The following is a 57,671-nucleotide window of genomic DNA, read 5'->3' as shown; positions in this document are numbered from 1 at the left end:
GCGTCGGTCAAGATTGTTGGTCAAAATGAGTCGAAATGATTTAGTAAGGAAGAACTACAGTAAGGAAGGGGAAGTGAAAGATGGCAAGGCGCCTTGTTTCGACGTTGTTGGTGCTCACTCTAATTCTTGGTGTTCTAGGAACTACGGGAGTATTTGCGGCCGGCAAATCCGAGCTCACCATCATAACTTATCACTCACCAGGCCAGACGATGAACAAGATCCTCGACATGTATGCCAAGAAGACCGGTACAAAGGTCAAGTTCGTATCCGTGCCAGCCTCCATGTATCATGATAAGGTCGCAATGGGCCTGTTCAACAGGGTGGCTGACTGGGACATGATGTGGAGCTTCCAGGGCTGGACCACCGAGTTTGAGCCCTACCTTGAAGACATCACTGACAATCTCCCCAAAGACCTGAGGGATGATATAGCGGATGCGGCAGCGATAGCTACTGTAAGGAACGGCCGGTGGTACGGCACGCCGCTGTTCCTCTCCATCTATGGCCTCTACTACAACAAGGAACTCTTCAATGAGGCCGGGCTTAAGCCCCCTGTAAACCTCGACGAGATGGCTGCCGCGGCCGCGAAGTTGACGCTGGACAAGAACGGCGACGGCTTGCCTGACATCTACGGATTCGCCCGGGAAGGGGCCGTGCTCGGGCTCTTCGCCTCCTTCATGCAAACGATTCAGAACGTGGGCGGAGCATTTCTTAAGGAGAAGGATGGCAAGCTGGCTCCCGCCTTCAACAATGAATACGGGAAGCGGGCCCTTTACTGGATAAAGCAATTCTATGCCGCTCCGTGGGCCGATCCGTCTGCCATCAACACCTTGGGTCCGGACATCCGCAAAGCCTTCGCCGCTGGCAAGCTGGCGATGACCTACGAAGGGATCGGCGCTGTTGAATCGTTCATGAGGCAGGAGTTCCCCGAGATGCTGAAGAAGGCCGGCCTGACCGTATTCCCAGGAGATCTTGGAACGAAAGGCGCCTTGCCTGGTGCAAAGCGGAGCGCTTCACTCCCTGGTTCAATGGGCCTTGTGATCCGCAAGGGGACTCCCAACCTGGACGCGGCTGTCGGCTTTGCGAAGTTCCTGGTCTCGCCCGAGATCCAGAAGTTCTCGATGACCGACTACGGTTTCGTAGCGGTAAGGAAGAGCATGATTAATGATGCTGATCTAGTGAAGCAGTACCCCTTCATCCCCGTGGCCTTCGAGCAGGCCAAGTACCCTCACGAGCGCTGGGCTGACAAGTACTATAACGCCGAGCAGGAGGCAACGTCGCCAATCCTCCAGGCTTATGTGCTCGGGGAGAAGACGGCAGAGCAGGCCCTGAAGGAGATGGAGGCCGAGGTAATTCGCGTTCGCAGCGGCAAATGAAAACGGTATATAGGAGCATACAGAGCGCTGGCGGGGGGCGGGGAGCCAACTCGAGCGGGCCCCGCCCCGGCCCTGGCGCCGGCGGGAAGGGAGGCATAAACCTTGGCACGGGAATTCAGGCCGCCGGCTGCCCCCCGGGCGGCGGATCTCACTTCGGGCAGTCGAACTTCAAGCAATCGAAAAGGCTCAGGAAGGCAGCTGGGCGAACAGGGGTTCGGGTCCATTCTCATAGCCCCTGCCATGCTTGCTATAGTTGGTTTGCTTTTTTATCCCATGATTTATGCATTCTGGATGAGCCTCAATAATATCGATTTCGGCACGGGTAAATTCAGTTTTGTCGGGCTTCAGAACTACATCAATCTCTTTCTTGACCCACGGATAATCAAGAGCTTCAAGGCAACCATCGTTTTCTCCGTGGGTGTTACGGTGATGACTCTGGTTCTGTCATTATTGTTAGCTCTGCTTTTGAACCAGAATTTCAAGGGTCGCGGGCTATGCCGTGCCCTGTTGCTCATTCCCTGGGCTGTTGCACCCATAGCCAATGGCCTCATGTGGAAGTGGATGTTCAACCCACGCCTCGGCCTTATAAACAATCTTCTGATTTCCATGGGGGCGCTCGGTCATTTCGAGAACTGGCTGATGAAGCCTGGCCCCGCAATGATCGCAGTGATAGTGACCATGGTATATAAAACGTTGCCTTTTATCACGCTGCTTTTCTTGGCGGCCCTGCAGAGCATTCCAGCCGGGCTTTATGAGGCGGCCTATATCGACGGAGCCGGCGTCTTCGAGCGCTTCTGGCGCATTACGCTCCCACTGCTCCGCCCTTCAATGGTCATAATCATGGTGGTGCTATCGGTCAATACCCTCAAGGCATTTGACATGATATATGTCCTGACCGAGGGCGGCCCGGCCGATGCAACCATGGTGGCCAACTACATGGCCTATGCCCAGTCGTTCAAGCTCCTGCGGTTTGGATATGGCGCCGCGCTGGCCTTTGTGATATCCATCGTGATTCTTCTGATGAACCTTGGATATTTCAAGTTCCTCTACAGGGGCGTTTCGTATGAATAGGAGACGGAGCAAGATAACCCGGATAACTCGGATGACCCGGATAACCGGGCCGGATAGAACCTGGTCGGATAGGGGTGGTTCAGAGTGAAAATTCGCAGGAAGACCGTTTTGCAGGCTTTGACCTATGTTGCAGTCGTCATATCCATGGGGCTGCTCTTGATCCCTTTCTTCTGGATGTTCGTAACGTCGCTCATGCGCGAACGCGAGATATATTCAAATAACTATCCCAACTTTCACGTTTTGCCCCAGCATCCGACCTTCCATAATTATATTTCCATCTTTACGGAGGTCCAGGGGGGGTACCAGTCCTTTGCTAACAGCCTGGCAATAGCCCTGCCGACGACGGCCATCGTCGTGGTGCTGGCAGTCCTGGCGGCGTACGCGCTGTCGCGTTTGCGTGTGAAGGGGAAGAACACGATCCTTTTTACCATGCTTTTCAGCTCGATGGTACCTACAATGGGCATTTTGATCCCGTATTACCTGTTTACCATCAAGGCCGGCCTCTACGACACAAAGCTGATCCTAATTCTGACATATGTGGCCTACATAATGCCCTATTCGGTCTGGGTAATGAAGGGATTCTTCGATACCATCCCTGCGAGTCTAGAGGAGGCGGCAATGGTCGATGGGTGCACGAGGCTGCAGGCCCTTTACAAAATAATCCTGCCGCTTTCACTGCCAGGGTTGGCCGCCACGGGGATCTTCGCCTTCATAAGCTCATGGAATGAATTCTTGATCGGCCTGGTCCTGACGGAGACCAAGTCCGTCCCCTACCCGGTGTGGATAAGCTTGTTCGTCGGGGTTTACAAGGTGGCCTTTGCCCAGTTGATGGCGGCGGCGGTTGTGGCCACGATCCCGGTTATCATCGTGGCGTTGCTATTCCAGAAGTGGATATTACAGGGCCTTATAGAAGGGGCCGTCAAGGGCTGAGCCAGTGGTCTGAGAACCAGCAGTCTAAGTTATCATATATTTCAAGCTCTCGTGCAGTTCAAGCTTTTATGCAGGGCCAGGCTCTTATGTAGGACCGGGCCCTTATGCAGACAGGGGTGTCGCAGGTATGGGTATATCTGTAACCGGTGATGTATATGAGGCCGACGTCATCGTTATCGGGAGCGGGGCGGCGGGCATCAGGGCGGCGATCGCGGCCAGCGATGGCGGGGCCAGGGTTATGATGTTGACGAAAGGCCGGCTCTGCCAGACGGGATCGACGTTTTATCCCCTGACGCCCGGGTGGGGGGTTTCGGCTGCGACAGGGCTCGCGGACCCGAGCGATTCGATCGAGGCACACTATGAGGATATTATCGCCGCGGCGCAGGGCATGTGCGACCCAGGGCTCGCGCGTATTCTTGCGACGGAGGCCCCGGTCCGGCTGAAGGAGCTGGAGGAGATGGGCATCCTGATCAGGCCGGTGGAGGGTTGCCACTGCTTCAACCGGAAGCCGCGTTCGGTCATGGCATATGACATGTCGAATATCAAGAAGGTCCTGGGCGACGAGGTCCGGCGCCGGGGCGTTACGGTCATCGAAGGCTGCCGCGCCACCTCCATTATCCTCGAGGAGGGTGAATGCGCCGGGGTCCGTGGGGTGATGGGTGTGATGGGTGGCGACCCGGGCGGCGGCCAGCCCGTAAAGCGGCCTGCAATGCAGTCCGTGGCGCAGCCTATAACGGTTTACGCCCCCGCCGTCATACTCGCGACGGGGGGTGGAGGGGGGCTATTCAAATATAACCTCACGACCCGGGATGTCGCGGGCGATGGATATGCGCTCGCCCTCCGGGCCGGAGCCACCCTTACGAATATGGAATTCATCCAGATGTCCTTCGGGATGGTCGCCCCGGTTTGGTCGGCCCTGTTCACGGAGCAGTTTTTCGAATACCAGCCCCGGCTCGTAAACGGCGAGGGAGAGGAGTTCATAGAGCGTTATTTACCGCGGGAGACCTACCTGGAATACTGTTATCTTCGCAAGACCCACGCGCCGTATACCGTGACCGACCCGTCGTCGGCCATCGACAGGGCGATCTTCTCGGAGATCCTCGCCGGCCGCGGCACCGAGCGCGGCGGGATCATCGTGGATTTTAGCCATGTTCCCAGGAGCGAGCTGGAATCCGGCCCCCTTGGGGGATGGTTGCGGTGGATGAAGAGGTTGGGTGCTGACCTCTATGAGGACCGGGTTGAGATAGCCCCCTTTGTCCAGGCCTTCAACGGCGGGGTAGTGATAGATGAGCAATGCCAAACGACGGTCCCGGGGCTCTTCGCCTGCGGGGAGGTGGCTGCCGGGCCTCACGGGGCTGATCGCCTCGGCGGGAACATGATGGCATCCACGATGGTGTTCGGGGCGCGGGCGGGCTCGTTTGCGGCGCAGCGCGCCAAGGTGGCTAAGATTGCTAAGGCTAAACGCAGGGTTGGCGCTTCCCGCACCACGCAAACTGACAGCGCTGGGCCGGCCGCACCGGCGGGTACTCCAGGTCGGTCCGGCTCTGGCGATGCGGCATTGCCGGCTGGTGCGGTGGCCTCCGGGCTTGTAGAGGAGCTGAGGCAGATGATGTCGCTGAGCGCAAACGTGATCCGGGACGAAGAGGGCCTCCGGCGAGGGCTTGAGAGGATCGAGGCGCTGAAGCGCGAATACGGCCTCGCCCCCGAAGGGCCGGTCGAAGACGCCGGTGCCGGTACCAGTGCCGGTGATCCGGCTTTGCTGGATTTATTGAACGCGCTGCTGGTCGACAAGGTCATTTTGGAAGCTGCCCTGTTGCGCAGGGAGAGTAGGGGTGGCCACTTTCGAAGCGATTACCCTACGAGAAATGACACGGAGTTTGGGACGCGTCTGGAGGTGCGGATATGAGTAACCGGGTATACCGGGTCGCGATAATCGGCACGGGGCGGATCGCCAGCACCTTGGAGGATGACGCCTATCGGCCTCACCCCTGTACCCATGCAGGAGCATACGCCGCGTGCCCTAAAACCCAGATGGTGGCGGTTTGCGGCCGCTCTCAGGAGAATCTCGACCGTTTCACGGCCCGGTGGGGTGTGCGGGCTCAGTACACTGATTTCCGGGAGATGCTGATCAGAGAGAGACCAGATATCGTCAGTATCTGCGTCCACCCCACCCTACACAGGGACATGGTGCTTGCTGCCTGCGAAAACCAGGTCAAGGCCATCTTCTGCGAAAAGCCTATCGCCACTACTCTTGAGGATGCACGGGTGATCGTCGACGCCTGCAGGCGTCGCGGGACGAGGCTCATCATCAACCACAGCAGGCGATGGGGAAGCGTCTATCATGAGGCAAGGCGGCTGATCAACGATGGCCTGATCGGCGATCTGCTACATATCACAGGTTACTGCCAGGGGTCCATGCCACAGCGCGGCCTCATCCCTGATTCTGTTTTTGAGACTGAGGGGCCGATGCTCCATGATGGGACCCACCTCTATGACATGTTTCGATTCTTCGCCGGGGAGGTCGCCTGGGTCCAGGCCCATGTCCAGTGGGTGAGGAAACAGGCGATGGAGGATACATGCGTCAACTATGTGGCTTTCAAGAATGGCGTCACAGCTGTGGGATTCGTAAACCAGCGGACTGACTATGTCAGGTTTGAGCTGGAGTTTCAGGGGACTTGGGGGCGGCTCACCCTCCCTGATTTCTCCGTATGGCGGAGCCGCCCCAGCAGTCGATTTGAGGGGTATAGAGAACTCTACCTAGATGAGACGATTAAGAAGCCCGAGGATAATAATTGGTTTGTGGACGCGGTAAGGGAGATCATAGCCTGCATCGAGGAGGGCCGGGACAGCATCTCTACGGGTGAGGATGGCTTGGCCGCGCTCGAGATGATCGAGGGATTTTATCGCTCGGAGAGGCAGGGCGGCAGGCGCATTACGTTGCCGCTGGCGGATTAGCGGATTAACTGATCAGCTGATTGGCGGCATGGATGCATAGTTAGCATTTATAATTACCATTATCGCCACGATTGAGCCTTTATGCAGTGCCTATATAGTGTGGGAGCAGGAGGAATATAGACGCAAATGCAGAAGAGCAGGGTTCTAGCCAAATTGAGGGACGGTAAGCCGGTGCTCTGCACCAAAACGAATTTCAACGAGCCCGCTATTGTGGAGATGGTTGGCCTGATCGGGTTTGATTGCCTCTGGATATGTCAGGAACACCTTTGGACCAACGACGAGACTCTCGCCGGCATGGTGAGGGCCGCGCGGTTGACGGGGATGGATACGATGGTCCGCATCGGGAAGGCGGGTTATTCATCGGCTATCAGGCCTATGGAGATGGGCGTCAAGGGGATTATGGTGCCCCATGTGCTCTCAGTGGAGGAGGCGAAGGCCTGGGTCCGCGCCACGAGGTTTTTCCCCACTGGCCGCAGGGGGATCGACGGGGTCAACGCGGACGCTGACTGGGGGCTTATGAATTTCAAGGATTACCTCAAGTTTTCAAACGAAGAAACCTTCCTGGCCTTCCAGGTCGAAGATCCTGAGATATTACCCTACCTGGAGGATATAGCCCAGATGCCGGGCCTGGATATCCTCTTTGTTGGGATTGCCGATCTGAGCCAGGGCTTGGGATTCCCCGGGGAGATAGATCGCCCCGAGATATGGGACGTGCTCAAGAAGGTCGGGGAGGTGGCGAGGAAGCACGGGAAGTTCGCAGGCGCGCCCGGGGTGTCGCCGGAGTGGACCAGGAAGCTCCTGGATATGGGGTATCTCTTCATCTCCAACGGCGCGGACATAATCTACCTGCGTGATGCCTTTTTGAAGCTGCGCGAGGGCTACGAGAAGCTGGGATTTTCCTTTGCACAGTTGCCATCCTAGGGAGCCTGGTAAACCCACTCGATAGGCCTCTATCTTTTCGCGATGGGGACGAGTGCCGAGTTCGAATGCGAGTTCGAATGCGAATGGCGAGATGTATATATGGGGTATGGGGCGCATTGGAAGATGCAGGGAGGGCGTGCTGAAATGTATGCTGGGATGTATGAAGGGTGTGTCGGAATATGAATATGAAGAGGAAGAGCATTCTGGTGGTTGGTGGTGGGGGTATCGGGGAGAGGCATGTGCGGTGCTTCCTGGCCACGGGACGGGCCGAGGTTTCGGTGTGCGATGCGAATCCGGAGAGGCTTGCTAAACTCAAGGAGAGCTATCCGGTAAAAGCGACCTTTAGTGACTTCAACGAGGTCGATCCGACAGGCTTTGATGGAATCCTTATAGCCACGCCGGCCAACATGCATATACCAATGGCGCTGCGCTGCGCGGAGCACAGGATTCCGTTTCTCATAGAGAAACCCCTCTCGGTAAATATGGAAGGGGTGGACCGCCTAATAGAGCTGGCTCGAGGCATCCCCTGCGGGGTGGCTTATGTCCGCCGCAGCACCCATTCCTTCAAACGCCTCAAGGAGCTTGCCGGCAGCGGCATAACCGGGAGGCTCCGGATGGGGCGCTTCAACTTCTCCCAGGACTATAGAAAGTACCGGCCCGACTACCAGCGGATCTATTATGCCCGGGCGGATATGGGTGGCGGGTGCATCCTGGATGCCGCGAGCCACTCCATAAACCTCGCCCAATGGTTCTTCGGCGAGGTCGATGATACAGTGGCATTTTACGACCGCCTGGAGTTCGAAGGCGTCGAGGTCGAGGACAGCTCGATCATCCTTCTGCGCTTCCGGGAGGGAGGGGCGCTGGTTGAGCTTTTCACCAACCAGTTCCAGCAGCCCAACATAGTTGAAATCGAGCTGATCGGGAACAAGGGGAACCTCAGGTACACGGTTGATGGAGAGATGCACAAGATATCCTTCTGCAACAGCGACGCAAACAAGTGGGAGGAAATGGGGCGCTACCGCATCACCAGGGATGACCCCTTCATCGCCCAGGCTCATGATTTCCTCGATGCGATCGAGGGGGGCGGGGCCTTGCCCACTAGCATAGAGGAAGCCAGGGAGACGCTGGCAGTAGCCCTGGCGGCGAAGGCGTTTCAACACGACCACCCACCTCGGAGTTCCTTATGGAAGAAGATAGGGGTTGCTATGTGAGGGAAATAGCTGGCGTTTTGAGGGATGATTGCTTCAGACGCTATGCGATTTGCAGATCTTGTATGCCGCCTGGAGAATATCTTTAGACATATATACGAATTACCCGTAGGATATTGGACCGGGTTTTTTATCCCAGTCCATATTTTTTTAGAAGGAAATAAGAATGGCGTGTCGAATATATAAAATATGGACTAGATATTCCGATAAGCGGACCAATATGATAGGTAGGTGGTTGATTGAATAAATAATGGAATAAACGAAACCGCGTGGAAACCATATGCTTCCCCCCGGGAGTATTTACGAGGTATCGGTGGCATGTCTGAAATCAATAAATCAGTAATAAAGGCGTTACAGATAATCGAATGTTTCAACAGCGATGATACGGAGTTAAGCCTCGCGGAACTTTGCCGGCGGACGGGTATCAGCAAGGCTGCAGCGCATCGTCTCATATCAAGCCTGGCTTCAAGAGGTTTCCTCGAACAGAACCCAGAAACCCATAAGTACTATATTGGTGCCGTAGCATTTCAAATTGGCATGAGGTGTCTCAGGGCCGACTATCTGAAACAGAGGGTTACTGTATACCTTGAAGAGCTCATGCGTCTTACTGGAGAGACGTCCCATTTCGGAGTTCTTGATATGGTAGAGAAGGTTGCCATCCAGCTTCACAACGTGGAGTGTAATCGCCCAGTTCGAGTTGCAGTTCGTGATGGGACGCGTGTACCTCTTCATTGTACGGCGATAGGAAAGGTGCTCTTGGCGTGGATGGAACCGGACTTGATGGAATCGATTATTCGACGGCTTGAGTTTCGGAAATATACTGACGCAACAATCACCGATCCTAATGAGTTCAGGAAACATTTAGAGATTGTACGAAAGCAAGGTTATGCGCTGAATTGTTGCGAAGGTAATGAAGGGGTCATGTGCATTTCGGCTCCCGTGTTTGATGTAAGAAACGAGGTTATCGGGGGGTTGGGTATTTCAGGAAATTATCAGGATCTTTATCTACGAATGTCGGAATTGATTGAGGTAGTAACGGAGATCGCAAGTAATTTTTCGAAAAGTATAGGTTACAAGGGATCTGAGCTTCGAGTGAAGGCCAACATAGTGTAGTATGTTGAATAGTTATCCATATTATATGTTACATGTAATTTATTAATGTTACTTAGCACCAATTTCACCATTATTAGCAAATGAGGTGCTTTGCTTTATAATCGGAATAATTGTTCCGCAAAGCGGAACAGATTGACAATTTACAGTTATTGGGTGATATAGGAGCTAAAGACCAGCACAGCCACTGCAGGTTACAACTACCACCATGTATGCAGATTTATCTTATGAAAGGAGATTTAAACATCGATGGATAGCAGGTTGGAGCGACTCAGGACTTTGATTGTAGGGCCACAGGTAGTCATGACTACCCCATTCAAAGAGGATTACTCCGTGGATTTGGATGGAGTCAGGGCCCAGATACGCTTCATGGTTGAGAAGGGGTTCGTGAGGGGAAACGCCACCATCATAGTAACAGGAAGCGTCGGGGAATGTAATGTCCTTACGGAATCTGAGCGGCAACAAATCGTAAAAGTCGCGGCCGAGGAAGCCCAGGGGCGCGCGACACTATTCGCGGGATGCAACCACAGCAGCACTTCGGTGAGCGTAGAACTCGCAAAGTGGGCGCAGCAAGTGGGATGTGATGGCGTTATGGTAATTCCACCCTATTACTGGAGACCCACAGATGATGAAGTAATACAGCATTACTCGAAGATATCAGAGGCAATTAATATAGGGATCATGATCTACAACAACCCATTCGTGACCCAGGTGGATCTTCCGATCCCGATGATTGAAAGATTGGCAAAGCTGGAGAACGTCGTCGCATTGAAGGAGTGTACCATTGACATTATAAAATTCGACCGCTGTGTTCGGCGCTTTGGGGATCGTATAGCGGTGATCAACGGCAACGGCGAGTACTTTGAGCCATATGCCTCGATGGTCGGTACACCTGGGTTTATTTCTAACTCCGCTCCTTACCTGCCGGAAGTGGAATTTGCGATGTGGGATGCCATCAAGGCCAAAGATTGGGAACGTGCGAAGCAGCTACATATCGCTATGTCTCCTCTGTTTGATTTCTTCTGGGAAGTTGGGGCGGTCGGTGGCACGGCGTGGCTGTTACAGCTGATAAAGCGTGGACTTCAGATGGCGGGCCTCCCGGTAACGACGCTATGTCGTATGCCAGCGACGCCTGTGACAGAGGAATATAAAAGAAGGTTTGAGCATCTAGTGGAGGAAGTGCGTGCACGGGCGGCAGCCATAAAATAGCTCGTGTAGAAAGAACTTAAACTGTAGGCGGCGTATTCTCTAGTTTGGGCAAGAAAGGCAGGCATAGGGTCTAAAAAAGAGAATACGCCACCCAGAACAAACTCACATAAAATCTTGACGTTGCTGATGTATAAGTAACGTCATGAAGAAAGGAGACTGGACAATGAGGAAAAGAATAGTTTCGTCTCTGGTACTTCTGGTGATTGCAACCCTCATAGTGGGCGCCGCTAATGCATTTGCATCTGGAGAGATAACGCTTAAAGTAATGCGGCCCGGAACACCGAGTACGGCAAGGGCTTTCCTTGAACCAGCGATTGCTGCCTTTATGAAGGAGAACCCTAACATCAAGGTTGAGATAGTAGACCTTGGATGGGTAGAGTATTTCTCCCGACTGGCAGTAATGTGGGCCACCAAGACCGACCCCGATGTATATATGGCCTGGTACCCGGGTATACCTCAGTACGCTGATCAAAAGCTTGTGGAACCTTTGGACGACTTGCTGGATCAGGATCTTAAGGCTCGTATACCCGAAGCATTATGGAAGGCGGCCTCATGGAAAGGTCACATTTATGGTGTACCCACTGCTGTAGCCGCCTTAGCTTTATACTGGCATAAAGATGTATTCGCAAAGGCGGGGTTTGCCCCAGACGTTCCCCCACAGACATGGGATGAACTCAAAGATTACGCCATAAAGATTTCCCGGAATACAAAGGTTTGGGGACTCGGGATGTCCGGAAAGGCGGACCCGTTCATTTACGATCAGTGGGCCGTTATCTACCACTCAAACAGCGGACGCGGAATGTTGGATGATGAAGGTGATCCGCTATTTGACGGACCCGATGGCGTGGAGGCGTTACAGTACCTTGTTGACTTGAATAAATCCAAGGCAACCCAGCCAAATGTTATACAATACAACCGTGGTGACCTGCGTCCGCTCTTCAGAGATGGCAAAATTGCAATGGTGTATAATGACGGACCCTGGTTTCTCCCCATTTTGGAGCAGACCTTTGACTTTTCGAACAAGGAAAAGAGCCCAATAGGAATTTCCACGTTACCCAAAGGGAAAAAGGGCAACTATAGTATTCTCGGAAACGACTGCTGGGTGGTTTCCGCGCATACAAAGCACCCGAAGGAAGCCTGGAAGCTTCTGAGTTTCTTAGTACGCCCCGAGTGGCAGTATAAACATGACGTCGCGTATGGCACCGTTCCTGCCCAGACCGGGGAATATTCGATGCCGGAGTTTAAGAAGTGGTATTGGCAGCCGTTCATTCAGCAGGTCCAGAAGGGCTTTTCTTATCCTAAGACTCCCGACCTAACTGCCATCAGAGATGGTGAGGGCGGGCTGAATGAAAACATTCAAAGGGCCATCGCCGGGGTGCTAACCCCTCAAGAGGCATTATCAAACGCAGCCAGGTTAGCCAGGAAATTAAAAAAGTAATGGGTGCAGGGTTACCATAAGGGAATTAAACAGTGGCAGGGCTGTATAGGATACTGGCGTTAGGGAAGGGAGGATCGGAGTTTCCCTTTCCCTAACGCCGGTGATGGCTTTAAACTATATTTCTTTTTGGTTTATTCGGGAACATCGTCTCACTTCTCTAGGGGTTAGGTAGACGTGGAGGTGGTAAAAAGCGTGTATACAAAACCTGTGGGCGAGGATATCAGGGGACTGAAAAACTCTACATGGTTGAGGCAGCTTTCACCATACTTTTACATTTTGCCGGCAGGATTTCTTTTTTGCCTCATCTATTTATATCCCTTAACCGAAGCTATACGCTTTTCGTTTAGCAAGGCGACATTGCTCGGATTCGTGAGCTATGTTGGGTTTGATAATTATTTAGGTCTTTTGACGCCGGAATTTGGCTCTACCTTGGCGCGGACTGGAATTCTAGTGATTGTGTGCGTCCCGGGGATAATCATACTTAGCCTAATAGGTGCCTTGCTCCTGAATCAAGATCTGAAATTACGAGGCTTGCTCAGGGCGCTCGTGCTCGTCCCGTGGTTGATTCCCGAGAATCTTGTGGGCGTCATATGGGGGTGGTTCTTACACCCTTGGTACGGGATAGCCAATGGACTTCTGCTCCGGTTGAGGTTACTCAGTACCCCTATAGATTTTTTATCCCCTTCAAATGCAATGCTTTCTGTCATCATGATGAGAATCTGGAGGGGCACCCCATTTGCCACTGTAGCTATTTTGGGGGCCTTGCAATCCGTGCCACAAGAGCTATTTGAAGCCGCCGAACTTGATGGGGCGGGTCCCCTGCAGAAGCTTTTATTTGTTACTATTCCAAGTATTAGGCCTATACTTTCAGCTGTTACCTTGATAATGGTTACGTGGACAGTGATTATCTTCGACATGATTTACGCATTGACTGGTGGGGGCCCATTAAATGTAACCTCAGTCTTGTCCATAGCCATCTATAAGAAGGCGTTCTTAAGCAATGATTTGGGAACAGCAAGCGCTATGGCGGTAATCGGCCTTATCATTTTGCTTATAGTTAATTACGCCTACTTTAAGCTCGAGCGGAGGGAAGCATCATGATCGCGGGATTGAGAAAAGGGCGGGGGGCGTTGTCCGGTGCAAGAGTGCCACGGGGGTGAAAACAGTGACGCGTATGAAGACTAGAGTGGGTAGGATTCTTATTCACATAGGGGCGATTGCATTCGTAATATACCTCTTACTTCCCGTCTACTCAGCTGTGATTGCGGCGCTTACCCCGGAGAGCAAACTAGGGGCACAACTTATGATTCCGGTCTATTTTCATTGGAAGAATTTTGTTGATATGTGGAAGGTGATACCTCTAGGCAGACAATTAACTAATTCGTTTATATACAGTATCGGTGTCAGTTGTATTATCTTGGCTGTAGCCACCCCAGCGGCGTATGCCTTGTCGAGGTTTAAGTTTTCCGGGCGCCAGGTTTTTCTATTTGGCGTTATGGTAACTCAGATGATACCTCTTATCATATTGCTAGTACCCGTCTTCGTCATGGCCGCGAAATTAAACGCGATCAACACATATGCTGCGGTATTTGTTACTGCGGCGGCAACAGGGCTACCCTTTCCGATATTGCTTTTGAAGGGGTACTTTGACACCATCTCAAGCAGTCTCGATGAAGCTGCTATGGTCGATGGCTGCACTAGATTGCAGGCGATTATTAGGATCTTATTGCCGCTCGCTGTGCCGGGGCTTGTATCTGCGTTTATGACCACCTTCATCCTGGGGTGGGCGCAATTTATCATACCACTGATCCTGATTACCGATACATCGAAGATGCCCGTTACCGTTGGAATATACCGCTTACTTGGCGAAACGACGATACAATGGAATCTAGTGATGGCAGCCACTTTGCTCAGCGTGGTACCCCCCATGCTGGTATATTTGGTAGCTCAAAGGAGGGTAGCCGCAGGGTTAGTCATGGGCGCAATTAAAGAGTAGGTGGATGGAGAATAAGTTTAGCTCAGAATCATGCAGGAGGTGTATTGAAGTGTTTAATGCCAAGGTTGCGCCTAATGAATTCGCACGTGGGGTCGGGGCGATAGAAAGAATAGGGGATTACGTGGCTCGATATGGTTCACGCGCCCTGGTGATAGGGGGTAGGAGAGCTCTCGGAGCCGCCCTAGCTAAAATGCAGGCTTCCTTCGAAGTAGCAAAGGTGAGCTTTGATGTTGAAGAGTTTTCAGGTTATTGTTCGCAAAACATGATCAAGCGATACGCCGACAAGGTCGAGGCTGGAAGGTATGATTTGGTGGTTGGCGTTGGTGGCGGACGGGCCCTTGATTGCGTCAAGGCCGTCGGTGATGTAACTTGGAGACCCGTAATCACTGTGCCGACTATAGCGGCAACATGCGCGGCCTGGTCGTCAGTTTCCGTAAGCTACTCTGACGAGGGAATTTTTGAGGGAAGCATCAGCCTGAGGCGTAGTCCTGTCGTCGCAATAGTAGACTCGCGGATATTATGTGATGCCCCTGTTAGGTATCTTGCTGCAGGTATAGGGGATGCCCTCGCTAAATGGTATGAGGTGCCGCTTAATGTCAAGATCACCGGTGAGGACAGCGCATCGATTAGGAGCGCTCTGGCTCTTACGGATCTATGTAACAGGATGTTTCGTGAGCTTGGCAGGCAGGCACTAGAAGACGCAGGGCGCGGTGAAGTAACGGAGACCCTTGAACGTATCATTGATGCGGTAATTATGTTAACTGGACTTATTAGTGGACTTGCCGGCGACGCTTGCCGGTTAGCAGTTGGTCACTCTATTTATAATTGTATGAGCCATTTTAAGGCATCGAGTGCGAGCCTTCACGGGGAAAAGGTGGCTTTTGGCCTTGCCGTCCAGCAGGTACTCGAAGGGCGTTCGCTTACAGAGGTTAATGATTACCTTATATTTCTTAAGAAGGAGCTCGGACTCCCTGTAACTCTTGGTCAGCTTGGCTTATGTGGTATCTCTGAGGCTGAGATATCTCATCTCGCTGAGTTAGTAGCCCAAGATCCCGCGGTGAAAAGTGCGCCGTTTGATGGAAATGTAGCTAATATACGCAAGGCAATTTTGACTGTGGATGATATGGGCAAGAAATTACTGGACTAATTTTATTAGCGTTTATGCCGCCTGAGGAGGATTGCGCTTTGAATTTTCTCGTTCTCATAAAGCAAGTGCCTGACACCAACGAAGTGAAGATGGACGAGGCTACAGGGACGATGATCAGGGAGGGGGTAGGTGCCATCATAAACCCCCTCGACCTCCATGCCCTCGAGGAAGCCCTCCTCCTGCGTGAGAGGTTTGGAGGTAAGGTCACCGTCCTGAGCATGGGCCCTCCCCGGGCAATAGAGGCTATACGAGAGGCCGTAGCTATGGGGGCGGATGATGGAATACTACTGAGCGATAGAAAGTTTGGAGGCTCTGATACCTTAGCCACATCCTATGCACTGGCCTCGGCGATAAAGAAGATCGGCTGCCCTGATATAATCCTTGCCGGAGAGCGGGCGACAGATGGAGAGACCGGACAGGTTGGCCCTGAGGTGGCTGTGATGCTTGGTCTTCCATTCGTCACCTATGTCTCGAGGATAGAGTCTGTTTCTCCCCTGGAATCTATTGCGCCCGGAGTTGGCGAGGGATCAGTTGATACAGAGACCACTGTAAGCTCGATGCCAAAACAGAATAAATATCTGATTCGTCTGAGGAGGATCGTAGAGAGCGGCTACGAGATAGTAGAGGCTACCCTCCCTATCCTCCTTACCGTGGTGAAAGAGATAAACGATCCGAGGATGCCCACCCTGTCGGGGAAGATACGGGCAAAGAGCGTGCAGGTACCTGTATGGTCTCCACAGGATATCGGCGTTCATGAAACTATGACAGGGCTTGCAGGGTCGCCCACCAGGGTTGTGAAGGTGTTCTACCCTAAGATAACAAGGAACGGCCGGATTCTGAAGACCTCTGAGCACAGCCCCGAGGAATGCATAAAGTCTTTATTAGAATTTCTTGAGGATAGGGCTATCTTCCGGGAGAATGGAAAGACAACTTTAAGATCGGATCTTGCAACTGACAGGGAGATACCTGAGGCCCCGAGTCATACAATTGCTCATTTTCCCTTTCAGAGTCTGGATGCCTCAAAATCTGTAACTTCCCAGGATAAAGGACTTTGGGTTCTCGGCGAGGCACGCGATGGCGCTATTCATGAGGTCACATTTGAGCTCCTTAACAAGGGGAGAGACCTCGCTGACAAACTCCATGCATACCTCGGCTGCGTCTTAATCGGATATAACATAGATGACGCCGAAGAGGTTATATATAGAGGCGCGGATAGACTCTTCATTGTAGATCATCCCGGGCTTGAACACTTTCTCGTTGAGCCGTATCTCAATATCCTCGAGTTTCTCACAAGAACCTATATGCCTGAGATTCTGATAGCAGGGGCAACGAGCATGGGAAGGACCCTGATGCCGGCTCTGGCAGCAAGGCTCAGGACAGGCCTTACGGCTGATTGCACCGAGTTGGATATAGATCGGGAAAGCGGGCTTCTGCTCCAGACGCGACCCGCCATAGGTGGAAACGTCATGGCCACTATAAAGACCCCCGAGGCAAGGCCCCAGATGGCGACCTTCAGGCCGAGGACTGTCGGACCTGCGTCGCGGGATACTACAAGAGGCGGGGAGATCATCCATATCGGCATAACCGGCGAAGGATTAGATGATAAAAGCCCTCAGAAGGCCCAAAGTATATTAAAGGCGATGCTTGACTCCAGGGTTAGGTTCGTAGAGCTGATAAAGGATGCTCTAGATGAGGTTAACATCCAGGATGCGGATATCGTCATCTCCGGGGGGAGAGGCATCACAAGAGGGGAGAACTTCCGGCTCATATATGAGCTTTCGAGCTTGTTCAGGGAGGGAACAGGAGCAAAAGCAGGGGTAGGCGCATCAAGGGCCGTCGTAGACCAGGGTTGGATATCGTATTCTCACCAGGTTGGCCTGAGCGGCAAGACGGTATCCCCGAAGCTCTATATGGCTATCGGAGTATCAGGGAGCGTCCAGCATATAGCCGGGATGCAGACCTCCGAGCTTGTTGTTGCTATAAACAAGGACCCCGACGCCCCGATATTTAAGGTTGCAGACTTCGGGATAGTGGGCAACCTCTTCGACATCGTTCCCCTTCTGATAGAAAAGCTCAAGGGTAGCTATAAGTAGTGAGAGAAGCATATGAGAGATAGCTAAGGAGCAGTGGGACCAATGAAATACAATCCTGTGACCCCTCAGGTTATAGATAAACTCAAAGCTATAGTGGGGGAGCATTTCATCGTACTCGATGAGGAGAAGCTCAAGGTATATGCCTGCGATGAGAGCATACCAAAGCCCGGTAGACTCCCCGAAGTAGTGGTAAAACCGAAGGATGCAGAAGAGATATCCCAGATAATGAGGCTTGCGAATGAATACCACATCCCCGTAACCCCTCGCGGTGCCGGGACAGGACTCTCAGGTGGTGCTATACCTGTATGTGGGGGGATAGTTTTATCCCTGGAGCGGATGAATAGGATACTCGAAATAGATGAGGAAAACCTCATGATGACTGTTGAACCCGCGGTTATAACCAACGAGGTGCAGCGGGTCGCTGCAAACAAGGGGTTCCTCTATGCGGGAGACCCTTGCAGCAGTGAGAGCTCATTTATAGGCGGGAACGTTGCTGAGAATGCCGGGGGCAATAAAGCCATAAAGTATGGGACCACCGGTAGATACATCTATGGCCTTGAGGTTGTGCTCCCCACCGGAGAGATAACCTTCTTCGGGGGTAAGAGGGTAAAGGATGTTACCGGGTATGATTTTATACACCTCCTGGTAGGTTCCGAAGGCACTCTGGGGATCATTACCAAGATAATTCTCAAGCTTATCCCCCTTCCGAAGTACAAGATGGACCTGCTTGTGCCATTTAACTCTATGGATGCGGCCATAGCCATGGTGCCGAAGATAATGACCAGCAGGCGCGTCATCCCGACATCCATAGAGTTTATGGATAAGGCATCTCTAATGCTTGCTGAGGAGTATTTAGGGACCAAGCTGCCTTATGATCATGCTGAAGCCCACCTGATAATAGAGGTAGATGGGAATAACAAGGAAGACCTGGAGAGTGAATATGAGGCTATAGGGAAGCTGTGTCAGGAGAATGGAGCCCTTGAGGTGTTTGTCGCTGACAACAAAAATACTCAAGAGAAGGTGTGGAGAGCGAGAAAGGCGATAGCTGAAGCGGTGAAGGCGCTGAGCTCTGGTTTTTGCATGGAAGATGTAGTAGTGCCGATAAGCGAAATACCGAAGATGATGAGGGCGATAGCTGAGATATCCTCCAAATTCAATGTGAGGATCATCTCTTTTGGTCATGCAGGAGATGGGAATATCCATGCTACCTTCCTCAAGGATGAGATGTCAGATGCCCGGTGGGAGGGGATGCTTCCCCAAGCTCTTAGGGAGCTCTATAGCTTTGCGAAGGAGTTTGGAGGAACTATAAGCGGGGAGCACGGGATAGGGTCTAAACGGAAGAAACATCTATCTATGGTGTTGGATGATGCACAGATTGAGCTCATACGTAGGATAAAACGGGCATTTGATCCCAATTTGATATTGAACCCGGCGAAGATAGTAGATGATAATGAGCCTAAGTGAAATGAAATATGTTGCAATTGCAATGTTACAGGGATTAATAGCGTAGCTTTCGCGGCTGAAGTCAGGGAGCTGTAAAAGTATTATTGATTTGATTCAGGGGGTGGATACATTGCCGGTCCAACAATTGAAACTTGAGTCCAAGAATCTCGAATATCTCCACAAGGATTTCTACGGCGGCCTGAGCCTTGCCTTCGAATTCATGGAAAGAGAGCTCGGGTATGAGGCCCTCAAGGAGTACTGGCGGAGGGTCGCCCTGAGCTGTTACCAGCCGCTCATTGAAAAGTTGAAGAGGAAGGGCCTCCCGGCGCTGGAGGAATACTTGAGGGGCGTTTTCGAGCCGCAGGCCTCAAGGAGCCCGGGGCAAAGCGGGACCGGGGAGCCGGATTTTGAGATAACGAGGACCGGGGACGAGTTGATTCTGAAGATCAACAGGTGCCCCGCGCTTTCCCATATGAGGGCGGCAGGCTACCGCATCTATCCGCGCTATTGTGAGCACACGCGCGTGGTAAACGAGGCCATCTGCAGGGCGGCAGGCTGCGAGGCCGCGTGTGAATATGACCAGGATGCGGCGAGATGTATTCAACGTTTCAAGGTTTTAAAATAGAGAAGGGAGAGGGAGATGCTCTATGATCTCTTGCACCGACTTCATTCCTGCATACAACGAGGCCTTCAAATTCCTCCAGGAAAAGGGCGGCAGGGAGCTTCTGGAGAAGTTCTGGAAGTTTATATCAGATAGATACCTTCAAAACCTGGACAGGCTCGTGGCGGAGAAGGGGCTCGCCGGAATGGAGGAATACTGGGGAAAATCCCTGACCGAGGAGGCTGCGGATTGCATAGTCGAGCGCGGGGATGACTACTTCTTGATAGATATGCTCCACTGTCCCTCTGTCGGGCACCTCAACGATCTGGGCCTCGAGAAGTGCGCCTGCTACTGTGACCACTGTCCGGCGCTATACCCGCCGATTATATCGCGGTATGGATTTGAGGTTCAATATGACATAATCGACAGGGAGAACGGGCGGTGCCGGATGTATGTAAAGAAGCCAAATTCCCGCGGTTCATCTTCGCAATGATTCCCCGGCACCGGCGCCGGCACTGGCACCGGCGACGCGTTTACCAAAAAATCTTCGATATTTAAGCAGGAAAAACCGGAGCTGTGTTGAAATATCATCTTAGTAAGTTAAGATAATTAAGCAACATAACCTGCCGCCAGATTGAGGCTGGTTAACTCGAAACCGATTGAAACTCAAGATGGAGCTGAATGTGCAAGAAAAGAGGTAAGGCGCCGTGAACGCAGAGTCAGGAATGGAGATCCTTCTTGAAAGCAAGGAGCCGACGACCAGGTCGATCGAGTTCGTCAGGCGGGCGGGCGAGCGGCTCGGCCTCGGGCGGGGCATCATAAATGACATTATAAACCCGCAAAGGGTGACGGTCTTCCGGTTGCCTGTGAAGTTCTGGGGTAAGGTCGTTGTCGTCTGGGGGTGCATGTCGCTCCATAATGACGCGCGTGGCCCGTACAAGGGCGGCGTGAGGATCGCGCCGGATGTGAGCATCTGGGAGACTGTGGAGCTGTCTCGGCTTATGACCCTGAAGACGGCTGTAATGGATATCGAGTTCGGCGGGGGCAAGACGGGGATCAGGGCGGACATTAGGGAGATGTATAACATCTTCGGCCTCAGGGAGAGGAACAGGGATTTCGAGGAGGCTATGTCCCTCGACATATGCGAGGAATTCGCGGCGCAGTTCAAGTGGCTTTTCAGGGATCACATCTATGTCCCAGCGCCTGACATGGGCACCGGACCCGCCGAAATGGCCTTCATTTATAACCAGACGCTCGACCCGGCCTCCGTCACGGGCAAGCCCGAGGGAGTCCACGGTTGGCTGCCCGGCCGCAAGGAGAGCACTGGCTACGGGGTGAGCTACGCGGCGAAACGCCTGCTCGAGGATATCCTGGGTTTGCGGGTAAAAGGGGCCCGGGTCGCGATCCAGGGCTTTGGGAATGTCGGAATGCACGCCGCGCTCTTCCTTGCGGAGCAGGGTGCGAAGGTTGTAGCAGTGGCCGACCTCTACGGCGGAGCTTACGATCCCAGCGGGCTCGACATCCAGGCCCTGGCGCGACACGCGCGGGAGGCCGGCACCGTCGCCGGGTTTACAACCCCCATTACCAATAAGGAGCTACTCGCCCTGGACGTCGATGTATTGCTTCCATGCGCGGCGGGGCATGTGCTAAATGAAGAGAATAGCAAGTCCGTCCGCGCGAAGGGCATAGTTGAGGGGGCAAATATGCCGACCACCCTTGCGGGGATGGATGTCCTGGTCGAGAAGGGAATACCCGTGATCCCGGACATCATAGCCAACGCCGGAGGCGTCGTGGCCTCCATGGAGGAGTACTCGAGGTCGCTAAGCGCCCTCAAGATCCGGAGGGAGGACGTCCTGAGGACAGTCACCGAGAAGATTGATGAAAGCCTAGATGCGGCTATGCGGCAGGCCTCGGAGCAGAAGATCAGTATGGCAGAGGCCAGCGTGCAGATAGCAATTGACAGGGTATATCAGGCTATGAAGCGAAGGAGGTTGATCTGAGAGATGATAAGGTGGGGAGTGATCGGGGCGGGCGGGATCGCCGACCGGAGGACGATCCCGGAGGGGATCACAAAGGCCAGTGGCGCAAGGCTCGTCGCGGTGATGGACGTAAATGAGACGAGGGTCCGCGAGGTTTCCCGGAAATATGGCGACGTGCCTTACTACACAAAGGAGGAGGATCTCCTCAAGAATCCCGAGGTCGACGCCGTTTACATCGCCACCCCAACGCACCTTCACTGCAAGCACGTGACCGCCGCGGCTGAGGCTGGTAAGCACGTGCTCTGCGAGAAGCCCATGGCAATGACCTTGAGCGAGTGCGAGCAGATGATCCAGGCGTGCGAGCGAAACAAGGTCAAGCTGGCCCTTGGCTTCATGATGAGGTTCCATTCCTATCACAAGGAGATCAAAGACATGATAGACCAAGGTATGATGGGCCAGCTGGTGCTCGGGCGGGCGCAGCTCACGTGCTGGTACCCCCCGATTCTAGGTGCATGGCGCCAGGTGCCGGAGCTCGGCGGTGGCGGGTCGCTGGCGGATATGGGCAGCCACTGCATCGACCTCCTCGAGATGTTCATGGGGAATGTCGTGGAGGTGAGCGGCTTTGCGGGGACGATCACCCACGGCTATCCCGTGGAGGACAGCGCGCTCGTGATGTTGAAGTTCGAGAGCGGGGCGCACGCGGTTGTGGATAACAATTTCAATATACCCGATGCGGCCTCGCGCAATGTGCTCGAGCTTTATGGGACCAAAGGCTCCATAATCGCCGAGGGGACGATCGGGCAGTCATCGGAAGGGAGGGCGGTCGCGCGTTTAGAGACGGCTAAAAAGGGCTATGAAGCGGCTCAGAGCAGGGCCGGAGAGACCCTGGTCGAAAGGGAGATAAAGGTCGAACCCGTTGTCAACATTTACAAGATGCAAATAGAGCAGTTTATGAAGAGCATCGCGGAGGATTCCGTGCCGCTGAATTCGGGCGAGCGCGGGATGAGAAACCTCAAGATCGTCCAGGCTGCGTATGAGTCTGCCAGGACCGGCAGGAAGATACGAATCAACTAGCTGTATAGCTATATCTTGCCGTAATCAATCTTGCCGTAATCACAAAGATTACAAACCTGGATCACGAACCCGTGAGTCCACGATAATCCATGAGGACCTAGGATAATCGATAATAACCCAGAATAAGTCCAGGATAACCGAGGGTAAGTTTAGGATAATCCAGGATAGATTCATGATAATCCAGGATAAGTCCGGGATAATCTAGATTATTAGGAGAGGGGAATCAGGAAGATGAGCAAACAAGATCTAGCTTTATATGGCGGGACCCCCGTAACGCGCGATCCGTTTCCGATGTGGCCGCAATTTGCGCCGGAGACCATTGAAGCCGCAATGGAGCCTCTCAAGACCGGGAAGGTGAACTACTGGACCGGCACCTATGGGATGGAGTTTGAGCAGAAGTTCGCCGAGTGGAACGGCGCGAAGTACGGGATTTCGACCTCGAACGGGACGTCGGCGCTGCATGTCGCCCTGGCTGGCCTCGGAATCGGGCCCGGTGACGAGGTGATAACGCCGTCCTACACCTTCATCGCGTCGTCATTCTGTGTCTGCCAGGCTGGAGCGGTCCCGGTCTTCGCCGATGTGAAGCGGGAGGACCATACGATTTCACCGGAATCCATCAAGTCCAAGATCACGGACAAGACGCGCGCCATCATAGCAGTGCACCTCTACGGGAACGTCTGCGATATGGATCCCATAATGGAGATCGCCAGGGAACACAACCTGTTTGTGGTCGAGGACTGCGCCCAGGCGCACGGCGCGATGTACAAGGGCAAGAAGGTTGGGACCATCGGGCACGCCGGCGCGTTCAGCTTCTGCCAGAGCAAGACATTCACAACGGGCGGCGAGGGCGGTTGCGTGATTACAGACGACGAGGACTTGGCATGGGAATGCCGGTCCTTCAGGGATCACGGGTATGATGTGAGGCAACGCATGAGGCTCCTCGAGCTCGAGGCCAAGTTGCCTTACATCCACAACCGGGTTGGCTTCAACTACCGGATGACGGAGATGCAGTCGATTATAGGGTTGAAGGAGCTCGAGAGGCTCGATAGCTGGAACCTCAAGAACAGGCGCCGGAATGGTGAGATGTTGATTGCGGCGCTCAAGGACTGCCCGCAGATCAAGTACCTGCCGCCCCATAACGTGGATGGGAAGGTCAATGGGTTCTGGCTATTCCCTGTTGTGCTGGATCTCGACAACCTGACCTGCGATAAAAAGACATTCACCGATGCGCTGGTTGCAGAGGGTATCCCTGCGGGCCCGGTGCTGTGGCCGCAAAGCTACAAGGAGCGGGCTTACAGGGAGCATAATGGCTTTGGGCGGGCGAAGTACCCGTTTGAGGACCCGCTCGCGGACCCCGAAAGCGTGGATTACACCAAGGTATTCTGCGAGAATGCGGCATGGCTCGAGGAGAGGACCTTCACCGTGCCGGTTCACCCCGTCTACGAGGAGAAGCACATCCAGCTTATGATAGACGGGATACTCAAGGTCGCCAGGGCGTTCGCCAAATAGGCGCGCAGGCCATGGCCCGCAAGATCAGCTAGCCAGGGCCAGGGCCCGGAAGGCACGCCGGATAGGTCCGCCGCGCTGCGCCCGTCCTGTAGCCCGTCCCTTATATTCTGTGGTACATTCTGCGATATCTTGCGGCAAGGTTGGGGGCGGTAGTATACTATAACCAAAAGATAAGGATAGGGGCGGATGGTATGAGAGAGGATGCATCCAGGGTTTCGACGGGAGCGGGGAGCGGCGGGGATGTGCCATCCGGTCCGCCCGGCCGGGGCGAGGGTGATTCGAGGAGACTTGCCTTGAGCGCCTTGATGCTTGCCATGGTCGTGGTCGCGACTATGATACGCATACCCGCCCCCACCTACAGGCTTTACTTCAATCTCGGCGAGGCGGTGGTATATACTACGGCCCTTCTTTTTGGCCGGAAGACGGGGGCCCTCATCGCGGGCGTGGGCTCTGCCCTATCTGATCTCCTCCTAGGCTACCCGATCTGGGCGCCCTTCACCTTTGTCATCAAGGGCGCTGAGGGGTACGTCGTCGGCGCAATCGCCTCCCGGGCCGTGGCCTCGCCGTGGCCGGAGGGCGGGCCTGATAGTCGCCCCGGGAATGGTGGCGGGGTCAGGAATGATGGCAGGCGCGACCTCATGGCAGTGGCCCTCGGAGCTCCCATAATGATAGCAGGTTACGCCGCCAGCGCATGGATTCTTTACGGCCTGGCGGCCGTGCCCGTGGAGCTGGGCGGGGACGTGATTCAGTGCTTTGTGGGGGCGCTTGTGGCGATTCCCCTGGCGCGCACATTGAGGAGGACGGGCACGATCTGAGAGGGGCAGGATTTGGGGGCGGGTAGAACCTATAGTGAAGAGGGATAGGGGGATCGAATCTCTGTGAGAATCGGCAAGGTCCCGCAGGATGTGCTCGAGCGACTTGTCCTATCAAGGCTTGGGGCGCGTCGTCCGGATGTGCTTGTACACTCCAGAATAGGCGAGGATTGCAGCGTCATAGATTTCGGGGATTTTGTCTGCGTCGTATCTACCGATCCTATAACCGGAGCCGCTGCTAATATCGGGTGGTTCGCGGTTCACATCTCGTGTAACGATGTGGCGGCAAACGGCGCCGAGCCTGTGGGCCTCCTCATAACCGTGATGGTGCCGCCGGACGCGTGCGAGGAGGATATAGGGCGGGTCATGGGGGATGCCGATAGAGCGGCCAGGTCGCTGGGTGTGGAGATACTCGGCGGGCATAGCGAGGTTACCTCCGCGGTGACTAGGCTGACGGTGGTTTCGACAGCCCTCGGAAAGGCGAGAAGGGATTCATTCATCACATCCTCGGGGGCCCGGCCAGGCGATCATCTCATACTCACCAAGGCTGCGGGCCTCGAGGGGACGGCTATCCTGGCAGCAGATCTCGCCGAGAGATTGATCCAGGGCGGCATCGGGCGGGAGCGGGTGGCGAACGCAAGGGAATTCATCAGGAATATAAGCGTTGTGCGCGAGGGGATGATCGCGGCGGCCAATGGGGCGACGGCCATGCACGATGTCACGGAGGGCGGGGTAATGGGCGCCGTTTTTGAACTATGTGAGGCTTCCGGCGCCGGGGTGAGAATATGGGAGGACAGGATACCTGTTGCGCCTGAAACTCGGGATATCTGCCATCTCTTGGGGATCGACCCGCTGAAGCTTACCTCGAGCGGGTGCATGTTGATCTCGGCTGTTTGCTCGAAGAGGGTTATGGATGCGTTTGATGAAGCAGGGATTCCCGCGAGCGTCATCGGGGAGATCGTGGAGCCCGGGCGCGGGCGAGTGCTGGTGAGGCAGGGGGGCGATGAGGTCGAGATTCGACCGCCTGAGAGGGATGAATTATACAGGGCGCTCGAAGGTTAGGACTATGACGAATTGATGTTAGAGCAGCGCCGGGCGTGCTTTGATCCCGCGCTGGCTGAAGGCTGAGACCGGAAAGGAGAATGAATGCATGCGAGATAGGCTTAGCGTTTTAGCCGTTGGTGCCCACCCGGATGACCTCGAGCTCTTGTGTGGCGGCACACTCGCTAAATATGCGAAGCTCGGCCACGAGGTTACCATGTGTCATGTGTTAAATGGGGACCTCGGTCACTTCCATATTCCAAGGAAGGAGCTAGCCGCAACCCGCGCGAGAGAGGCGGAGGAAGCGGGGAAATTGATTGGGGCCAGGGTCGTCAACCTTGATATCTCTGATCTCGGCATCTACCCCACGGAGGAAATAAAGCTGAAGGTGATGGATGTAATCAGGCTGGCGAAACCAGATGTCATAATAACTCATCCTCCAAATGACTACATGCCCGACCACACTATAGCCTCGCAGGTGGTATTTGATGCAAGTTTCATGGCCAGCTTGCCGCAACTCGAGAGCGAGCATGAATTTCATCCAAAGGTGACCCCCATATACTATATGGACTCCCTCGCGGGGTGCGACTTCCTGCCGACGGACTATGTTGATGTGACCGATACCATGGAGTTGAAGAGGCAGATGCTGGCGAGACACGAGAGCCAGGTCACCTGGATGAAGGAGCACGACCACATCGATTTCTTGGACTTCATGGAGACCCAGGCGAAATTCAGAGGCTACCAGTGCGGAGTCAAATACGCCGAAGGCTTCAGGAAGTGTGAGACATATCTTCGAAACCTCCCCATGAGGATGCTGCCTTAAGAATTAAATGAGGATGCTTTTTTAAGGATTAGAGGAGTTGGTAGACTAGTGCGCAGGAGCCCCACGGGAAACCCCCGTTTGATGAAGGAGTTAAACCAGTCGATGATCCTGGAGCTCATCCGGGAGCACGAATGCATCTCAAGGGCGGATATCGCCAAGGAGCTGAAGTTGAGCCCCCCCACGGTTTCAAAGATAGTGAATCAGCTCGTGGCCGATGGGTGGGTGGATGAAATCGGAGCGGGGGAATCGAGCGGCGGGCGAAAACCGTTCCTCATCAAGTTCAACCCCAGGAAGCATTACGCCATAGGCGCCTATGTGGGTGCGGGTCAGATAATAGTGGGCCTTGCCGACCTGGATGGCAGGATATATGTGAGACGCTCGGCCTCGCGGGCTCCAGGCGGACCCGGGGGGGCGCCTTCTGGGGGGGCGACTGTGTGCGGGCGCGAGCAGGCGGCACCAGCACCTGGGCCCGGGCAGGCGGCAATCCTGGATACGCTTATTCGCCTGATCGAGGAGGTAATAGAGGAGGCCAGGATCGATTCCTCAAAAGTCTGCGGGATTGGGGTTGCTGTATGCGGCATAACGAGGGTTGAGAACGGCACTGTGGTGAGGGCCAGGCATTTGCCTGGATGGGATAATTTTCCAGTACGAGCTGTGCTGGAGGAGAGGTTTGGTGTCCCCGTTGTAGCGGATAACGATGTCTACTTGGCCGTCCTCGGGGAGAGCTGGCGGGGCGCGGGTAAGGGCGTCCGGGACCTCGTGCTGGTCACGCTCGGCCAGGGCGTTGGATGCGGGATCATAATCAACGGCAAGGTCTACCGGGGCTCGACAGGGGCCGCAGGCGAAATAGGGGATATGATCGTCACCGAGACCGCGATCGAGAGGGCCCAGGAGAAAGGGGGCTACCTCGAGGTTATGGCCGGCTGGTCCACCCTGGTGGAACATGCCGCTGCCGGGCTTGGGGCCGGGGCTGGAGCCCGAGCTGGGGCTAGGGCTGAGGTTGGGGCCGGGGTCGGAGCCGGGGCGGGAGGGGCGGACAGAGAATCGGGCAGCGCCGCCGGCGGCGGGGATATCCTTGCACGGATGGCCGGGGGGCGACCTGATAGGATTACCCCGGAGTTGGTATTCGAGGCTGCGCGCCTGGGCGATGACCTCGCGCTCGATCTTGTGGGCCGGGTATCCAGGTACCTTGCATACACGGTCGCCAATATTATAAGTTTGTTAAACCCGGAGGTAGTAATCATAGGGGGGGATGTGGCCCAGGTTGGTGAGGTGATCCTGGGGCCGATCAGCGACGGCGTGAAGTCGCTCTTGCATTCGCCTCCGCCGATATTGCTATCGAGCCTGGGCCGGGACGCGGAGATCCTCGGAGCGGTTGCAGTGGCAATTGAGCGGGCAAACCCGAGCCTGGCTATATCCTATGATATGAGCATAATCGGTGCAGGCGATGAGATATTCGCGGGAGCCGGAGCGGCCGGTACCGCGGGTAATGGGAATAGAAATATTGGTACGGCCTGAGGCCTTGGCATAGCCTGAGGACAGGATAAGTATTAAATCTCAGCCTTTTCGGCCAAACTGTACTGTAATGGAGCGAGACGAAGGCACAAATGGTGCGAGGTGATGGCTCATGACACAGCGCGGCCGGGAGAGCCGGAGGAAAGACAAGGCTGAAATCCGCAACAGGCTAGGGGTTGATAAGGGAAGATTTTTCGAAAGCGAGCGGCTCGAGGGCATGAGGGAAGACCCCATGAATAGCGATGTGACCCTCGTGAGGGTGGATGCTGCGGACGCTGATGAGGTGTCGGCGGCGCATGCGTGGGGCATAATGGACCCGGTTGAGATGCCTGCAGCGAGGCGCCTCGAGGAGATCGCTGAGGGTATAAACGAGGGGATAAACGAAAACGAGGGCGAGAAGGCGGGCAAAGCGGGTAGAAGTAAAGCGGGGAAAAGTAAAAAAGATGGTGAAGGGGAAAAAGGGTATATAGCTGGGTCAAAGAGCACAAGGCATTGAAGGCCCAATATACAATAACAAAACAAGACATGCATAAAATTTAGACGTAATTTTTAGACGTAATTTAAGAAGGCAAGGGATATGTTCTCCTTTGCCTTCTTGTATGTCGGACAATCGAGGATGTATATACAGTTATATTCTTTAAGTTAACCTATTCAACTAATGTCATTGATGTCACTGGAGCTTCGTTTCCGTGGGGGAAACGATCTGGCCCGCGGAAATAGTGCCAGGTTGATTCAACGCCTGCGTCGGCGAGGTCTGGCCTGCGGCAGCGAAGCCTGCGCGGAAACCAGCCCTCACTCCGGCAACCGCCTGCTCGGAGAGCGACCTCTCCGCCGCTTCGATCATGCGCCTGACCATGTGCCCCCCAACTGCTCCGCATTGTGCGGACGATATATTACCCCAGTAATCGCCCTGCACCTGGTTTATAGGGAAGTTTATTTCGCTTGCGATTTCATACTTTAAATTATCAAGGGCCTGTTTTGCCTGGGGAATGACAGTGCGATTTCGTCTTCCGGGCATTTTATTTCACCCCCTTGTATGTTTCTGACTCTAGTGTAACCTCGCAGCAAGGGGGTATGTTATTAAAACAGTGGGAGGCTCGCGAGAGACTCCCAGTCTATCCAGCAGACCCTAACGATATATATATATAATGTATATATGCCGTTTTCGGCTTTTAACTGGCATTCCTGACTTGAGCCGGCGTTTTTCGACGTTTTAGTTATATTTCAGTGATAGATGAAAACACCTGATATACCCGATAATAGAAGAAGGACTATCGGGTTGATTTTGGTAAAGACCGTTGCTATAAATACCACCAGCGCAATAACGGCGCCCGGGAAGTCCGTTATCGACGATGAAAAAATCGACACCGCAGCAGCGACGATGAGGGCGACGACCGCAGGCCTGATGCCGCCGAACGCCGCCTGAGTGGATGAAAGGTTCCTGTATTTAAGGAAGAGCCTTGTCAGGATGAACATGATTATGAACGGTGGGAGGACCACGCCAACGGTGGCGGAAACTGATCCCCAAAAACCTGCAATCTTATACCCGACAAAGGTTGCGGAGTTGATTGCGATGGGGCCAGGTGTGGCCTGGGAGATCGCTATGACATCAATGAATTGCGGGAGGGAGAGCCATTTATGATTTGTGACGATTTCGCGTTGAATCAAGGGTATCATGGCGTAGCCCCCACCGAAGCTGAAGGCCCCGATTTTGGCGAAGGTGTAGAAGAGGGTGAGTAGGATCACTCTGTTTCGCTCCCTTTCGATTCCCGGGGCGTCCGCGGGAGAGTTTCAATGATTAAACCTGCTATGCCTGCGAACACTATTACTAGAATGGGGTGGAGATTCAGCCCTACAAGGGCCGCCAGGGCCAGGGCAGAGATAATAAGGCCACTCCAGCTCGCAATGGCCGTCCTGCCTATGGGGATTACGGACGCGAGTATGAGAGACACGATCGCAGGCCTCATGCCCTTGAGGAAGGCCTGGACTGCAGGGACGTCCTGGATGCCGAGAAAGAATGCGGCAATAACGAGCAAAGTTATAAAAGAAGGCAGGGCGGCACCGAGTGTGGCTACCATCGCCCCGGGCACCCCGGCGATCTTATATCCTGTCATGACGGCTACATTGATCGCTATGGGGCCGGGTGCGCTCTGCGCTATGGCAAGGGAGTCTACAAAGTCCCCCCGCTCGAGCCACCTACGCCTTTCGACGATGTCGCGCTGGATCAGCGGGACCATGGCGTAGCCGCCACCAAAGGTAAATGCCCCGATGCTAAAGAATACCGAGAAAATCTGGAAGATCAGTGCTGGGATTGTTAAAGTATGAGCAGGATCCGGCGTATTAGCGGTTTTATCTGCTGGCACAAGGCTCGCCTTCCTAAAAATAACAGATACAGATATAAATTATAGAGAGTCAGATATTGAAGAATCAGGGTTGGGAACATCTAATTATCACATTACCACGCTTTTTATAAGATACCACGCGCGTGCGATTTTATCAAGGCCAGGTTTTTCGAGATCTTCGGGCTCTGCGAGTAATAATTAGCAGTTGGTGCCAATTATCAACCCCTGGGCATAATTCTCAGGTATCGTAAGGTGCTGGATGCCTGCGTGGGTAGTGGCCCTACATAGGCAGTGATGTGGTGGACGGAAACTGTCCCGGGAGGGATTCCTAGTCCCAATGACGAATAAAATAATTAAAGGAGGTGGTTCCCTGTACTGGGGTTTTAATCTAAATTCGTCCGGTACCGATATGGACTGGAACGGGGGTGAATGTTATGCGATTATCGGTCCGCCAGGTGGCTGTAGCGGGAATGCTGGGGGCTCTTGCAATACTTCTCGAGGTAAGCGGGATAGGAAGGATACCGATGCCTACGGGAGTGAGTGCAACGACAATGCACATACCAGCGATCCTGGCAGGTTGCCTTGAGGGCCCGGTGGTAGGGGGATTCGTAGGCCTGGTCTTTGGCCTTTGGAGCTGGCTTGTTCCAAGAAATCCCTTTTTTGGGAACCCAGTGATATCCGTTGTGCCGCGGGTTTTTATCGGCGTGCTCGCGGCTCTTGTCTACCAGAAGACGAGAAGCGGCGTGCTCGCGGCGATAGTGGGAACTGCTACTAACACCATCGGCGTGCTTGGCCTGGCAACTACCTTTGGATACTTGAAACCGGGCGCCGCAGGAGTGGTAGCTATCACCCATGGCATCCCGGAGATAATCATTGCGGTCATTGCAGTGGGCCTGTTGTTGCAGGCCTTGCGAAAGGCGTATAGGAAGTCGTCGGGGGGATATATGCGATAAGGTGGCAGGAAAAACGAAACAAGAGAATGAGCTAATATTCTAGTATTATGGAAGTCATATGGAATAGTGCCATGATTCGTCTAACATAACGGGGCGGGCCGGGGGAAAACTATAGATAGTTCGAGTTCGAGAAAGAAGGAGGAAGCTGCTATGCCCAGGAGAAATCGCGCAGTCGTAACTGGAGCACGGCCCGCATTGGAGCAATTTAAGTACGAGATAGCCAATGAACTAAATATTCCCACTAACCTGATTCAGGGGGATTACTGGGGTAATTTATCTGCAAAGGATTGCGGCGCAGTCGGGGGTCACATGGTAAGGCGTATGATTGAGGCTGCCGAGCAGTCGCTGGCTGAGCAGGCAGCCCAGAGCGTTAAAGCCGGATTCCAGGCTGGCCTTATGAAAGGCGCCCCAACTCAGGCTCAGTGAGTCAGATATGTCGGCACACTCTAGATATATAAGGAAAATAGATATAATGGAAAACATGATAGAGTAGACACGAAAGGCAGGAGTTCCCTCCCCTGCTTTTCGCTTTTCTGCTAGCTTTTCTGGCTGATACAAACATCCCCACCCACCATTTCCCTAACATTATTGAAAGCCGTACATGGCAAACTAAAGCTAGAAAAATATAAGGGGGTGAAGGACGTGGCCAGGAGAAATCGAGCTATGTTGCCACAAGCAGGAGCCGCGCTCGACAAGTTCAAATATGAAATCGCAAATGAGCTGAATATCCCCACGAATCTAATCCAGGGCGATTACTGGGGCAACTTGCCAGCAGCTCAGTGTGGTGCAGTCGGTGGTCATATGGTAAGACGTATGATCGAGGCGGCTGAGAGGTCTCTTGTCGAGGGGACTCTCCAGGGCGTGAGGGCGGGGTTCCAAGCTGGTTTAACCCAGGCGGGATATACTTCGCCCACCAATGTACCTAACGTTGGAAATATGGCAACGAAACAGTAGCAAACAGTAGGAGCCTCTAGAAGCTCCCGATGATATTCCAAGGGGCCGATTACCGGCCCCCTTCGCTCATTTCATTAATGCTCGGTTTGTAGCCTGGTTTGTCTGGTTTGTAAGGGACTTGCTTTATACGTTCATGCCAAACTAGCTGTCTTTATAAACTCAAGTGTCTCCTGTAGGGACTTAATACCGCTCGATGCACCTATAGCCGTAACGCAACTCGCGCCGACTGCATTTGCGAACCGGCCTGTAGTCTCGAGATCCCAGCCCTTGACAACGCCAGCGATAAACCCTGCAACAAACGCGTCCCCGGCGCCAGTTGCATCGACAACCTTCACTTTGTAGGCGGGTATTCTAAACTCCTGGTCGCCTGATTTTACAAATGAACCTTCGCTCCCCATCTTGAGCCCGACCGTTTTAACACCATATTCCATGAACTTGCTTGCGATTCTGGCCGGATCCGACTCCCCCGTCAGCATCTTGGCCTCCTCTATACTCGGCAGGAAGACGTCAACATAGGGCAGGCATGGCTTGAGCAACTTCATCCAGTTCCCGCGATCATCCCAGGCCGTGTCGAGGCTTGTGATGACTCCAAGCTCTTTTGCCCGTTTCAAGGCATCCCTGGTTTGAATGCCATCGAAGCTTGGGAGCAGGAAGAAGCCACCTATGTGAAGGAGCTTCGCGGATTTCACTATGTCCCAGTTTATGTCATCGAATGTAAATTTTGCGTTGGTGCCGGTGTAGTGCAGGAAACTCCTTTCACCATCGGAGCTCACCATCACCATGGTAGCGGAGGTATTGGTGGACGGATCTATCACGACGCCCTCCACGTTGAGTCCATTTTCGGTCATTCTCTTTAGAATGAAATCTCCAAATCCATCCGCGCCAACCTTGCCGATGACGGCTGTGTCAAAGCCCAATCTCGCGAGGGCTGTTCCGGTATTTGTGGCGCAACCGCCCGTGTGAAGCTCCATGTTATCCACCAGGACAAGCTTCCCTTTATCCGGGATTCGATCGATGGGGCGGCCAACCACATCCGCCACGAGAATTCCTATACAGACTACTTGAGGCATGCTTCTCCCTCCGCACAAAAACATGTTTTGCCAAGGCTATGCCATGATGCTATGCCATCCATGCTACGCATATGCTATGCCAGCATCACCTTGAGACCGTTATTTTGTAAGTACTTAACGGTTATCTCATCGGCTTCCACGCCTGTAATAAGGAGGTCAACATCGGCGAGGGCGGCGAAGGAGGCTAGATTTACCTTCCCCAGCTTCGTGTGGTCTGCCACAACGATGACCTCGCGCGCCGCCTGGATCATAGCGCGCTTGACCTCCGCTTCAAACGGATTTGAATTTGTGAAGCCATGCTCGATGGTGATGCCGCTCGCCCCTATGAAGGCCTTGTCCGCATTGATCTGCTTAAATGTCTCCTCGGCCTTATGGCCCACGAGGGAGAGCGTCGTCTCCCTGAGCACGCCGCCGGACATTATCGTGGTTACACTGCGCTTGCCAACAAGCTCCGCCGCGACGCTCAGTGAGTTGGTCGTCACCGTCAGCCCGGCCAGGTCGGGGATGTTGCGGGCCACCTCCACCATCGTGCTCCCGGCATCGATAATAATGGCCTCGCCTGGCTTAACCATATTCGAAACAACAGCCCCTATACGGGCCTTCTCTTCCCTGCATGTTGACGCCCTGACCGCGAAAGTCAGGTCATGGGCGGGATCGCCAACCCAGACGGCACCGCCGTGCGTACGCTTCAATATCCCTCGCCGCTCGAGCTCCTCCAAGTCCCGGCGGATTGTGCGGGCGGTAACACCGAGCACGTCCCGGAGATCGGTTATCTTGATGACCCTGTGCCTTTTCGCTTCTACTATGATTCGTTCTAGTCTTTCCTCTGCCAGTAGGCTCATTCAACCACCGTGAGCGGACGTGTCCGTTTGTATCCGCATAGTTCACTATTTTGTCCGCCTTGAGAACATAATTCAACACGGCCCGGGAAAATCCTTCTTGCAGGCCGGGATCTGGCCACAATATTTTCCCGGGTCGTGCGATCTCATCTACTCTAATCGGTGTGGAAAACCTGCAACCAGCAACCCTATAGCCCTACAAGAAAATTAGCAGCCTTACAAGAGACTAGAACTCTACAAGGACCGCTTGATCGCCTCTTCAACCCTGGATATCATCTCGCTCCCGTCCAGAACGCCGATCTCGATATGATATTCGCGGGCCTCTCCTGGTTTCAGGAAAGCCAGCCTCCCGTCCGCGCGGTCCTTTGCCCTTCCTTCGACATGACAGTTGGCCGGCTCTACACCCATCACATAAACACCCTGGCCCGCCATCTTCCACTCGATGAGATACGGTAGTTCGGCTTTAGGATATTTCACGTATACGCCGAAACCTTTACCCCCGTCGAACTTGCGATTCACGACCGCTGCGAGGCAGTAACCTTCCGCGTCGGGCGCCACCTCATGATAGTAGACGCGCTCCCTGAAGCCTGGCGTCGGCGGGAGGAACGTCGCATATTTCTCCTTCTCCACCTCGGCATCGGCATCACGCGGGTCGACTTTCATGCTCGCCGTTAGCAGCTCGGAAGCCTCATCGATCACAGGGAATCCGATGTTTATATGGTAGAGGAACATGTGTTCGGTCGTGTTATAGCCCAGGTTTTCCACGGAATCGTGTATGAAAAGCCTCGATTCCCCGAGTTTAGCCTTGATCTCCCGCGTGAGGCACAGGTTCTCGCCGAAGACGGTTGTTTCGTGGACCTTGCCCCGCGCCCACATTATGTAGTCATCGCCATCCCACTCGCCATCGGCGCATACGTTTCTGGCCGGTGTGTTTGACGCGCGGCCATGCAGGCCGAGTTTCTTGCCCTGGTCCTCGCAGGGGGCTCCGGCATATGTCAGGCCACACGTAACCACAAGGCCACCGAAGAAGCTGCGAAGCCATCCGAAGCCAGGCTCCTCATAGTAGGCCGGGGAGACGTCTGTGGTGGCTGAACGCCAGCAGAGAGACCTGCCGCAGAAGTCGGCCGAGGAGATATCCATGCCGCGGCTCGGGAGGACTGTAAAACTTAGGCCGCTTCCCGTCTTGAATTCTATGGCCTCAACACCGGCCTCCTTTCCCTCTGAGAGGACAAAGCGCCTCACGCCGCCGATCTGTGAGATCGACCCGGCCTTCTGGAGAAGCTCATCCCTGGGATACTGCCTTCCAAATAGAAAAGCCATGATAAATACCTCCTTGAAGATGTTATCGTGTATGGCGTATTTGTCATATATCGTAAGCTATTCTCACTTTTATCCCGGCTGAGGCTGGTCAATTATCTGCTAAGCAAACCCCCTTTTGAGTCTCAACACGAGGTGAGGGGGTGGTTGACGAATCGTCAGGTTAAGACGGGGGAATATGGATATAGTAAGATAATAAAGTAACTTCGACATTTCGCGGTTCAATCCTTTTGCCATGCATGAATCAGGAGGGAAATTTTATGATGCGTCGAAAGACAAGAATAATCTCTGGTAGTTTACCTATCGCAACTTGACGAGGATCCAAAAGGGGCGAGGGTTTATGATGCGCGCCGATCTAGATAAGCCAGGTTATGGAAACGAAATCAGTGGTGGCGGTGGTGGTGCATCCCTGGCTATCAGGGCTGTCAGTGATCTCCTCGAGGCCGAGCTTGACGGATCAGGGGTGGCCCGGCCGGAGGCGGCCGGAGAACCTGGAGCGGCCGGAGTTGCCAACGCTTCTACCGGGGTCCTGGGGTGGTTCTGCACCTACACGCCTGAGGAGATACTGCTTGCGGCGGGCCTGGATTCCAGGAGAATCTTCGGGACCTTCAATCCCGTGAGATCCGCCGATATCTATCTGGGTTCCAACCTGTGCCCATATGTGAGGAGCTGCCTCGAAGGGGCGATAAAGGGCCGCTACGGGGCGCTCGACGGGGCCATAATGACGACATCGTGCAACGCCATGTGTCATCTTTACAATGCCTGGCGGCGCGCGAGGGCCGGGTCTACCAGAATTACCGGATCTATTGGGGCTGCCGGGATTGCCGGGGTTACATCCGGGACCGCCGGCCGGGATGGCAGGACCGGGGGTGGGTTTTGCTACATGTTGAACGTCCCACGGCTTGCTCCGCAAGCTGCCCGGGTCCAGAGTCGCGGGAGGGCCTGGGTTGTGGAGGAGGCCGAGGCCATGGAGGATCTGGCGCTCAATTACTGGGAACGGGAACTTAGACGGCTTATACAGGAGCTTTCGTCCCGGTTCGGTGCGGCCTTCTCAGATGAGGGCCTCTATAATGCGATCAGGACCTGCAACGAAACGCGGGAGCTGCTCCATTCCGTCTACCTGCTTAACAAGGCAAATGGCTGTTACGGTTGCGGGCGGGCCGGGGCTGAGGTAGAGGGGACGGCGGGCCGGGAAGGACGCGAGGGGTTGGCAGGGCCGGAGGCGAGAGGCATTACGATAGCAGGTACTGATCTCATGAAGATCGTGAAAATGAGCATGTCATATCCAAAATCAAGATTCAACGCCGCCCTTAGGCGTATACTTGCCCGGCTTTCTTATCCTTATCTTCATCCTCAAAGCGTCACCCCCGGCCAAAGCACCCCCCGCCCAGGGGTCCTCGTGGCAGGCAGCGTGTGCGACGCGCCTGTAATCGAGATCATTGAGGATGCCGGTGCGAGGGTGGTGGCCGATGATTTATGTACGGGCATGAGGTATTTCGACGGCCAGGTGGACCTCGATGAGGCGGAGCGGAGCGGGAATTTCGTCCGCGCCATAGCGAGGAGATACCTGAACAAGCCCCCGTGCGCCCGGATGTATCACGCGTCGTCGAGGTTTGAACATGTTTACGATCTGGTGCGCGAATTCGATGCAAAGGGGATTATATTCTATGGGCTCAAGTTTTGCGATCCCTATCTCTACGACCATATCGGTTTGAGACGTAGGTTCGAGGAGAGAGGAATCCCTGTGCTGCTCCTGGAGGGGGATTACACCGCCGGCGGGGCGGGGCAGGCCCGGACGCGTGTTGAGGCCTTTGTGGAGATGATCAGTTGAGGCCTTTGTTGAAATGACCGGCTAAATGACCGAATATGGAAATGACCGACTATGGAATGGAAATGATCGGCAGCGTTTCTTGAGGCAGGTGGGGTGGATGGCAGAATGGATGGGAGAACCAATGGCAGAGCCTGGTGGGAAGCGCGGGGGGCGTAGGAAGTGTGAGGAGCGTTGGAAGCTTCCGGAAAGGGCCTTCCGGCGGGCCGCGACATCCGCGCTTACATATGAGGTTATGAGGTGGGGGCTTGCTTTGCGCAGGGTATTCGGTTTATCTCGCCATTCCCTCGAGGCCGCAAGCCTCCTGGCTGAGTTTGGCCTGGGGCAGGTGGGGATGGCCTTTGGCAGGGGGAGGGTGAGCGGGTTGGGGCGGAGGCGGCCTGTAATCTGGACCAGCGCCTTTGCGCCCACAGAGCTCCTCTACGCCCTGGATCTTGTCCCCTTTTCTCCGGAAATAGCCTCGGCCGCGATTGCTTCCATAGGTCTATCTGGGAAAATGCTCAATATCGCCGAAGACCACTGGTACGCCAGGGACAGCTGCTCCTTTCACCGCTGCGCCGCGGGCGCGGCTCTCGAGGGCTACCTGCCTCGCCCTGATGCACTCGTTGCCGCCTCCCACCTGTGCGACGGGGCCCCAAAGCTTTTTGGTAACCTTGCCCGGGCGCTGGGCGCGGAGTTTTACCTGATAGATACCCCATGGGTGACAGGCGGCGGGGCGGGGGATGCGAGAGATACGAGAGATGCTGGACATGCAGGAGATGCAGAAGGTGCGGAAGATACGGAAGATGGTGGGGGAGCATTCAGGGATGCACTCGAATACTACGCCAGGCAGCTGGAGGCCCTGGCATACGCCCTTGCACATCGCTTCAACCGGCGGGTCGATATGAGCCGCTTCGCGAGGGCTATTGAATTCTCCAACGAGGCCAGGCATTATGCAATTGAAGTCAACAAGCTCAAGAAGCGAAAGCCCTGTCCCGTGTTGGGCGCGGAGGTCTTGGGTTTTGTGGCCGCGCTCTTCTGGGGCTTCGGGACGAGGGATGTGGTCAGGATTTATAAGCGCCTTTATGAAGAGGTCCTGGCGCGGGCCGAGGGGCGGGCTGAGGCGCGGCAGGGGTGGGCCGGGAAGGGGCGTATCGCCCAGGGTGATGGCGATGGTGAAGGCGCGCCGGAGAGGCACCGGCTGCTGTGGATGCATCTCAAGCCATTTTACCCTAACGGGCTGTGGAGGAAGATGGAAGTCGAGCTCGGGGCGCGGATCGTGTTTGATGAGTTCAGTCGCATCTACTGGGATGAGATGGATCCTGAGAGACCATTTGAGAGCCTTGCGCGCAAGGCTTTGTCGCATTTCGGGTATGGCCGGATCGAACGAAGGATCGATGCGGCCCTCCAGGCCGTCGATGAGTATTCGATCGATGGCGTGATTCACTTCTCCCACTGGGGGTGCAGGCAGGCGACCGGCGGTGTCTGGGCCATCAAGGAGGCCCTGAAGGCGCGGGGTATACCAATGCTCGTCCTCGACGGCGATTGCGTGGATGGGAGGAACTACTCGGAAGGGCAGGTAATGACCCGCATAGAAGGCTTCCTGGAGATGCTATAGATATGCCATAGATATGCCGTAGAAATGCTATAGTGATGCTATAAGGATCCAATCACGCCCCATGAAGTGAGTTCCATAAGTGGCAAAACCTATGCCCGCGCTGACTTGGCGATGTTTCAGAGAAGCTACAGAACAATAGAGGGGTGACGCAGACGTGATAGCTGCCGGGGTTGACATCGGGTCGCTTTCAGCCAAGGCGGTCCTTTTGAATGTAGATCGTGGGCAGATCCTGGGGTATAGCATCATGCCTACGGGGGCCAGCAGCAGGGATGTCGCGGAGCGAGTGCTGGCTGAGGCCGCCCGCAGGGCGGGGGTGGATGTGGGGAAAGTTGGAAGGGTTGTAGCAACGGGTTATGGCCGGATCGCCGTCCCTTTCGCTGACAGGAAGGTCACCGAGATTACCTGCCACGCCAGGGGGGCATACCATCTATTCCCGCGGACCCGGACGGTCATAGATATAGGGGGCCAGGACAGCAAGGTTATTCGTATCGGCAAGGACGGCAGGGTGGTTGATTTCGTGATGAATGATAAGTGCGCGGCCGGGACAGGGCGATTCCTGGAGGTAATGGCGAGGGCGCTCGAGGTCAACCTGGAGGATATGGGGAGGCTCTCGGGCCTCGCCCGGGAGCGGCTGGCCATCAGCAGCATGTGCACGGTTTTCGCGGAGTCCGAAGTGATTTCACTCATAGCGGAGGGTCGCCCGAAAGAGGATATCATTCGAGGGCTGCACGATGCGGTCTCGGAGCGGGTGGCGGGCATGGCCGAGCGGGTCGGCCTCGAGGATAGTATTACAATGACGGGGGGCGTCGCCAAGAACGATGGCGTGGTCAGGAGCCTCGAGGAGAGGCTTGGCGTCAAGATAAGCAGGCCGGAAGAGCCTCAGATTGTAGGGGCACTGGGAGCGGCGCTTATCGCTGCTGATGGTTAACCCCCCCCCCCGCCATTCGCCATTCCCCATTCACGGGCTGTGTATTGGAGGTTTGCTGCATATTAGGGGGGCGGGGGTTCGCGCATTGCGCATTGCGGGCATGATAAGGGGCATAATAACTCTAAATAAAAATAATAAAGTTTCCGGTGAAAATTGGGGTTCACGGAAGGAGAGAAGGAGAGATGGAAATGGATGACCTGCATAGCAGCCCGGTTATGCCCGACAATGCCGAAGAAAGCATAAAGTGCCCGCAGTGCGGCAACTTCATAGGAATTGGCGGATTGTCGGATGCGGGGTCAATTGTCTGTCCCGTCTGCGGTGCAAGCACCGATATCGTTAGCATAGAGGACGCGTTCAGGATGGGAACATCAAACGAGGGTTACTGATTTTAGACCCCCCGGGATTCAGCCTTCTAGGGGAGAACCCTATCCCCTTCATAAACGAGAAGGGTCAGGGGATTTCTCTCCTTGTTTTGTGCCCATCATCTCCATCAGGCTTGTTTCTCGAGAAATCCGTCAAGATAAAGATAAGGAGGATCTTTTACTTTTCGGGAGCATTCTTTATCATTTCCAAGAATGACGTCGAATCCCATTTGGGATGCGGTAGCAATGAGAATGGCGTCAGGGACTCCAAGATTTATCCCTGCCCGTATGTGAGCCGCCTTCCATGCGATTTCTCGGGTTACAGGGATAATCTCGAGATTGGGGAATCCATCCAAGAAGAATTCAATTTCATCTATGGCATTTGCCTCAGACTTACGAATGGGTTTGACTAACAGTTCCAGCTCTGTTATGGTAGATATGCCCAGCCGTATATGCCCTTGCTCTGCATCCTCAAATAGAGCTCTCACTAAGGATGCGTATCTCGGTGTACCATCAAGGAAATAGATGACTATGTTTGTATCGATCAATATCGATTTAACATTCTCAAGACTTTTTCTGAATGCGTCTACCGCTCCCACGAGGTCCGTTCCTCCTGAACATACTCCTTTATCTCTTTCTCGTCCCCGTAAATGCTATGAAGTACGCCCGAGAACCTTTCTGTATAGCTTGTGGGCTTTGGTGTAAGTATAACCTTGTTCCCTTTTAATTCTAGGAGCAATTGGGAACCAGGCTCGATCTTTAGAGCTTTCGCGATCTTTGAAGGGACGGTGATTTGCCTCTTACTGGAAACTTTTATCGTAGCACTAATCACATAGATTCACCTACGCTATCTGCCTTAGTAAGTATATCATAGATATCACCAAGTAATTTGTCAATAGGTCCTACTAAGTATATCTTATTGGATATTAAGTATGGTTCGACTGTGCTATTAATCGCTGACTATAGCATTATCCCCACGTATTACCTCGATACCCTGCCCGGTTCCTTGCCAGATAGCTTATATTTGGAAAAATGCTAGAGAAGCTCCAGTTTTGGCCCGAGGGATTCTCTCGTTTGTTGAAGAGGCAGGTAGCGTCTGATATTGCCATATTGTATTTATGTTAGATGGTAGAGCTACGCTACTGCTACTGTCTATTCTTCCCGCATTTTAGCCTTACTCATTCTCTCCTTTATTATATAGTTATATAGCAAGAAAAATTGTAATATCTAAAGAAGGATTTTTGACTTTCCCGTAGAAATATATTTTGAGGAATCGATTTCAGAAATCCATTGCAGAAATCGATACCGTTATAGATAAAACAATACCTTACAGTTGCAATATCTAACGCTTATTGCTTGCTTTAAAAATATACCGCTCGCTTCAAATGCACTTTAGACGGGCAAGACGTGGTAAGACTAGATATGTTGTTTATAAATATTATCGAAAGGATCGGAAAGCTTCGATGCCGGTCATCAAGGAAGTTGCCGAGCTAGCAAAGGTATCGCCGAGCACGGTTTCTCGCGTATTAAATGGCACTGGCCAGGTGAAACAGGAGACGCGGGAGGCCGTGTTGAAGGCCGTTGAGCGGCTCAATTATCGCCCGAATCCTCTAGCTCAGAGTCTCCGTAATAAAAAGACCCGGCTGATTGCTGTGTTGCTGCCGGATATAACCAACCCCTTTTTCCCCGAGGTCGTCCGCGGGTTGGAGGATACTGCGAAGGGATACGGCTACAACATCATCCTGGGTAACACCGATGAGAATAGGGAGAAAGAGCTCGAGTATATCAAGGCCCTGGGCAACAGGTGGATAGATGGCATGATTTTCTCCTCGGTGAGCGGGGGTAGGGAGGTGGAGAAGCGCATAGTAGAGCTCGCAAGGTCGCTGCCTGTTGTTTTGATCGACCGGAAACTCGAGGCGCTATCTCTGAGCTCGGTTATCGTAGATAACTTTCGGGGAGCCTATGAGGCGACAATGCACCTGATTTCCCTCGGCAAGCGTCGGATAGCCTTTATCGGAGGACCGCCTGATATACAAATTTTTAGGGATCGCCTGAATGGATATTTAAAGGCGCTGGAGGAGTCAGGCATCAAAAGGGATGACGATATCATCCAAAATGGTGATCTGAAGATAGGGGGCGGGTGCCTTGCCACGATACGGTTGCTGGACTCCCCCAGCCCCCCGGCGGCTATTTTTGCGGCCAATGACCTTATGGCGATAGGTGCGCTCAGGATCGTAAAGAAGCGAAGGCTTCGAATCCCGGAGGATGTCGCGGTAATAGGGTTTGATGATATACCGCTCGCTTCGCAGATCACACCGGGGTTATCCACGGTATCCCAGCCGTCGCATGAGATAGGTGCACAGGCCATGCAGCTGCTGATGCGGTCAATCAAGAACCCCAGGGCCAGGAGCAAGCATATAGTCCTCGCACCAAGGCTTATCGTGAGGAAATCCACGGATGTAAACGCCGAAGACGAATTAGAGCTATTCCTGAGGGAGAATGGGGAGGCGAATTGAGCCGCTCGACGGCCGCCCGTGGCACAAGTCTGGGTGGGTCGGGTCGGGAGGCGGGAAGATGGACGCGTGATAGCATGATAGCATGGTGGCACGACGGCGTGGTTGGGGAGGTGTATTATATGGGTGAAGCAGGGGCCTTTCTTGTAATGAGTAATATCTCCAAGACGTTCCCCGGCGTCAAGGCGCTCGATGATGTAACATTCGAAGCCCGGAAGGGGGAAGTGCATGCCCTTGTAGGAGAAAACGGCGCGGGTAAATCAACTTTGATAAAGATCCTGTCAGGGGCCTACCGCCCCGATGAGGGGGAAATACTCCTCCGGGGTAAAAGGGTTGAGATCAACACGCCCGTGCAGGCTCAGCAGCTCGGGATCAGCGTGATCTACCAGGAGCTTGACCTCATACCCTATATGACAATACCCGAGAATATCTTTGTGGGACGCGAGCCAGCGAGAGCTCTGGGCTTTGTTGATTGGGAAGAGATGAGGGGAAAGGCCCAGGCCTTGATGGCTTCCTTTGGCATGGATTTGCCGTTACATGTCCCCGTGCGAAGGCTGAGCGCGGCTCAGCAGCAGATGGTGGCGATCGCCAAGGCGCTCTCGTTTAATGCGGATATTATAATCATGGATGAGCCGACGGCGAGCCTCACGCAAAACGAGATAAAGATTCTTTTCAGCGTGATTGAGAGGCTGAAGGCGAGTGGCGTCACCATAATATACATATCGCACCGGCTGGAGGAGATATTTCAGATCGCAGATAGGGTCACGGTCTTGCGGGATGGCAGGCGTATGGGGACTTGGCCCGTTAATGAAGTCGATGTCGATCATATCATAAAATCCATGGTCGGCCGGGATCTGAAGGAGAAGTACCCGAGGGAGAGAGTCCCACGGGGCGAGGAGATATTGCGGGTTGAGGGGCTAACTCATGAACCGTATTTCCGGGATGTGAGCTTCTCGCTCTATGCCGGGGAGGTCCTGGGTATTGCGGGGCTTGTGGGCGCCGGGCGCAGCGAGATCATGAGGTCGATCGTCGGTGCCGATGGGAAGGATTCCGGCGAGATTTACGTGTTTGGCGAGAAGGTCGACATAAAATCACCTTTCGACGCAATTCGCATCGGGATCGGTCTCCTCCCCGAGGAAAGGAAGCTCCAGGGTTTAATCCTCCCGCTCGATGTTAGAGGCAATATCTCCCTCCCCATCCTGGAACGCATCTCAAAATGGGGTTTCATTCGCAGGCTCGTCGAGCACAAGTCTGCTGTGGATATGGTTGAGCGTCTCGGGATAAAGACGCCAAGCGTGGAGCAAAAGGTGAGGAACCTATCCGGGGGCAATCAGCAAAAAGTCGTCTTCGCCAAATGGTTCTTAAGGGGTTGCAGGATCTTCATCTTTGATGAGCCGACAAGGGGCATAGATGTCGGGGCTAAATTGGAGATATATAAGCTCATGAATGAGCTTGTAAAGGATGGAGTCGGGATCATCGTCATTTCTTCAGATCTGCCGGAGATCCTCGGCATCAGCGACAGGCTGCTGGTCATGCATCATGGGAGGATCGCGGGCGAGCTCCGGCATGATGAAGCCACCCAGGAAAAGGTGCTTAATTTGGCGTTTGGAGGTGCTGCTTGATGACGTTGGACGCTAGGACCGCCGCAGAAACCGCGAAACATGAGGGCGGCCTTTGGGTCTCCGAGAGCCCTGGAGGCAAGGTCTCTTTCTGGCGCATACTGGCGGAGAGATACGCGATCTTATTCGGATTCCTTGTCATTTGCGCCATTCTCGCAATGCTCTGCCCGAACTTTCTTTCGGTGGCAAATATCCTGAATGTATTGCGCCAGGTCTCGATCACGGGGATAATGGCCATCGGCGCAACCTTTGTAATTCTGACAGGAGGCATCGATCTATCCGTTGGGTCGGTTCTGGCCCTCGCCGGGATCCTGGCAGCTGGTATGCAGGTGGTCCATGAGGCCGGCGTCTTCGTCTCCGTCCTGGTGCCTCTTATTGTCACCGGGTTGCTGGGCATTCTCGTCGGATTAGTCATAACAAAATGCCATGTCGCCCCGTTCATCGTGACGCTCGGCGTGATGAGCGTGGCCCGTGGCGCGACGCTTGTTTACAGCAAGGGCTACCCTATTAGTGGCCTTACGAGGGAATTTCGCTTCATAGGCGGGGGGCTTATAGGCCAGATACCCATTCCCGTCATAATCTATGCGCTGGTGGCGATAGCCGGGAGCATTGTTCTCAGCCAGACGAGGTTCGGGCGCCATGTCTATGCCATTGGCGGCAACCAGGAGGCAGCCCGGCTTTCAGGTGTCCTGGTCGAGAAAACTAAGATAATTGTATATGGGATTTCGAGCCTTACGGCGGGGCTCTCAGGGGTCATCCTCACGTCGAGGTTGAATTCCGGGGAGCCGGTTGCTGGCGTCGGGCAGGAGCTCGACGTCATCGCGTCGGTGGTTATCGGGGGGACCAGCCTCATGGGCGGGGAAGGCGGCATCTTTGGCACAGTAATAGGGTCCCTGCTCATCGGGGTTCTCAATAACGGCCTCAACCTGCTCAACGTCTCATCATTCTACCAGCAGATTGTCAAGGGCCTCATCATCGTCGCAGCGGTTATATTCGACCAGTTGCGGAGGCGCAGGTGAAGAGGTCGCCGGATGGGTCCGGGTGTCCGCATTAACATTAGGCCTGCGGGACTACAACGGTGGGACAGGGAACGGCCAGCGAAAGGGGGGTGATGCCGCAATAGCGATACAGTGCTAACACCTTAACGTTAGGATTCTAAGCAGGGTTCGGGTTCCAAGTGAGACATAGCGGTCTTGCGTGAGGTTGGTTTGCAGTGGACTAGGATATGCCGACGCCTTCAAAATCCATGTATTATTGAGATGGGAGGTTTATAACAATGGTAAGAAGGATAATGCTCGCTCTGGTTATTGGGGTTCTCTTCGTAGGTCTCCTCGGCACCGGGAGTTTGGCGGCACCCAAGGAACTTACCATAGGTTTGTCTGTACCCAGCCTGAGCTTCACCTGGTTTAGCTTTCTGAAGGGAGCCGTCGAGGCTGAGGCGAGGAAGCTCGGAAATGTGAAGATAATCACCGTGGACGCCGAGAATAAGACATCAAAGCAGATGTCTGATATCGAAGACCTCATAGTTAAGAAGGTAGATGCAGTCCTTCTGGTTCCAATAGAAGTCAAGGCCCTGATCCCCGCCGTGGAGGACCTTAACAGGGCAAAGATACCCGTCGCTACCGTCGACCGTCGCATCGAGGGGTCCGGCCTTGATATCCTGGTCCATGTGGGCGCCGATAATGTCGAGGGTGGACGCCAGGCGGCCAGGTACATAGGAAAGCTGCTGAACGGGAAGGGGAATGTAGTGGAGATCGAGGGCACGCCGGGCTCTTCGCCGGCCAGGGATCGCGGTAAGGGGTTCAATGAAGTGCTCAAGAATGAGTTCCCCAATATCAAGGTCGTCTTCAGACAGCCTGCAGACTTCCGCAGGGCCGACGGGATGAACCTGATGGAGAACATCATCCAGAGCGGCAAGGACTTCGATGCCGTGTTTGCGCATAACGATGACATGATTCTTGGCGCCCTCGAGGCGTTGAAGGCGCGAGCGGGCGGCAAGAAGGTAATAACCATGGGCTTCGATGCCATTGAGGATGCGCTTAATGCCGTCGAGGATGGGACGCTGAACGGCACAATCGAGCAGTTCCCCGGGAAGCAGGCAGCTACGGCGCTTGATATTCTGGTTGAGTACCTGAGAACCGGGAAGGCCCCTTCATCCAAGACAATATGGATCCAGCCCAAAGTGATAACCAAAGCCAACCTCGATGACGCTGAAAAGCGCCTGAAATAGGTGGGGCTGGGTCGAGCCGGGCATTTTAGCTCCGGACTTCAGGATATCCGGCGTCGAGTCCAGATTTCAGGGGCGGAATTCGGGTAGTAAGTGTTCGATTGCAGGGCGGGCGTACCCGCCCTGTGTTATGATTGTGGCGCGATGATGGTTGGGGCGTGATGTTTATAGCATGATGTTGATGGGATGCTGGCTATAGCATAGACTTCGGTAATGGCGACATGATATAATAGCATTATACAATTCTAGTGCAATTTGGTATAACAACCTTGTGGCAAAGGGGAAATGGATCATGAACACCACTGAAAAAGTTAAGCTTCTTGAAAACGCCCTCGATGCAGGCGGCGGGGTGGTTCGCCTCGCGCCGGCCTGGGTGCCGCGCTCGTTTATGATGCCCGGGGGGAGGCTCAAGCTGGACCCGAAGGACCTCTATGCGCTCGGCGCCCACAGGGGCGGGATAGACGAGAGGTGGCTTGCGTCAACGACCAAGGCGGATAACGGGCCGGGAACCCCCGAGGACGAGGGGTTGAGCTACATCGTGATCGGGGCCGGGGATGGTGTTGCCAGCGGGGTCGGGGCCGGGACCCGGGTCGAGGGCGCTGCCGGGGCTGCCAGGAAGATCCTCTTGAAGGAGGCCATCGACCTCCTGGGGGACAGGTTCCTGGGCAAGGATATCATGGAGAAACACGGTGGGTGGCAGGTGCTCGCCAAGTTCTTTGATAATATGGGACCCATCCCGCACCACATGCACCAGATGGATGAGCATGCGGCCAGGGTCGGCCGGCAGGGCAAGCCCGAGTCGTATTACTTCCCGAGGCAGCTCAATTTCACCGGGAACAACTTCCCGTATACATTCTTTGGCCTCCGGCCCGAGACGACCAAGGATGATATAATAAAGTGCCTCAAGAGGTGGAATGAAGGGGATAACGGAATCCTATATCACTCCCAGGCATACAGGCTCAAACCCGGGACGGGTTGGTCCGTGCCCGCCGGGATTCTGCATGCTCCTGGCTCGCTGGTTACATATGAGCCCCAGCGGGCGAGCGATGTTTTTGGGATGTTCCAGTCCCTTGTAGAGGGCAGGCCGGTGGCGTGGGACCTCCTTGTCAAGGACGTCCCGCCTGAGCTTGCGCACGACCTCGATTATATCGTGGGCATGCTCGACTGGGAGGGCAATGTCGACCCGGACTTCTCGAGGAAGCACTACAGGGAGCCTCTACCCGTCAAGCCTGTCGAGGAGATGAGGGGGCAGGGGTATACGGAGTACTGGGTTTCGTATGGCTCCGAATACTTCAGCGCGAAGGAGTTGACCGTGCTTCCCGGCAGGAGTGTTGTAATAAAGGATAGCGCGGCATACGGGCTTATAATGCTCCAGGGCCATGGCACCGTGGGTAAGATGAAGGTCGAAACCCCAGCGCTGATCAGGTTCGGGGAGCTCACCAATGACGAGCTCTTCGTAACGGTCGAGGCAGCGCAGGCAGGGGTGAGAATAGCAAACGCCAGCGACTGCGAGGAGCTGGTCATGCTGAAGCATTTCGGCCCGGGCAACCCTGATATGCCTTCACGGGCTGGGGTGTAAGGATGGGTGGGATTGCTGGGTCTGACAAATCGCCAGGCTCAGCTTTTCTATATGCACTTATGATATGCAATATGCGCTTATGATATGCAATGCAGCCACAACTATAGCTGTAGTTACAACTTTAGCTACGACCGCAGCTGGATACCAGCTAAGCTTCATACCGGCCATATATAACCTTTATATGACATTAATAACGGGGGTGTTGGGCGGATGAAGAATATCGGGATCTACGTAAACAACTGGATATTCGGGAATTGCAGCCTGAGCGAGGTCGCGGCGAGGGTGGCCCGGATCGGCTTCGATGGTATCGAGCTTGTAGGGGAGCCCGAGATCTACCGGGTGGATGAGGTCAACAAGATCATGGGCGATTTGGGGCTGAGGGTCCAGTCGATATGCGGGATGCATCCCGGTCCCGACCCGTCGGACTTGAGGGCTCTCTGCCATCCCGACGCCGCCGAGCGGGCAAAGGCGGTCGATTACGTCAAGGCGTGCGTGGACCTTGCCTGTGGTGTCGGCGGCCGCAGCGTGCTGGTTGTTCCCGGGCTCGTTGGGCAGCCGGCCTATTTTGTTTCAAGGGAAGAGGATTGGAGGCGCGCAGTGGAGGCGCTTGCCAGCGCAGCGGCCTACGCCGAGCAGGCCGGGATACTTCTTACCATTGAGCCGATCAACCGCTATGAAGTCGGCGTGGTTTACTCGATCGGTGATGCAATCAGGATGGCGAAGGAGATCAACTCCCCCGCGATCAGGACGATGGGGGATACCTTCCACATGCAGATCGAGGAGGGGGATGGGATCCCGGCGGCGATTCGCAGGGCTGGCCGTTACTGGCTCCAGCACCTGCATGTCGCGGACAATACGCGGGAGGCCCCCGGCATGGGGACCATGCCATGGAGGGAGATTCTGAGATCGCTCATGGAGATCGATTACGAGGGTGGAATCTCGTGCGAGCCGCTGCCCAGGGGGGCTTCGCCCTATGATGCACGGCAGGGCAGGATTCCCGCAGAAAAGCTCGATGCAGAGCTCGCCTACGGGCTCCGGTTCCTGAGGGAGGAGGCAAAGATCGCGGGACGATTCCTCAACTAACGGAAGAGGGCGAAACGGAGGAGGGCGAAATGGAGGTCTGGCGGGACAGATGCCCCCGCTAGGCCTCAGGCCTACATCGCGAATATCCCAGCCAGGATGAACCTGGGCTAGAGGAATTGGGAGACTCATGGCGAAGTATGTTTTGAATATAGTGGTTATGATCATTTTTTGACGGTGGGGTGAAGGCTTTGAGCAAGTATTCCATTGGCGTAGATTTCGGGACGGAATCGGGCCGGGCGGTCCTTGTGGATGTCGCGACCGGCCAGGAGATTGCGACGGCTGTCTACAAATACTCAAACGGCGTGATCGATGAGATCCTGCCGGACGGCAAAACCAAGCTTCCCCCGGATTTCGCCCTGCAGGACCCCGCGGATTATTTGAGGACATTCGAGGTTACCATACCCGCGGTCCTCAAGGAGGCCGGTGTTGATCCCCGCGATGTCATCGGGGTTGGCATTGACTTCACCTCCTGCACCATGCTTCCCGCTTACAAGGATGGGACGCCGCTATGCTTTGACGAGCGGTTCAAGAGCAACCCCCATGCATGGGTCAAGCTATGGAAGCACCACGCGGCCCAGCCAGAGGCCAACAAGCTGAACGCCATAGCCCGCGAGCGGGGGGAGGGGTTCCTCGCCCGCTACGGCGGCAAGATATCCTCTGAATGGTTCTTCCCGAAGGTATGGCAGATATTAGATGAGGCACCTGAAATATACCAGGCTGCGGACCGTTTCATCGAGGCTGCTGACTGGGTGGTCTGGCAGCTCACCGGGGTTGAGACGCGCAACTCGTGCACTGCGGGCTATAAGGCGATATGGAGCAAGGGGGAAGGGTTCCCGGGCAATGACTTTTTCAAGGCCCTGGACCCGAGGCTTGAGCATGTTATAGACGAGAAGATGTCCCGCACGATCCTGCCGCTGGGGACCAGGGCGGGGGGCATAACCCCCAGGATGGCCCAGATGACGGGGCTTATCCCCGGGACCGCGGTTGCGGTGGCTAATGTTGATGCGCATGTGGCGGTCCCGGCAGCGACAGTGGTCGAACCCAATAAGATGGTTATGGTCATGGGGACCTCCATCTGCCATATGGTCGTGGGGGAGGAACTCAAGATCGTCGAGGGCATGTGCGGGGTGGTCGAGGACGGCATCCTGCCCGGATTCTACGGATATGAAGCCGGCCAGTCGGCAGTCGGTGACATCTTCGCCTGGTTCATCGAAAATTGCGTGCCCGAGCGGTATGAGCAGGAGGCCCGCGCTCGCGGCATGAACATCCACGAGCTATTCGAGGAGAAGGCCAGGGCGCTCCGCCCAGGTGAGAGCGGGGTCATGGCGCTGGACTGGTGGAATGGGAATAGATCGATTCTCGTTGACGCCGACCTGACGGGGCTGCTTATCGGGTGCACGCTTGCGACGAAGCCCGAGGAGATATACCGGGCCCTGATCGAGGCCACGGCGTTTGGGACGGCGACGATAATAAGGGCTTTCGAGGAAAAGGGCTTGCCGATAAAGGAGCTCTACGCGTGCGGCGGGTTGCCTGAGAAGAATAAGCTCCTCATGCACATCTATGCAGATGTTACGGGCAAGGAGATCAAGGTATCCGCGTCATCCCAGACCCCTGCTCTAGGCGCGGCCATGTTTGGAGCCGTGGCGGCGGGCGAGGCCGCAGGGGGCTACGATGATATAGTGGATGCTGCGAGGTACATGGCCCATTTGAAGGATGGGGTCTTCAAGCCTGATATGGCAAATCACGAGGTATATCAGAAGCTCTTTGCTGAGTACCGCAAGCTCCATGATTATTTCGGGCGGGGAGCCAATGATGTCATGAAGGTCCTGAAGGCGATAAAGGCCGAGGTCGTGGGGTGAGATTCAAGAGGCTGGCATGGCCCGCGGGTCCGTTTAATCGTCGATTCACTCGATTCAGTTACTCGTCGATCCATTGGGCGACACGGATTCGGCGGTCGAATTCAGAGACATGAGAGGTATGGAACGAATAGATGGAACTGGGACATATGGACATGGACCTTTTAGGCAGGTCATTTCGCTGCACCTGCGGTAGGGAGCACCACGTGCCCATACGCCAGGTGGTTGTAGGGGATGACGCGATGGCCCGCATGCGCGAGTTCGCCAGGAGCGAGTTTGTTGCCCGCCCTGGCCCCGGGATCACGGCGGGTGGTTCGAGGGCGGTCCTTGTGGCGGACCGGAATACATACGCGGCCGCAGGGGATGCCGCAAGGAGCGCCCTCGAGGGCGCCGGTTGCGACGTCGAGGTCCTCGTCCTCGGTGAAGATGGTGGGAATGGGCGTTGTGTCCAGGGCGTACTCGAGGCGGATGAGGAGGCGATAGGAAGCGTCCTCGCCCGGCTTTCGGGTTCTGGGTCTGAATCTGACGTGGCGTTGTCTAAGTCGCCCGAACCGGCAGCCGGGGTGGCGGGATCGGCCGCGGTCCGTAAGACGTTTGCCGTTGCGGTCGGTTCGGGAACTATCAATGATATCGTGAAGTATGCCAGCTTCAAAGCCGGCTGCCCGTATATCAGCGTCCCTACGGCCCCATCGATGGATGGCTATACTTCGTCGGTAGCCGCGCTCCTTCTAGGCGGCTTCAAGAGGACCTTGCCGGCAGCTCCCCCGCTGGCGGTTTTTGCCGATCTTGGCGTCCTTTCGCGGGCGCCCTCTAATATGGTGGCGGCCGGATTCGGCGACCTGCTCGGGAAACTCATGGCAGGTGCGGATTGGGTTCTGGCAAGGCTGGTCAATGGTGAGTATTACTGTGAACTCGCAGCGGACCTTGCCAGGTCCATTGCCCTTGAATGTATGGAGAGGGGTTCTGAGATTGGGACGCACACCAAGGGTGCCATCAAGAGCTTGACCGAGGGGCTGATATGGTCGGGGATCGCCATGCTCATGGTGGGCAACTCGCGTCCCGCTTCGGGCGCGGAGCACCATCTTTCACATTACTGGGAGCTGAAGAGCCTTCGTGAGGGGCGGCCCCAGCCCTTCCACGGCACTAAGGTAGGCGTGGCCACAATCCTCATTGCCGGGGTTTACGACGATATCCTGGGGCGCGATCCCCGGGGGATCGATCTTGCCGACCTGAAAAGGAGGCACCCATCGCGGGAGGAGCGAGAGGCGCGGATACGGCGCTTTTATGGCCCTATGGCCGGGGAGGCTATCATTGAGACGGCCGGCAAGTATCTCCCCTGGGAGGAGAGGGAGAAGAAGCTGCGCGAAGTCCTGGCCCGGTGGGATGAAATACGCGACACTCTGAGGGAGATCGTCCCTGGTGCTGATCGGGTGAGGGATGCCCTGGAGCAGGCGGGCGCGCCCGCCACGCCGGAGGCTATAGGTTTCAGCAGCGACTGGGTCTGGGAGGCCCTGGCGAATGCGAAAGACTTGAGGATGAGATTTACGGTCCTGGATTTTGCGGATTTGCTGGGATTCCTGGATGAGATCGCGAGTGCCAGAGCATACAAGAGAAGTCAGGGAGGTTCGTAGCAGGATGCTGGAAAAGCTGCGAGAAGAAGTCTGGAGGATGAATCTGGAACTGCCCAAAAACGGCCTCGTTACTATGACAAGCGGCAACGTGAGCGGCCGCGACCGTGAAACGGGCTATGTCGTGATCAAACCGAGCGGGGTGAGGTATGAGGACCTGAAACCCGAGGATATGGTTGTGGTGAACCTGGATGGCGAAGTAATTGAGGGCCGTCTCAAGCCCTCTGTTGACACGTCGACCCACCTTTATGTATACAGGCACATGCCGGAGGTCGGTGGGATTGTCCATACACATTCGCCCTACGCTACGGCCTTTGCCGCCCTTGGCCGGCCGATTCCTGTTTACCTTACGGCTATGGCTGACGAGTTCGGCGGCCCGATCCCCGTTGGCCGTTACGCAAAGATAGGGGGCGAGGAGATCGGCCAGGTCATCGTCGAGTCGATCGGCAAGAGCCCAGCCATCCTCATGAAGAATCACGGTGTTTTCACGGTCGGCCCAACGCCTGCGGCCGCCCTGAAGGCGGCCGTGATGGCTGAGGATATAGCCCGCACCGTCCACCTGGCCCTCCAGCTCGGCCAGCCGGATGAGATACCTCCTGAGGAGGTCGAACGGGGGCACCGGCAGTACATTGAGAAATACGGGCAATGAGCCCAGCGAGCCCTAGTGGCAAGTATTTTTCCACTTCGCGTGCTAAGCTGGGAAGCTAATTGCCACCTACACGTTGAGTATGGGAAGTATCTTTTCACTTCTTATGCCGGGGTGGCGAGTCATTTGCTACCTCGGTGCCTACTCTGACAACTTTTTTACCACCCTACCATGATCCACCGATGATGGTGCTAAGCATCTTACCACCTCGCGGCAGAAGAGTGGCAAGATGTTTGCCACCTGCCCGCCTTATCATGACAACTCTGTTGCCATTCTGATACGCTTACCAATTGGCAAATATCTATAGCACACTGATCTGGCGAGGGTTCCGGGGAACTTGTGGTGATAGATGGTGATTATTTGTAGTTTAAGAAAAAGTTTGGTCGACTCTAGGAGGAATTTTCGTAAGTATATCGAATTATATCTATGAGAGAGTAAAGTGAAATTGTCACTGGTAATTCGCTGCCATTGACAATTCGATGAAAGTAGGACAGCTTTCCGTGTTGCCATTTGAAAGACAACTGGCTATCTTGGAAGCTTTAAAGGAAAAGGGCACGATTGATGTTCTTACACTGGCGCGGAGTCTCGGGGTCTCGGCAAACACCTTGCGGAGGGATTTAACCTTCCTGGAATCCAAGGGCTACTTGAGGCGCGTCTATGGAGGCGCCACGATTATGACCGTGAGCCCGCTGGAGGCCAAGTATGTAAATTATAATACGCGCACGGCCCTTGCCAGTGAGAGGAAGGATATCATAGGCATGGTGGCGGCCGATATGATCGAGGATGGCGATACCGTCATCCTGGACTCGGGCACCACGACCCTCCAGATCGCAAGGCACCTTGAGGGGAGGCATAACGTTACCGTCATCACTAACGATATCAAGGTCGCGGCCGAGTTATGCGGTAAGCGCGGGATCCTGGTGGTCACTACGGGCGGGTTCACCGACGAGTCATTCTCATCAAGTGGCGTGATAGCTGAGAGAACCATCGCCGAGGTGCGTCCGGACAAGGTTTTCCTCTCGTCTCTCGGGGTCTCGGTCAAGGATGGCCTTACTGATGGCAGGATGGAGCAGGCCACGATCAAACGGGTCATGGCCAACGCCGGCCGCGAGGTCATCCTGGTGGCGGATTCGAGCAAGGTCGGGAAGGTTTTATCATGTTTTATCTGCCCCGTATCCGCGATTACGCGATGGATCACGGATGACGGGGTGCCGCCAAATGTGATCGCCGGCGTGGAGAAGGAGGGATGCGAGGTTATCATCGCCGGCCGAGAGGGCGGCAGGGCCGAGCAGAGAGGGTATCTAAGGCGCTAGGAGGGGCCTTGGAGACCCAGTAAAGAGACCTAACAGAAACGATGATCCAGCAAAGGGGTGGTTACAGGGTAAGCAATGAGGCAAAGAACCTGAAGTTTTCCTCTTCGTTCTATATCCAGATGTAAGGCGTGAGACGATTAAGACTATATTCCAAGGACAGAATGGTATTACTTTTGTATTGCATAAAGCAAACCAACTGTAGTCAAGCGAGGGAGGAATCTTGAGTGAAAAGTCGATGGCATATTTGTCTCTCGGTTACAATCCTGGTATGCTTGCTTGCTACCTGGAGCGTAGCGGCCGCCATGACGGAGGAACAGAAGTGGCGCCAGTTTGCAAACGACAACATCACCCTACATTTACTATCCGAGGATACCCCCCCTACGGCTGCCATCAAAGCGATCATCGGTGAGTTTGAAAAGAAAACAGGGATCAAAGTGGAAATCACTCAGACCCGCCTTGAAGACGTGGTTGCCAAGGTCCTGATGGACTTCTCCGCTGGCGCGGGCGACATAGAGCTGATTTACGCGGATCCTTACCAGATATTAGCCCCATTGTATGGCCACTTCGCTGATATGAGAAAATTTATGAATGATCCAACTCTGCCGGCTTTGCCCAAGGGGCTTAACGACTTCATTAAGACAGAATTAATCGCCGGCGGCTACATGATCGACCCTGACCGTCTCCTTGCGATTCCGTATGACTGCCCAACCATGATATGGGCTTATCGAAAGGACATCTTCGATAAATATCGCGATGCATTTAAGAAGGATAAGGGCTATGATTGGACGCCCGGCCCGAATCTCAGCTGGGAACAGTACTATGAAATCGCCGACTGGATCAATAAGAATGTGAAAGAGGTTAAATACGGCACCGGGCACCAGGCCTTGATGTATGATTCCCTCCAGTGTGACTTCAGCAACGTGTTATCTGCCTTTGGCGGGTCCTACTTCTCCAACCCGAAGGTAGCGACCTATGGCACCGATCTCCCTGGTAAGTGCCTCCTCGATTCGCCACAGGCCATTGAGGCCGCGAAGTTCTACAAGAAGCTGTTAAGCATTGCGCATCCAGGCAGCACATCATGGGATTGGAGCGGCCTCGCTGAAGCCTTCGCTGCCGGCGAGATAGCCATGTGCCCTGAGTGGCACGAGTTCGCAGCCATGTTTGAAGACCCCAAGCGTTCCAAGGTCGCCGGAAAGGTTGGATGGACCATCCTGCCTCATGGGCCCAACGGCAGCAAGAATATCTGGGGGGGAACGAATATCTCCATTAACTCCTACGCCCCCGAGAAGGAGCAGAAAGCTGCTTGGCTATTTATCGTATGGGCGACAAGCCCCGAGGTGCAGAAGAAACTCCTCTTGAGCGGCTCTACGCCGACGAGGTATTCGGTTTATAATGATCCTGAGGTCCAGCAGTGGATCAAGCAGAAAAAGCATCCTGTAATGGAGTCTCTAAAAGCCGTACAGGAGGCCTGGAAACCCGAGAATATCTTCCTGCGCCCCAAGACTCCCAAATGGCTTGAGGTTAATACAGTCGTGTTCACCGAGCTGTCTTACATGCTGGCGGGCAAGAAAACGCCTGAGCAGGCTATGAAGGATGCAGCTGCCCAGATCGACAAGATAACCGGCTGGGCTAAGATGAAAAAGTAACGATAACAGTAATTTAAGGCGGTAGCAACTTAAACCAGCAACTTAAACCCGGGTAGTGATCTGTGCCGGGCCTACAGGATGGGGGCCATCGTATGTGCCCTTCCCGGATAGGCACATACGATGGCCCTGCAAGGGCCGGCTTTTTATCGTGGGGGCGGCTCGGCCGATTTTGATACCTGGTTTGGAGGGAATGAATTTGAGCGCAGCTTCAGCCCGCCGTAGCGGCAGGGTGCCTACGGAAACCTGGATGCTTTTGCCCAGCATCGTTGTGTTAGCCATCATTAGCCTTTATCCGTTCTTTTACATGATCTGGATGAGCTTCATGAGGTTTTCAATGCTGCCAGGCCAGCCCTCTACTTTTATAGGGTTTGGTAACTGGCTGCGTATGTTATCTGATCCCGGCGTCGGGGTTTCCTGGGTAGTAACCATAAAATACTATATCATCGCACTTGCCCTGCAACTAACCCTTGGCGTGGGCATTTCTCTAGCTATTGAGCGGCTAGGGCGCGGCCAGGGCCTCATAACTACCCTTATAATCGCGCCCATGTTTCTGGCGCCGGTCCTGGTGGGCCTCCTCTGGCGCTTCTTGCTCCATGATAGCTACGGGATATTTACATATTTCTTGCGGCAACTTGGCTTTTTGAGGGGGATCAGCGTCTTTGGGGATCTGAGGACTGCACTCCCGGCGGTCATTATAATGGACACCTGGGAGTGGACCCCCCTTATCGCGCTCATAACCATCGCCGGGCTTCAAGCCTTGCCCCAGGACGTTTACGAGGCTGCATCCATAGATGGAGCCACTTACTGGCAGCGGCTAGTATATATAACCTTTCCGATGTTAAAGCCCGTGCTGGTTGTAGCGCTTTTGATCCGGACGATGGACCTTGTGCGCTTCTATGATCAGATCATGATAACCACGAGCGGGGGCCCGGCCGATGCCACCAAGATCCTGGCGATCAGAATATTTGAGCAGGGCTTTAGGCAGTTTAACATAGGCTACGCGTCCGCCCTCGGACTTACCCTGTTGGTTGTCAGCATTATTCTGGGTAACTTCTTTGTGAAATTCTTTTCAATGGAAGATAAGGGGTGATCAGATTTGGAGGGTTCTCGCAGAGTGCCAACG

52 protein-coding genes are annotated in these 57,671 nt (G+C 54.6%); 44 read left to right on the top strand and 8 right to left on the bottom strand.

What is annotated here, in order from left to right; translation table 11 throughout:
• The first annotated feature begins 80 nt into the window (after window positions 1-80).
• From HPY71_16180 to HPY71_16060, 25 genes are all read left to right on the top strand, one after another.
• Complete coding sequence (locus HPY71_16180; protein NPV55027.1) at window positions 81-1,373, top strand: extracellular solute-binding protein; 1,293 nt, start codon at window positions 81-83, stop codon at window positions 1,371-1,373.
• Window positions 1,374-1,475: 102 nt separating this feature from the next.
• The gene (locus HPY71_16175; GenBank protein NPV55026.1) at window positions 1,476-2,444 is read left to right on the top strand and encodes a sugar ABC transporter permease; all 969 of its coding nucleotides are present in this window, start codon (window positions 1,476-1,478) and stop codon (window positions 2,442-2,444) included.
• Between the two features lie 84 nt (window positions 2,445-2,528).
• Window positions 2,529-3,374, top strand: a complete 846-nt coding sequence (locus HPY71_16170) for a carbohydrate ABC transporter permease (GenBank protein ID NPV55025.1) — start codon at window positions 2,529-2,531, stop codon at window positions 3,372-3,374.
• 127 nt (window positions 3,375-3,501) lie between these two features.
• On the top strand, window positions 3,502-5,280 hold the full coding sequence (locus tag HPY71_16165) for an FAD-binding protein (protein NPV55024.1): 1,779 nt from the start codon (window positions 3,502-3,504) through the stop codon (window positions 5,278-5,280).
• Window positions 5,277-6,329 carry a Gfo/Idh/MocA family oxidoreductase gene (locus tag HPY71_16160; protein NPV55023.1) on the top strand — a complete coding sequence of 351 codons (1,053 nt, stop codon included), beginning with the start codon at window positions 5,277-5,279 and terminating at the stop codon, window positions 6,327-6,329. The genes HPY71_16165 and HPY71_16160 overlap by 4 nt, the downstream gene beginning before the upstream one ends.
• A gap of 126 nt (window positions 6,330-6,455) precedes the next feature.
• On the top strand, window positions 6,456-7,250 hold the full coding sequence (locus tag HPY71_16155) for an aldolase (protein ID NPV55022.1): 795 nt from the start codon (window positions 6,456-6,458) through the stop codon (window positions 7,248-7,250).
• A 179-nt stretch (window positions 7,251-7,429) separates the two neighbouring features.
• Complete coding sequence (locus HPY71_16150) at window positions 7,430-8,461, top strand: Gfo/Idh/MocA family oxidoreductase (protein ID NPV55021.1); 1,032 nt, start codon at window positions 7,430-7,432, stop codon at window positions 8,459-8,461.
• 315 nt (window positions 8,462-8,776) lie between these two features.
• Window positions 8,777-9,571, top strand: coding sequence for an IclR family transcriptional regulator (locus tag HPY71_16145; protein NPV55020.1), 795 nt, complete (start codon window positions 8,777-8,779; stop codon window positions 9,569-9,571).
• 246 nt (window positions 9,572-9,817) lie between these two features.
• The gene (locus HPY71_16140) at window positions 9,818-10,777 is read left to right on the top strand and encodes a dihydrodipicolinate synthase family protein (GenBank protein NPV55019.1); all 960 of its coding nucleotides are present in this window, start codon (window positions 9,818-9,820) and stop codon (window positions 10,775-10,777) included.
• A 163-nt stretch (window positions 10,778-10,940) separates the two neighbouring features.
• Window positions 10,941-12,215 carry a sugar ABC transporter substrate-binding protein gene (locus HPY71_16135; protein ID NPV55018.1) on the top strand — a complete coding sequence of 425 codons (1,275 nt, stop codon included), beginning with the start codon at window positions 10,941-10,943 and terminating at the stop codon, window positions 12,213-12,215.
• A gap of 174 nt (window positions 12,216-12,389) precedes the next feature.
• Window positions 12,390-13,316 carry a sugar ABC transporter permease gene (locus HPY71_16130; protein ID NPV55017.1) on the top strand — a complete coding sequence of 309 codons (927 nt, stop codon included), beginning with the start codon at window positions 12,390-12,392 and terminating at the stop codon, window positions 13,314-13,316.
• Between the two features lie 73 nt (window positions 13,317-13,389).
• Complete coding sequence (locus tag HPY71_16125) at window positions 13,390-14,211, top strand: carbohydrate ABC transporter permease (GenBank protein NPV55016.1); 822 nt, start codon at window positions 13,390-13,392, stop codon at window positions 14,209-14,211.
• 49 nt (window positions 14,212-14,260) lie between these two features.
• Entirely contained in the window at window positions 14,261-15,358 is a 1,098-nt protein-coding gene (locus HPY71_16120; protein ID NPV55015.1) for an iron-containing alcohol dehydrogenase family protein, read from the top strand.
• Between the two features lie 38 nt (window positions 15,359-15,396).
• On the top strand, window positions 15,397-17,451 hold the full coding sequence (locus HPY71_16115) for a hypothetical protein (GenBank protein NPV55014.1): 2,055 nt from the start codon (window positions 15,397-15,399) through the stop codon (window positions 17,449-17,451).
• A 42-nt stretch (window positions 17,452-17,493) separates the two neighbouring features.
• A complete protein-coding gene (locus HPY71_16110; GenBank protein ID NPV55013.1) occupies window positions 17,494-18,915 on the top strand; it encodes an FAD-binding protein in 1,422 nt (473 codons plus the stop codon).
• A 109-nt stretch (window positions 18,916-19,024) separates the two neighbouring features.
• Entirely contained in the window at window positions 19,025-19,519 is a 495-nt protein-coding gene (locus HPY71_16105; GenBank protein NPV55012.1) for a hypothetical protein, read from the top strand.
• Window positions 19,520-19,541: 22 nt separating this feature from the next.
• Window positions 19,542-19,988 (top strand): hypothetical protein, encoded by a 447-nt coding sequence (locus HPY71_16100; GenBank protein ID NPV55011.1) that lies wholly within the window; start codon window positions 19,542-19,544, stop codon window positions 19,986-19,988.
• Window positions 19,989-20,202: 214 nt separating this feature from the next.
• Window positions 20,203-21,495 carry a Glu/Leu/Phe/Val dehydrogenase gene (locus tag HPY71_16095; GenBank protein ID NPV55010.1) on the top strand — a complete coding sequence of 431 codons (1,293 nt, stop codon included), beginning with the start codon at window positions 20,203-20,205 and terminating at the stop codon, window positions 21,493-21,495.
• A 3-nt stretch (window positions 21,496-21,498) separates the two neighbouring features.
• Window positions 21,499-22,548 carry a Gfo/Idh/MocA family oxidoreductase gene (locus HPY71_16090; protein NPV55009.1) on the top strand — a complete coding sequence of 350 codons (1,050 nt, stop codon included), beginning with the start codon at window positions 21,499-21,501 and terminating at the stop codon, window positions 22,546-22,548.
• Window positions 22,549-22,779: 231 nt separating this feature from the next.
• Window positions 22,780-24,057 (top strand): DegT/DnrJ/EryC1/StrS family aminotransferase, encoded by a 1,278-nt coding sequence (locus HPY71_16085; protein ID NPV55008.1) that lies wholly within the window; start codon window positions 22,780-22,782, stop codon window positions 24,055-24,057.
• Between the two features lie 191 nt (window positions 24,058-24,248).
• Complete coding sequence (locus HPY71_16080; protein ID NPV55007.1) at window positions 24,249-24,872, top strand: ECF transporter S component; 624 nt, start codon at window positions 24,249-24,251, stop codon at window positions 24,870-24,872.
• 57 nt (window positions 24,873-24,929) lie between these two features.
• Entirely contained in the window at window positions 24,930-25,931 is a 1,002-nt protein-coding gene (locus tag HPY71_16075) for an AIR synthase (GenBank protein ID NPV55006.1), read from the top strand.
• Window positions 25,932-26,019: 88 nt separating this feature from the next.
• Window positions 26,020-26,733: a hypothetical protein gene (locus tag HPY71_16070; protein ID NPV55005.1), complete on the top strand. Its 714-nt coding sequence runs from the start codon at window positions 26,020-26,022 to the stop codon at window positions 26,731-26,733.
• A 48-nt stretch (window positions 26,734-26,781) separates the two neighbouring features.
• The gene (locus HPY71_16065; protein ID NPV55004.1) at window positions 26,782-28,251 is read left to right on the top strand and encodes an ROK family transcriptional regulator; all 1,470 of its coding nucleotides are present in this window, start codon (window positions 26,782-26,784) and stop codon (window positions 28,249-28,251) included.
• A gap of 109 nt (window positions 28,252-28,360) precedes the next feature.
• Window positions 28,361-28,744, top strand: coding sequence for a hypothetical protein (locus HPY71_16060; GenBank protein NPV55003.1), 384 nt, complete (start codon window positions 28,361-28,363; stop codon window positions 28,742-28,744).
• A 174-nt stretch (window positions 28,745-28,918) separates the two neighbouring features.
• Here HPY71_16060 and HPY71_16055 read toward each other — a convergent pair whose 3' ends face one another.
• The 3 genes from HPY71_16055 to HPY71_16045 form a co-directional block, all read right to left on the bottom strand.
• Complete coding sequence (locus tag HPY71_16055; GenBank protein ID NPV55002.1) at window positions 28,919-29,266, bottom strand: alpha/beta-type small acid-soluble spore protein; 348 nt, start codon at window positions 29,264-29,266, stop codon at window positions 28,919-28,921.
• Between the two features lie 206 nt (window positions 29,267-29,472).
• A complete protein-coding gene (locus HPY71_16050; protein ID NPV55001.1) occupies window positions 29,473-29,994 on the bottom strand; it encodes a chromate transporter in 522 nt (173 codons plus the stop codon).
• On the bottom strand, window positions 29,991-30,611 hold the full coding sequence (locus HPY71_16045; protein NPV55000.1) for a chromate transporter: 621 nt from the start codon (window positions 30,609-30,611) through the stop codon (window positions 29,991-29,993). Before HPY71_16045 ends, HPY71_16050 begins: the two co-directional genes overlap by 4 nt.
• 413 nt (window positions 30,612-31,024) lie before the next feature.
• On the opposite strand from HPY71_16045, the gene HPY71_16040 reads away from it, so the two are divergent.
• The 3 genes from HPY71_16040 (at window position 31,025) to HPY71_16030 (ending at window position 32,497) form a co-directional block, all read left to right on the top strand.
• On the top strand, window positions 31,025-31,543 hold the full coding sequence (locus tag HPY71_16040) for an ECF transporter S component (protein NPV54999.1): 519 nt from the start codon (window positions 31,025-31,027) through the stop codon (window positions 31,541-31,543).
• A 150-nt stretch (window positions 31,544-31,693) separates the two neighbouring features.
• Window positions 31,694-31,969, top strand: a complete 276-nt coding sequence (locus HPY71_16035; protein NPV54998.1) for an alpha/beta-type small acid-soluble spore protein — start codon at window positions 31,694-31,696, stop codon at window positions 31,967-31,969.
• Between the two features lie 237 nt (window positions 31,970-32,206).
• Window positions 32,207-32,497, top strand: coding sequence for an alpha/beta-type small acid-soluble spore protein (locus tag HPY71_16030; GenBank protein NPV54997.1), 291 nt, complete (start codon window positions 32,207-32,209; stop codon window positions 32,495-32,497).
• A gap of 131 nt (window positions 32,498-32,628) precedes the next feature.
• Here the strand turns inward: HPY71_16030 and HPY71_16025 are convergent, their stop codons facing one another.
• The 3 genes from HPY71_16025 to HPY71_16015 form a co-directional block, all read right to left on the bottom strand.
• On the bottom strand, window positions 32,629-33,567 hold the full coding sequence (locus tag HPY71_16025; protein ID NPV54996.1) for a sugar kinase: 939 nt from the start codon (window positions 33,565-33,567) through the stop codon (window positions 32,629-32,631).
• Window positions 33,568-33,641: 74 nt separating this feature from the next.
• On the bottom strand, window positions 33,642-34,409 hold the full coding sequence (locus HPY71_16020) for a DeoR/GlpR transcriptional regulator (protein ID NPV54995.1): 768 nt from the start codon (window positions 34,407-34,409) through the stop codon (window positions 33,642-33,644).
• A 231-nt stretch (window positions 34,410-34,640) separates the two neighbouring features.
• Entirely contained in the window at window positions 34,641-35,726 is a 1,086-nt protein-coding gene (locus HPY71_16015) for an aldose 1-epimerase family protein (GenBank protein ID NPV54994.1), read from the bottom strand.
• A gap of 307 nt (window positions 35,727-36,033) precedes the next feature.
• Between HPY71_16015 and HPY71_16010 the strand changes: the two genes are divergently transcribed.
• The 4 genes from HPY71_16010 (at window position 36,034) to HPY71_15995 (ending at window position 40,462) form a co-directional block, all read left to right on the top strand.
• Window positions 36,034-37,554, top strand: a complete 1,521-nt coding sequence (locus HPY71_16010; protein NPV54993.1) for a 2-hydroxyacyl-CoA dehydratase — start codon at window positions 36,034-36,036, stop codon at window positions 37,552-37,554.
• Between the two features lie 109 nt (window positions 37,555-37,663).
• Window positions 37,664-39,148 carry a 2-hydroxyacyl-CoA dehydratase gene (locus HPY71_16005; protein NPV54992.1) on the top strand — a complete coding sequence of 495 codons (1,485 nt, stop codon included), beginning with the start codon at window positions 37,664-37,666 and terminating at the stop codon, window positions 39,146-39,148.
• A gap of 154 nt (window positions 39,149-39,302) precedes the next feature.
• Window positions 39,303-40,076, top strand: coding sequence for a 2-hydroxyglutaryl-CoA dehydratase (locus tag HPY71_16000; GenBank protein ID NPV54991.1), 774 nt, complete (start codon window positions 39,303-39,305; stop codon window positions 40,074-40,076).
• Window positions 40,077-40,222: 146 nt separating this feature from the next.
• Window positions 40,223-40,462, top strand: coding sequence for a hypothetical protein (locus HPY71_15995; GenBank protein ID NPV54990.1), 240 nt, complete (start codon window positions 40,223-40,225; stop codon window positions 40,460-40,462).
• Between the two features lie 104 nt (window positions 40,463-40,566).
• Here HPY71_15995 and HPY71_15990 read toward each other — a convergent pair whose 3' ends face one another.
• Together HPY71_15990 and HPY71_15985 are read right to left on the bottom strand one after the other, a co-directional pair.
• Complete coding sequence (locus tag HPY71_15990) at window positions 40,567-41,037, bottom strand: PIN domain-containing protein (GenBank protein ID NPV54989.1); 471 nt, start codon at window positions 41,035-41,037, stop codon at window positions 40,567-40,569.
• Window positions 41,025-41,270: an AbrB/MazE/SpoVT family DNA-binding domain-containing protein gene (locus HPY71_15985; protein ID NPV54988.1), complete on the bottom strand. Its 246-nt coding sequence runs from the start codon at window positions 41,268-41,270 to the stop codon at window positions 41,025-41,027. The genes HPY71_15990 and HPY71_15985 overlap by 13 nt, the downstream gene beginning before the upstream one ends.
• Before the next feature lie 631 nt (window positions 41,271-41,901).
• Between HPY71_15985 and HPY71_15980 the strand changes: the two genes are divergently transcribed.
• From HPY71_15980 to HPY71_15925, 12 genes are all read left to right on the top strand, one after another.
• Window positions 41,902-42,954, top strand: coding sequence for a LacI family DNA-binding transcriptional regulator (locus HPY71_15980; protein NPV54987.1), 1,053 nt, complete (start codon window positions 41,902-41,904; stop codon window positions 42,952-42,954).
• A 119-nt stretch (window positions 42,955-43,073) separates the two neighbouring features.
• Window positions 43,074-44,573 carry a sugar ABC transporter ATP-binding protein gene (locus HPY71_15975; protein ID NPV54986.1) on the top strand — a complete coding sequence of 500 codons (1,500 nt, stop codon included), beginning with the start codon at window positions 43,074-43,076 and terminating at the stop codon, window positions 44,571-44,573.
• Window positions 44,573-45,589, top strand: a complete 1,017-nt coding sequence (locus HPY71_15970; GenBank protein NPV54985.1) for a ribose ABC transporter permease — start codon at window positions 44,573-44,575, stop codon at window positions 45,587-45,589. Before HPY71_15975 ends, HPY71_15970 begins: the two co-directional genes overlap by 1 nt.
• A 257-nt stretch (window positions 45,590-45,846) precedes the next feature.
• Window positions 45,847-46,800, top strand: coding sequence for a substrate-binding domain-containing protein (locus HPY71_15965; protein ID NPV54984.1), 954 nt, complete (start codon window positions 45,847-45,849; stop codon window positions 46,798-46,800).
• Between the two features lie 289 nt (window positions 46,801-47,089).
• Window positions 47,090-48,376 carry a hypothetical protein gene (locus HPY71_15960; GenBank protein ID NPV54983.1) on the top strand — a complete coding sequence of 429 codons (1,287 nt, stop codon included), beginning with the start codon at window positions 47,090-47,092 and terminating at the stop codon, window positions 48,374-48,376.
• A gap of 210 nt (window positions 48,377-48,586) precedes the next feature.
• Entirely contained in the window at window positions 48,587-49,459 is an 873-nt protein-coding gene (locus HPY71_15955) for a sugar phosphate isomerase/epimerase (GenBank protein NPV54982.1), read from the top strand.
• A gap of 188 nt (window positions 49,460-49,647) precedes the next feature.
• Entirely contained in the window at window positions 49,648-51,318 is a 1,671-nt protein-coding gene (locus HPY71_15950) for a ribulokinase (GenBank protein ID NPV54981.1), read from the top strand.
• A gap of 131 nt (window positions 51,319-51,449) precedes the next feature.
• On the top strand, window positions 51,450-52,946 hold the full coding sequence (locus HPY71_15945) for a sn-glycerol-1-phosphate dehydrogenase (GenBank protein ID NPV54980.1): 1,497 nt from the start codon (window positions 51,450-51,452) through the stop codon (window positions 52,944-52,946).
• Window positions 52,947-52,950: 4 nt separating this feature from the next.
• Window positions 52,951-53,592 carry an L-ribulose-5-phosphate 4-epimerase gene (locus tag HPY71_15940; GenBank protein ID NPV54979.1) on the top strand — a complete coding sequence of 214 codons (642 nt, stop codon included), beginning with the start codon at window positions 52,951-52,953 and terminating at the stop codon, window positions 53,590-53,592.
• 476 nt (window positions 53,593-54,068) lie between these two features.
• The gene (locus tag HPY71_15935; protein ID NPV54978.1) at window positions 54,069-54,902 is read left to right on the top strand and encodes a DeoR/GlpR transcriptional regulator; all 834 of its coding nucleotides are present in this window, start codon (window positions 54,069-54,071) and stop codon (window positions 54,900-54,902) included.
• 224 nt (window positions 54,903-55,126) lie between these two features.
• Complete coding sequence (locus HPY71_15930) at window positions 55,127-56,548, top strand: sugar ABC transporter substrate-binding protein (GenBank protein ID NPV54977.1); 1,422 nt, start codon at window positions 55,127-55,129, stop codon at window positions 56,546-56,548.
• 196 nt (window positions 56,549-56,744) lie between these two features.
• Entirely contained in the window at window positions 56,745-57,638 is an 894-nt protein-coding gene (locus tag HPY71_15925) for a sugar ABC transporter permease (GenBank protein ID NPV54976.1), read from the top strand.
• Window positions 57,639-57,671: the final 33 nt, after the last annotated feature.

The organism is Bacillota bacterium, from assembly GCA_013178125.1.
In the GTDB taxonomy this organism is placed as follows: domain Bacteria; phylum Bacillota; class SHA-98; order Ch115; family JABLXJ01; genus JABLXL01.
This window is presented reverse-complemented; position numbering and strand designations above follow the sequence as displayed.

Coding starts and splice junctions, on each gene's coding strand:
- HPY71_16180 (NPV55027.1), top strand. CDS start 81: ATGGCAAGGCGCCTTGTTTCGACGTTGTTGGTGCTCACTCTAATTCTT.
- HPY71_16165 (NPV55024.1), top strand. CDS start 3,502: ATGGGTATATCTGTAACCGGTGATGTATATGAGGCCGACGTCATCGTT.
- HPY71_16160 (NPV55023.1), top strand. CDS start 5,277: ATGAGTAACCGGGTATACCGGGTCGCGATAATCGGCACGGGGCGGATC.
- HPY71_16155 (NPV55022.1), top strand. CDS start 6,456: ATGCAGAAGAGCAGGGTTCTAGCCAAATTGAGGGACGGTAAGCCGGTG.
- HPY71_16150 (NPV55021.1), top strand. CDS start 7,430: ATGAATATGAAGAGGAAGAGCATTCTGGTGGTTGGTGGTGGGGGTATC.
- HPY71_16145 (NPV55020.1), top strand. CDS start 8,777: ATGTCTGAAATCAATAAATCAGTAATAAAGGCGTTACAGATAATCGAA.
- HPY71_16140 (NPV55019.1), top strand. CDS start 9,818: ATGGATAGCAGGTTGGAGCGACTCAGGACTTTGATTGTAGGGCCACAG.
- HPY71_16135 (NPV55018.1), top strand. CDS start 10,941: ATGAGGAAAAGAATAGTTTCGTCTCTGGTACTTCTGGTGATTGCAACC.
- HPY71_16125 (NPV55016.1), top strand. CDS start 13,390: ATGAAGACTAGAGTGGGTAGGATTCTTATTCACATAGGGGCGATTGCA.
- HPY71_16110 (NPV55013.1), top strand. CDS start 17,494: ATGAAATACAATCCTGTGACCCCTCAGGTTATAGATAAACTCAAAGCT.
- HPY71_16100 (NPV55011.1), top strand. CDS start 19,542: ATGATCTCTTGCACCGACTTCATTCCTGCATACAACGAGGCCTTCAAA.
- HPY71_16090 (NPV55009.1), top strand. CDS start 21,499: ATGATAAGGTGGGGAGTGATCGGGGCGGGCGGGATCGCCGACCGGAGG.
- HPY71_16085 (NPV55008.1), top strand. CDS start 22,780: ATGAGCAAACAAGATCTAGCTTTATATGGCGGGACCCCCGTAACGCGC.
- HPY71_16080 (NPV55007.1), top strand. CDS start 24,249: ATGAGAGAGGATGCATCCAGGGTTTCGACGGGAGCGGGGAGCGGCGGG.
- HPY71_16070 (NPV55005.1), top strand. CDS start 26,020: ATGCGAGATAGGCTTAGCGTTTTAGCCGTTGGTGCCCACCCGGATGAC.
- HPY71_16060 (NPV55003.1), top strand. CDS start 28,361: ATGACACAGCGCGGCCGGGAGAGCCGGAGGAAAGACAAGGCTGAAATC.
- HPY71_16055 (NPV55002.1), bottom strand. CDS start 29,266: ATGCCCGGAAGACGAAATCGCACTGTCATTCCCCAGGCAAAACAGGCC.
- HPY71_16040 (NPV54999.1), top strand. CDS start 31,025: ATGCGATTATCGGTCCGCCAGGTGGCTGTAGCGGGAATGCTGGGGGCT.
- HPY71_16035 (NPV54998.1), top strand. CDS start 31,694: ATGCCCAGGAGAAATCGCGCAGTCGTAACTGGAGCACGGCCCGCATTG.
- HPY71_16030 (NPV54997.1), top strand. CDS start 32,207: ATGTTGCCACAAGCAGGAGCCGCGCTCGACAAGTTCAAATATGAAATC.
- HPY71_16025 (NPV54996.1), bottom strand. CDS start 33,567: ATGCCTCAAGTAGTCTGTATAGGAATTCTCGTGGCGGATGTGGTTGGC.
- HPY71_16020 (NPV54995.1), bottom strand. CDS start 34,409: ATGAGCCTACTGGCAGAGGAAAGACTAGAACGAATCATAGTAGAAGCG.
- HPY71_16015 (NPV54994.1), bottom strand. CDS start 35,726: ATGGCTTTTCTATTTGGAAGGCAGTATCCCAGGGATGAGCTTCTCCAG.
- HPY71_16005 (NPV54992.1), top strand. CDS start 37,664: ATGGGAGAACCAATGGCAGAGCCTGGTGGGAAGCGCGGGGGGCGTAGG.
- HPY71_15980 (NPV54987.1), top strand. CDS start 41,902: ATGCCGGTCATCAAGGAAGTTGCCGAGCTAGCAAAGGTATCGCCGAGC.
- HPY71_15975 (NPV54986.1), top strand. CDS start 43,074: ATGGGTGAAGCAGGGGCCTTTCTTGTAATGAGTAATATCTCCAAGACG.
- HPY71_15970 (NPV54985.1), top strand. CDS start 44,573: ATGACGTTGGACGCTAGGACCGCCGCAGAAACCGCGAAACATGAGGGC.
- HPY71_15965 (NPV54984.1), top strand. CDS start 45,847: ATGGTAAGAAGGATAATGCTCGCTCTGGTTATTGGGGTTCTCTTCGTA.
- HPY71_15960 (NPV54983.1), top strand. CDS start 47,090: ATGAACACCACTGAAAAAGTTAAGCTTCTTGAAAACGCCCTCGATGCA.
- HPY71_15955 (NPV54982.1), top strand. CDS start 48,587: ATGAAGAATATCGGGATCTACGTAAACAACTGGATATTCGGGAATTGC.
- HPY71_15945 (NPV54980.1), top strand. CDS start 51,450: ATGGAACTGGGACATATGGACATGGACCTTTTAGGCAGGTCATTTCGC.
- HPY71_15940 (NPV54979.1), top strand. CDS start 52,951: ATGCTGGAAAAGCTGCGAGAAGAAGTCTGGAGGATGAATCTGGAACTG.
- HPY71_15935 (NPV54978.1), top strand. CDS start 54,069: ATGAAAGTAGGACAGCTTTCCGTGTTGCCATTTGAAAGACAACTGGCT.